This window comes from Infirmifilum lucidum (assembly GCF_014876775.1).
Taxonomy (GTDB): Archaea; Thermoproteota; Thermoprotei; order Thermofilales; family Thermofilaceae; genus Thermofilum; species Thermofilum lucidum.
This window is the reverse complement of record NZ_CP062310.1, coordinates 1512153-1567501: the sequence shown is the minus strand read 5'-3', so window position 1 is coordinate 1567501 and position 55349 is coordinate 1512153. Positions and strand designations below refer to the sequence as shown.

Genomic DNA, 55349 nt, shown 5'->3' with positions numbered 1-55349 from the left:
GGCGCGTGAAGGTCCTGGAGGTGAACATCCTGAACTTCATCCTCCCGCCCGAGATAGCCTCCGCGATAAACCAGAAAATAGCAGCCCAGCAGCAGGCGATAAGGGCGATGTACGAGAGGCAGAGGATAGAGGAGCTCGCCAGAGCGAACTACACGAAGAGAGTCCTGGAGGCCGAGGCCCAGGCCAACGCCACGCTCACGGTAGCGCAGGCCGAGGCCAAGAGCCTCCTCCTCAAGGCCAACGCCACCCGCGCGGCGCTCCACTACGTAGTCTCGCAGTACAACGACACGGAACTCGCGAGGATATACCTCTACATGCTGGGCCTACAGGAGGTCGCGAGAGCGGGGGCGACCGTGATAGTGACAGTACCCGGAGCACAGGCCACGCCCATAATAGTACAGCCCGGGCAGAAGAAGCCCTAGCACGGCTACACAGACGCGAGAAAAGCTGGAAAATACTACCCAGTAGTACTGTCGCTAGTACACTACCTCGAAGCCCTCGAACTCGCCCCTGTAGGGCTCCCAGACGACCTCGACTCTCTCAACCCAGGCCCCCGGAGGGCCCCTGCGGGCCCACTCGATGACCCTCATGACGGCGTCCTCGGGGCCCTCCAGCACTGCCTCAACCCTCCCGTCCCTGAGGTTCCTGACCCAGCCCCTCACGCCCGCGGCCCTCGCCACCCTCAGCATCGAGTAGCGGAAGCCCACGCCCTGCACGAAGCCCGAGACGTAGACGTGGGCTCTCACGTTCCCCTGCCCGCCCGAGCCCATACGAACCCGGCTAGAACTGGAGAGCGGGGCTGATAAGCGTAGCGCGCTGGGAGAAGAGCGGCAGACAGCAGGCACCCCACACCCAGCACCAGGGCCGAGCAAAGCTTCTCTCCCTACGCCTTCATGGCTAGAGTAGCGCTCAGCGACACCGGCCTCGACTTCTCCAACCCGCCCGAGGAGCATAGGTAGTGGCCTCGAGGGGCTGAGCCGCACGGCGATAAGCCAGGTGGCGCCTACGGGTGCCTTCGCTCCAAGACCCCCGGGAAGACGGAGCCCAGGCCGCCAGGGCCCAAGAGAGCCCGAGGAGAGCGCCAGGCCGAGCCAGGGAGTAGCAAAAATAACCTAAGAAATAAAATAATATATTGGTGTTTTAGTGCCTGGCCCTGACCTCGACCTTCTCCTCGACCCAGCGCCACTTCCTATGCTCGGCGTCGAGCAGGCGCCATAGCCTGGGCACGTCGAGGCGAAGATCTAGCTTCATGAACATCAGCGTAGCCTCCACGCCGTACGACTGCGGTATCTCCGCAAACAGCGTATGGTACCTGCACTGCAACTGCCCCATGTACAGCGCCCTCCCGTCCCCTATCAGGGACATCCCGAGGTTCGGTAGCAGCGCCAGCGCCCTGGCAACCCTCTCGGCCTCCCTGCCCCTCACGTAGTACGCCACGAACGGCAGCTCCTCGCTACTGATGTACTTGAAGTACGTGCTGTACCTCCAGCCGGGCTGCACGTGGGCCCTGTAGTGGTAGCTCAGCACCTGCTTGGACACCGCGGGTAGCCCCTCCTCCCGGGAAGCCCTGCTGTATATCTCCGTCGGCCTCGCGAAAGGCCCCATCAGCAGCTTGCCCCACAGCAGCACAAGGTCTATCTGATCCGGGACAGCGAGAGGCCTGAGGTTCGTCCTCGGCGGTATGTACTCCGGGGCCCTGTCAACGAGGCCGTCAAACTCCCCGGGCGACACACCCCTCAACTCGGGCCTCGGCAGCCACGCCACGTAGTCCCTCGTGACAAACCACTCCAGCACGCCGGCCTCCTCCGAGAGGCTCTCGACGTACTTGCCCGCCAGCGCCTCGGGCAGGTATGCCATCACCAGCGTGTGCATGCCTTCCTGAGACACTAGCGACCTCACGCCCGTGGTGGTGAAGGGGAGCCTCCTTGGCACCCTGTCCACGAACGCCACGAGCCTAGTCAAGCCGTAGAAGGAGTCGTCCGGAACGAACCTGAACGCGCCTTCTGTGGACAGCTCTCTTACAATGCGCCTAGCCGCCGTGTGCGATACCTTCGAGTTTCTCGCGAGCTCGCGCAGAGTCCTGGAGTATGGAAGGGCGTAAAGTAGTCTCTCAACGTCAACCCTAAAGCCCATAACCGAATCCGAAGACAAAAAAAGAAAACGATAATTTAAGCCTTACCCCTGGTTGGGAGTGGGAAACGGGTCGTTCTTGGGGTCTGCGAGGCCCGTGGCCGCGGAGAGCACTAGTAGCACGAGCGGGACTAGTATGGCGGGGCTCTTCAGCTGCTCCAGTAGTACTCTCACCAACGCCTTCATGCTTATCGTGGCTCTAGCAGAGGCCCTCGCTGATAAGAGTTTTGCATTTTGATCATAAAATCCTAGTTTTTAATTCCATTTTAAAGCTAGTTTGCAATGGCCATTTTACTTTTTACAAGAGAACACGTATTTGAGTAATTGTTTGTAAAATTAATAGCTTTAAATCATTCATCGCTCCAGCACTCATCCAGTTAGAGATTCTGGACAAGCAAGCCTCCACTATGTTTCCATTTTAAAAACGGGTAAATATGCCTTGCTGCCCGTTACTCGCTAGCGCCAGCCCCCAGGATCCCGGCAACACCCCCGTCTGGAATGGCCCACCTGAGCCCCCGCGCTCCACGGCGACGGGCCCCTACAACCGCAGGATTGCTCGTAAAAGTTCTAGGCTAAAGCCCAGCACACCCTAGAACACCTGTATACTTATCGGAAAGCTGAGGAAAAAGAAAACGGGAAAATACTCCTATTTTCTCTTCCTCCTCTTCCTGCCCCCTGTAGAGCCGCTAAACGAGCTCTCGAAGCTCCTATAGTAATCGCTCAACGACCTCTCGACACTCCTATAGTAGTTGTTCAACGACCTCTCAATGCTCCTGTAGTAGTCGTCCACTCTCTTGAAGTAGTCGTCTGCTGACCGGGCGCGCCTGGCAGTCGGGGGGTTGGGCGCAAGCTCCACTGCCTTCAAGAGCCTGCTGGACACAGCCCTGGGGGACTGACCGGAGAGTACTGCGCCTACAGCACCCAGCGTTACTGCCCACAGCAACGCTGCGCCTAGAGGTATGTTCTCGTACACCCCGGTGTCGACCATTGCCTTGTGCATGAACGCTACAGTGAACGCCGAGAGCCCGGCCCTCGCGAGGATGTTGTTCACCCTCGGGTCGGATGACGCGAACAGCCCGAGGGCGACCTCCTTGTGGGAGAGCGGGTAGAGCGGCTTGAACTTGCTGTAGGTGAACACGTCGCCGAGCATGTGCGTGAGCGTCGCCGCGAAGCCCCCGGCGAAGCTGACCAGCGCGTAGTCCAGGCGGTTCGGGTAAGCCGGGTACGTTATCGCCAAGCCGAAGAGCCCCGAGAGCACGGCGCCGACCAGGCTGTGCGTGACCCCCCTGTGCTTTACCAGCAGCCTTATGTCGATGTCCGGCAGCGTGGCAAAGCCGACGTACACCATCATTAAGATGAAGACGTACATGTCGGAGAGCCTGCCGGGGTAGAGGGCCAGGAAAAGGGAGTACAGCGCAAGAGCCAGCCCGACGTGGCCCCTCGCCATCATCACAAGACAAGGAGGAAAACCACGATAAAAAAAGTGACTACCACAGCCACGAGCGCGGCATGGGCCAGCACAGGAGAGCTTTCAGGCCGTGGCCAGCAGCTGCCAGCCCGCCCAAGCCCCCCGGCCCTCCACAAACTGTCCTGGTTTACTTTACATAAATGCGTTGAAATAGGTTGGGACAAATGAAAATAAAACACGTCGTTACTTTATTTTCAGAGATCGTTTGGGACAATACTGGGACAAAAACCAGCCGCCTGCCCCTCCGAGCCCTCCCGGCGGCCCCCTCCACGACGCCCTCTCTCACGCCTTTCCGCACTCCGACTCCCAGTTCTCCCTCGCTTTGGGCAGGACTGGCCCAGCCCCCCGCCCTCGGCCAGCCGTACCCGGTCAGGGCCGCGATAGCCCGGTCGCGGAGAAGCTCAGCCGCAACGACGCGATGGCGCGCTCGACCCTCTCGGCCTCGCCGCCCAGAAGAGTCCCCTCACCGCCCCTAAGCCTAGCCGCGTAGTGGTCGGCGAGAGTGAGGGGCTCCAGGATGGCGTAGACGACCCTCACCAGGGGCCAGTCATCGTACTTGATACTGAGCAAGTCCTCACTCACCCTTTTGACCTCCTGCACGCTCAGCTCCCGCGGCAGCACGGCCCGGATGCCGGCGTGCTCCTCGAGGATCCGCTCCAGCTCCGCCGCGCACTCCTCCCTCATCCTGATATTGCTCCCGCGGTAGCCGACGTCGCGCTGCATTGTGTGGTGGTGTAGCAGCACGGCAATAGCCGCGGCGCGCTCCAGGCCCTCCAGCCCGCAGCAGCGCACGACGATAGCGGCCGAGAAAAACTCGTGCCCCCTGAAGTCCTTGCGCCTCCTCTGGAAGTACTCCAGCAGCTTGCCGGCGTCGTGGAGCACGTAAGACGCCACGAGGGCCCTCCGGGCGAGCGCCTCGTCGGCCCCGAGCCCCGCCGCCCTGGCTAGCCGCGAGAGGTACGCGCCGTAGTTGCGCGAGAGGTAGTTCCTCTCGATGTAGCCGAGCCCCCCGAGCACGTGCTCCCTCATCGACTGAACCGGCTGGCCGTCCTTGAAGTATGCCGCGCACTCCACGCCCGCCCCCCTCACCCGCTAACTCCCCCTTCCCTTTCTGTTGTCTCTTGACCCCTTCTCGTCATCTATCGCCCGGCACTCTGCCAGCCCCCTAACGGGGTCGTAGGAGCCGGCGAACTCCAGTCTAACATCCTTGCCGAGCGCCACCTGCTTGGCCAGCTCGTAGAAGTCTATCCCTTCCTTTCTACCGTCCCCCGGCTCCTCCCCTTCGAGCCCGTCACCGCCTACTCGGAGGAGCCCCCGCTCGTAGAGGTCGTAGGCCTCGCGGGGGGTGAGGAGGACGGTCTCCCCGCCCACCTCTACGGGTAGGTTGAACTCTCTTAGGAAAGGCTCCCTCTTGACAATCTCGACTACTTCCTCGAAGACGTCGAAGCTCCTGCTCAGGGGGTCGAAGAGCTCGAGCTTGACCCCGCTGAGCCTCGAGCTGCCCGGAAGAACCTCGGTTGACCTGCTCCCGTGGACTCGGGCCAGCAAGTCAGAGTACGTGCCCGGAACTCGCGGGTTGAAAACGTCGCGATTCTCCTCGAGCCACTCGAGGGTTCTCAAGACCTTCACTCTGTCGTAGGGCTCTGCCGGGCCGTCCTCGACGACTATGATCCTGCCGCTCCTCTCCGCCGGCCTCCTCGCAACCCTCCCCGCCCTCTGGATGAGGCTGTACGCCGGCGCCGGATCCGTAACCAGGGTGTCGAAGCTCACGTCCACGCCAGCCTCCACGACCTGCGTGGCGACGAGCACGAAGCTCTCCCCGCGCCTCTCCATCTCCTCAACTAGGCCGAGAACCCTCTTCTTGTGCGACGGGGTCATCTTGCCGTGGAGGAGTAGCGCTTTCAAGCCCCTCCTGCTGAGCCTCTCGAAGATGCAGGTGGCCCTGTAGGGGTTGTTGGCCACGACCAGCACCCTCCCCCTCTCCACTATCTCTTGACTCCTGGCCGCACCCAGCGCCTCCTCCTCGCTCATAAACTCCACCCTTACGTCCTTGCGGGCCTGCTCCACCACGTAGGGGTCGCTGGCATCGGGCTCGAGCCTGAAGTAGTCGACGCCCCTGGACTCGGCGAGGGCTCTCAACAGCTCCTCGTAGCCCCTCGACAGGGTAGCGGTCATGACGACGACGGGAACCTTCACGCTTAGGAGGAAATCGAGAACGAGGTAGAACACGTCCCTCATGTACTCCTCCTCCAGCGCGTAGTGCGCCTCGTCGAGCACGACCAGGGAGTTCAGGATACTGGCCTGCGTCAGGAAGTCGTAGCCGAACTCCTCCCCCGCCCTGATCCTCCTGAGCTTCTTCGTATTCAGCTTCAGGAGGTCGAAAGTGAAGGTGTCGACTGTCGTGACGTTCAGGGGGTAGGTGTGGAAGACTTCCACGCTGACCCCCATCATCTTCACGCCGACAGCGTGCGGCCCGAGCAGGGCCCCAGCCCTCCCGGCCACGTCCTCCACTATGGACCTGAGCGGCAGCACGTGTATCACCTTGGGGAAGAGGCTTGCGTCCAGGGCCGACGCGGCCGCAGAGGCCAGGCTCAGGCTAGTCTTCCCGTAGCCCGTGGGCGCGTTGACCACAGCGAGGAAGGCCCTACCCTCCCTCTTCCTACCGTCTCCCGACTCCTCTAGGCGCCGGGCCGCCTCCTCGAAGAAGCGCTCGAGCAGCGGCCTCCTCGCGTCGCCCTCCCGCCTGGCAGCCCTCTCGACGAGCCTGTAGGACTCGAGCAGGAAGTTCCCGGGCGCCATTCCACCACCCCTCCATCGTCTCTCTTTCTACCGCCTCTTGGCTTCTATCTGAGCACGGCCTCCACCATAGCCTTGACGTTGCGCTCTCCCCTGAACCTCTGCAAATCGTCTCTATACTCCCTCGGCACTTCCCTGGCGTGCAGGGCGACGTCGAGCTCCCTCAGGAACCTGAGGAGCGACTCCTCCAGGAGCCTGGCGTTACCGGACATCACCGCCCTGTAGAAGTCCTTTACGAATAGGTAGGCCAGCGGCTCGCCCGCCTCCCTCGAAGCCCTCTGCTTGAAGCGCTCCGACAGCTCCCGCGCCGCGAGACCCACGACAGCCTTGAGGGGCTTGAGGGCCTCCTCCTTGCTCAGCCCGGTAACCTCCTTCCTCAGAACCTCGTAGTACTTCTCGAAGTAGGTTACCAGGGGCTCGATGTTCACGAAGACGCTCCTAGTCAGAGTGTAGGTGTTCGCTATGTACTCGATCTCGTAGAGGCAGAACGGGAAGACCTCGCGCGGCAGCGCGCGCTCGGACTTGGCCACGGCAATCGACAGCTGGAGCGCGAATATCTCCTCCGACACGGTCGTAGGCCTCTCCCTCCTGCTGGCGGCCGTGAGAGTACTTAAGCTGTCGACTATGTCCTTAAGCTTGTCCAGGGGCACCGCGGAAACTCCCTCGAGCGTCGGGGGCAGGCCGGGCTTCGTGAACACGTGGTAGGCGCCGTCGTAGTAGCCGCCGAAGCCGAGCATGAAGCCCAGCGCCAGCACGGCGAACCAGACGGGGTCGACCTCTATGTCGGCGTCGGGGCCGCTCGTCGGCTTGAGGAACAGCGTCTGCTTCTCGTAAAACTCCGGTTGCTTGATGATCGCCGGAGGAATTGCCATGAGGCCCTTGAAGGGTACGCCGTAGCTCAGCCCGCTGACGGCCTGCATGCTCTTCGCGAAGGAGACCTGGCCCTGCCTAAGCAACCCGGCAGTCCCCTTCATCACGTAGAGCATGAGCTCGGTGTGCTGGGCAGGCTGCTCCCCGCCGCCGTACCAGCGCAGGAGGACTCCCCTGTCGCCCGCGAAGTAGTGCGACTTGAAGTGCCCGGCCACCTCGCTACTCGCCAGGTACTCCTTATCCCTTTCAAGCTCTTTTACCACGTACTCGAAGATGTCGGCCACCCGCTGATCCACGCTGGGGTCGTCCAGGGGGACGCCGTAGAGGCTGTAGACGTAGAGGTACGCCAGGCCCTGCGAGACCAGCTCGGAGAACAGACCGGTAGTCAGGGAGACAGTCACAGGATCGCCACCCCCTCCTCGAACTCGAACACCCTCAGGCCCTTGCCCTCGACCCTCACTCTCCCCCTTGGGTACGCGACCCTCTTCCTAGCCGCCCGGCTAATGTCGCTGAGAGGCCCGGAGCGCCAGTCGGGGGACGCTATGAGCTCGTAGGAGCCCTTGATGGCCATGCCGTCCCTCACCTCGAAGGAGAAAGTAGTCTCTACAGAGTCCGACTCGTACACCCTGCCCGTGCCGGACGAGACGCCTTCGACGCTGACCACGGACTCGCGGGAGCCCAGCCTCGAGATGCCCCAGGCCGCTCTCTCGACAAGCCTCGCCTCCCCCTCGCCCACGCCGCCGGCGAGGACGTAGAGGATCCGGATCCTGTAGTCCTGCTCGCCGTAGAGGAAGGTGTTCGAGAGAGCGCTCACGGCCTGCAGCGCCTTGCCCCTGTAGTACTCGTTGATCTTGTAGAGCGAGCCGTAAGTGTAGCCCTCGCCCACGACCTCCGCGGCAATGTGCTCGAAGAGGCGCCTGAACTCCGCGCTCCTGGGCTCGACGGAGCCGTCAGCGGCGACAACCTCTCTGCCGTCCTCGCGGGCGAGCGGGTAGGAGATGGCCCCCAAGAGCGAGGTGAGGGAGGGGTACCTCAGGCTGGCCCTGGCCTTGCTCTGGGGCTGGACTCTGAGGGACACTACCCCGTGCGGCCTCACCTCGGCTAGGACGTAGCGTAGAGAAAGAGAGCCGGCCAATTTAAACCCCCTATATCGTACCCTCTTTCTTCAGCGTCTCGATGACGGCCGAGAGGACGTCCTCGGGGGTCTTGAGGCCGTCCTTGCCCATCTCGAAGTAGTAGCCCTTCTCGCCGAAAGTCGCCTTGACCCTCTCGAGCCTCTCCCTCGTCGACTCCGCGAAGCCGTCGTATATAGGCGAGGTCACAGTGAAGGGCCTCTCCGTCAGGGTCGCGACCATGGCGACGGCGCCGCCGCCCGGCAGGAACCGCGAGAGCTTGGCCCCGAAGCCTTGCGAGGAGAGCACCCTGTAGAGTGCCCTGGCCGCGGCGAGCCGCCTCTTCTTGACGTCGTCGACGAGGGCGCGCCCGCTGTAGCTGCTCACGCCTACCCCGGCGAAGTCCAGGTTGAACGTGAAGCCGTAGACCGCGGTGCCCGTCTCGACGTAATAGATCATCTGCTCGGCGGCCCCCTCCCTCCTCTCGCCCGCCGTCCTCGCGTGGCGCGCGTGTAGCTGGGGCTCGAGCGTGGCGTAGGTGGCCACGGACTTTATGGGCAGGGCGTAGCTGACCATGAAGCGCGAAGTCCTCTTCACCGGCGGGTTCCCGGCGTAGAGGAAGCCCCCGACGTCCTCGACCACGCACTTCCTGACGATGCCCGACTCTATCTCCCCCACGACGCTAACCAGCTCCTCCTTCTTACTCCTGCCGCTCAGCTTGGGAACCTTCCCGTCGAACTTCTCGGCAGCGTGCTCCTCGTCCATGGACTTGAGGAACTCGCCGATAGAGCAGTAGGAGCAGACCGGCAGGCCGAGCGCCTTGGCCTCCTCCGCGAGGGCCACTTGGTACCCGTGCGCGATGCTCTCGCCGCTCACCGCTGGGACGTAGACGACCTTCAGCCTGCCCCCCTCGGTGATCACGTAGGGAACCCTCCTGTGCCTGGCGTAGTTCCCGCTGACCTCGACCATGTTGAGGGCTTCGACGTTCGCCTCGAACCTGACGCCCACGCTCAGGAACGTGACCACGCCCATCACCTCTCCTCCCTAGCGGGGACGCTCATGGCCATTATCGCCACGCGCCTGGCCACCCCGACGTCCTGCCAGACCGCCCTGAGGAAGGCCGCGACCTCGCCCTCGCTAGGCTTCGCGGGCAGGCGAATCCTCCTCCCCTCCTCGTACTCGTAGTACTTGAGGCCCTTCTCGTCGGCCGGCGACGCGTCGTAGATCGAGGAGAAAGTCCTCAGAGCATCTCGGAGCGCGACCTCCACAGTCTCCGGGTTGAGGGCGTTTCCAATCCTGTCCAGGAAGCTGTAGTTGCGCGTAGCGGCGAAGAACCGCAGCACCCTGACTATGCTCTCGAACTCCTCCAACCCACTTACCTCCGTGCCCATGGTTTTTGCCACCATAATTATAATATCCAAAGCCCCTATAAAAAACTTTTGTTTCGTTGAGAGTCTAAACACAGTGCAACAATAGTATAATTGTTTTTAAAAAATGAAACAGAAAGAGAGGCTGTTTCAAGGGGTCGAGGGGGCTGCGGCTCAGGAGGAGTGCACGCGCAAGTAGAGGAGCCCGGCCTCCGTGACCCTCAGCTCGTCGTCCACCAGGCCGAAAGCCCTCATCTCCCTGACCTCCCGGCTCACAGTGGCCGGGGAGAGGCCCGTCTTAGCCGCCACGCCCCGCACGCCCTCCCCGGCCTCCAGGAGCCTCAGGATTGAGGCCCACCTCTCCCTCCTCGGGGCCTTGAAGACGTGGAGGGGCACGCTCACGTAGCCCCTCCCGCTCTCCAGGTCGATGTCCACGTAGACCCTGACGCCCTCGAGCATCAGCAGCCCAAGCAGGACTTCCACGACGAGGGCCCTCATCCCCCCTCCGAGGCTCCCGTAGACCTCCGAGGCGCCGTACGAGAGAACAGTGGAGCGGACAGCGGAGACAGCGCTGACGAGATCCCCGACCTCCAGCTCGACCTCCCGCAGCCCGCCCCCCACGAGGCCCTCCACGATCTTCCTCAGGGCGTCCAGGGCCCTCTCAGCCCTCTCGTCCCTCACCTCCTCCCGGGGCACGAACACGACCACGCCGTCATCCCACCCCACGCCACGCCTCATCAGCGCGCGCACCGCGAACTTCTCGTCGAAGCCGAGCGTTATCACGAACAGCCTGCCCAAGCCCACCACCCCCGAAGACAACGGCGAGAAGGCAAAAATACCTATCCACCGCCGGCCACACAGGCCAGGACGGCAAGAAACAGCCTCCCATCCTATTTATTTTATTTTACTTTGCCCCCGGATTGCCTATTTCTATCATCTCTTGACTTCTTCCAATGGCCCAAAGGAGATATTGCCCAAACAACTCCTCCTCTTTCTATTGTCTCTTGACTTCTTCACAATTGTCTCCGGCGTCTTAGTACGCGTAACGCCTCTCCGCGCCCTCATGGCTTTCTATTGTCTCTTGACTTCTTCAGCGGCATCTCCCCGAGTCTTTTCATGCGCTCAACGTGCTCCTTTCTATTGTCTTCTTGACTTCTTCATTTTCTTAAGGTGGTGACAGTTCAGGGCGTTTATTACGTCAACCTTTCTATTGTCTCTTGACTTCTTCTCAAGAATGCAGTTGATGATGTGAATGTATACTTTAACACTTTCTATTGTCTCTTGACTTCTTCTCACTGAACTGAAGCCGGCGCCGGCGACCGAGCTGGCGTCTTTCTATTGTCTCTTGACTTCTTCGGTACGTCTACGACCGTCTCCACGGGGTGTGGAGGTTCGAACTTTCTATTGTCTCTTGACTTCTTCCAAAATGTCTAATGCAAGCCACGAATCATTTACGAATACACCCTTTCTATTGTCTCTTGACTTCTTCTTCTCCCAGGTGTTCCAGCGGCGCAGTACGAGGCCTGCCTTTCTATTGTCTCTTGACTTCTTCCTTCTCAGACGAAAGTGGGAACCAAGACCACCTTACTCCTGGGCTTTCTATTGTCTCTTGACTTCTTCTCTCTAGCATGAAACAGAGAAAAAACCATCATAAATTATGGGAAACTTTCTATTGTCTCTTGACTTCTTCCGTCGAGTGTATAGTTCGCGGCGGGCAAGCCGGAGTCTATCTTTCTATTGTCTCTTGACTTCTTCCCTCAACGTCTCCCAGGTGACCCTGGCCGAGGCCGACACACCCCTTTCTATTGTCTCTTGACTTCTTCCGCTTGTCTCCTTGGCGCAGGCCGGGAAGGCGTTCCAGGCTTTCTATTGTCTCTTGACTTCTTCCCAAGGTTCCAGAGCGCATCAATGAGACATTGATTCGCTGGCTTGTCCTTTCTATTGTCTCTTGACTTCTTCGTCAGCCGCTGCGGCGGGCGCGGCCATGGCCCTGCTCTCGACTTTCTATTGTCTCTTGACTTCTTCTTGTTCTCTCCTCCACGAGGAGAGGAGGTGAGCAGTCTCCATGCTTTCTATTGTCTCTTGACTTCTTCCGTGCCGAACGGGACGTACGTCCTCGTGGCTTACGGGGGTAACTTTCTATTGTCTCTTGACTTCTTCGAACCAGCGCGGGGTGCATGCCGGTGGCCTGCAGCATGGCTTTCTATTGTCTCTTGACTTCTTCCGTCCGGGCGCTGGAAGACTAGCTCGACATAGGCCTTCCCTTTCTATTGTCTCTTGACTTCTTCTCGCGAGAATGTTAATTGATAGCCGCGGGAAAATTTTTGCACTTTCTATTGTCTCTTGACTTCTTCAAAAGGAACAACTGCGCTTTTTCATCGTTAATTATAAGACTTTCTATTGTCTCTTGACTTCTTCCTCGTGTCCCAGACACTGTCTTGTCCTTCTCCGAGGAACTTTCTATTGTCTCTTGACTTCTTCTTCCTCCTTGAAGAGGCCGTCGAGACCACAAAAATTGGTACTTTCTATTGTCTCTTGACTTCTTCCGGGAAGACAGAGGCAGTGTACATGCACGCCTTCTTTCCTTTCTATTGTCTCTTGACTTCTTCGCCGCGGCGCCGTAGGAGGCGTAGGTCGGCTGTCGTGGAGTCTTTCTATTGTCTCTTGACTTCTTCTTTTTAAAGTTATTAAAACAGTTGTTTGCCCCAGAGCCGGCTTTCTATTGTCTCTTGACTTCTTCCCCTGGCAGCCTTCGACGTACACTACGATCCCAACATGCTTTCTATTGTCTCTTGACTTCTTCTGGCGGGCCAGTTATTGGGCCATATCGCCTTTCATTGCGAAACTTTCTATTGTCTCTTGACTTCTTCCTGCTGAGGGCCTCGAGGGAGGGGAGGCCCGGCCTCTGAAGCCTTTCTATTGTCTCTTGACTTCTTCTGCCGTAGCACAGCAAGTAATTCAGACAATCAGTATCACGCTTTCTATTGTCTCTTGACTTCTTCGGAGTTCATTAAATTAAAGGAGGCAGGGAAAGTCCCGGGACTCGTGCTTTCTATTGTCTCTTGACTTCTTCAAAAAGAGTTATTTAAATGTTTTAGGCGCACGTGGGCCTTTCTATTGTCTCTTGACTTCTTCCTCTGATTTGGTCGACTTAATAATGTCACTGCCACTCCTTTCTATTGTCTCTTGACTTCTTCAAAATTCACTTTCGATTTCAACCAAGATGAATTCGAACTTTCTATTGTCTCTTGACTTCTTCAGGTTATTCGGGGAAGTGTTTATCAGGCCGGGTACACAGGCCTTTCTATTGTCTCTCGACTTCTTCAGTTTTTTATGTGGATTTGTGGTTGTTGTCGGTGATCTTTCTATTGTCTCTCGACTTCTTCTAGCAGAGGAGATACCGATGGATTCTATAGGAACTTTGTTACTTTCTATTGTCTCTTGACTTCTTCAGTAAGGATCCGGTGGTAGCGGCTCGGCGGCGAGGCTAGCCACTTTCTATTGTCTCTTGACTTCTTCAACATCATCGAAATAATCAACGAACTGGCCGCGTACCTGGACTTTCTATTGTCTCTTGACTTCTTCACGGCTTTCGTCTTCGCCAGCGACGACGGACTGTTCCCACTTTCTATTGTCTCTTGACTTCTTCCGCTCTCTGTCAGCAGTTGTTTACCTCTCCTCCACGAGGACTTTCTATTGTCTCTTGACTTCTTCGAGGGATATAATAACAGTGGTGAGGCCGGAGATGGCCCAGGCTTTCTATTGTCTCTTGACTTCTTCATACCTGCCCCCCGTGACAGTCTCGGGGCCCTCGCGGAGGCCTTTCTATTGTCTCTTGACTTCTTCCCACGCGTGGCGTCGGGCTGTACGGGATCTCTATGCCGCCCGCCTTTCTATTGTCTCTTGACTTCTTCCCTCGCCGCGTTCTCCAGAGTGTCTGTGGAGCCGGGGGAGGCTTTCTATTGTCTCTTGACTTCTTCTTTTTTTTTTCTTTTTCTTTTTCCCTCTCTTTCCCGGGGAAACTTTCTATTGTCTCTTGACTTCTTCTGCCGTCAAGGCCGCTCTCGGGAAAGCGGGGAATGTTACACTTTCTATTGTCTCTTGACTTCTTCCACTCCCAGAACCGTTGCTGAACCGCTTTGTGGTTATTGATGTCCTTTCTATTGTCTCTTGACTTCTTCTTAATTCATTCCCAGCGGCCCCCCCTGCTCCTATAAAATAACTATCTTTCTATTGTCTCTTGACTTCTTCGGGCCCGAGGGTAGCGTCGTCTAGGCCCGTGCAGTACTTTCTATTGTCTCTTGACTTCTTCTGGTTCCCAGAGAACTCTGCAGTACCACGTCTTGTCAACAACCTTTCTATTGTCTCTTGACTTCTTCGAAATCTTGGACATACTCAGGGAGCAGGGTTTGGGGTATAGCTTTCTATTGTCTCTTGACTTCTTCCTCGAGCCAAAGCCGCCGTAGAGCTGGTCAAGCGCGTCCTTTCTATTGTCTCTTGACTTCTTCCTCCTCCAAGACCTCCTCTCCACCATAGACCTCCTGGCAGCAGCTTTCTATTGTCTCTTGACTTCTTTGCCAGAGACGCCGAACCTCCGCCTGTAGTAACTCTCGCTTTCTATTGTCTCTTGACTTCTTCAGAAGGGGAAGAAGGCTATAACCATAGAGGTGGGGGAGCAACCTTTCTATTGTCTCTTGACTTCTTCTCTATCACCCGGAGGAGGCCTGGGACGTCGTACGCACCGCACTTTCTATTGTCTCTTGACTTCTTCTAATTCGCCATCACGTATGGATACATGCTGTTGACATCCAACTTTCTATTGTCTCTTGACTTCTTCATCCTCAACGCATGTAAACATATACAAAATCATTTGACACGACTTTCTATTGTCTCTTGACTTCTTCTACAGAGGGCTGCGTGGACTTACTCCGTCGGCATAGAGCTTTCTATTGTCTCTTGACTTCTTCTTCTTCAAGCCACTGGAGGTACGGCGATCACTCGTCTTCACCCACTCCTTTCTATTGTCTCTTGACTTCTTCAGGGTAAAGAGGGGGGTTGACAGTACAGAGGTGTACTTCTTTCTATTGTCTCTTGACTTCTTCAGGGATATTATTATGTTGGTGAAAGCAAAATGACAGAACCTTTCTATTGTCTCTTGACTTCTTCAGCATTCGGGCTAGTGTAACCATCTCGCAAGGTGACTAGCTTTCTATTGTCTCTTGACTTCTTCATACTACGAGCACCCCGGCTGGCTCTGCCCTTCGCTTACACTTTCTATTGTCTCTTGACTTCTTCAAAATACGTGGGCCCTAGCCCTGTTTTCAAAACGCCCCGGGTAAAACTTTCTATTGTCTCTTGACTTCTTCATAAAGTTCCAGCACGGCCCGAGCGTTTTCACGGCTTCCCTCTTTCTATTGTCTCTTGACTTCTTCTCTACCTATACAGCTTTACTAGCTGAGACCAATTTCTGCTTTCTATTGTCTCTTGACTTCTTCGGCCAGCTACATTTTCTTTAACCGACTCTACCAGTGGCTTACTTTCTATTGTCTCTTGACTTCTTCGAGAACATCCATTCTGCGAGGCCTCTCAGTTTCTCCCACACTTTCTATTGTCTCTTGACTTCTTCGCGTTAACTACCTGGATAATAGTGTTACGCACTCCCTCAATCTTTCTATTGTCTCTTGACTTCTTCTTCGTGCTTAAATCTAGGATCAAGCGGGCGTCTGTCTTGTCACTTTCTATTGTCTCTTGACTTCTTCCAGGTTTTCTTACAAGACGTCAGGATAATCAAGGGAGCTATGCTTTCTATTGTCTCTTGACTTCTTCTCTACGAAGAACTTCTTTATCCTAAACCCGTACCTCTCCTTTCTATTGTCTCTTGACTTCTTCCCTCTTCGAGCGGGCGATGTACAATGCAGAGAAGATCTTTCTATTGTCTCTTGACTTCTTCGGGAGACCGCCAGGGGGGCCGCTACCGCGAGCGCGAGAACCCACTTTCTATTGTCTCTTGACTTCTTCTAGAAGCAATCGACTCTGGCGCATGGGAGCGAGCACTCGCGCTTTCTATTGTCTCTTGACTTCTTCGGTAGTGAGGTCTTTGAGGCGTTGCGGAGAGTGGGGAATGCTTTCTATTGTCTCTTGACTTCTTCAAGTGTACAGGGAAGTGTACAGAGTGGTGTACGGGGAGTGTACCTTTCTATTGTCTCTTGACTTCTTCATACTGGGAGGAAGAAAGACACGAGGTGTCCAAGGTGCAACTTTCTATTGTCTCTTGACTTCTTCACCATCTGTAATTATCGCCATCATTTGGTCTGGGGATATTACACTTTCTATTGTCTCTTGACTTCTTCCCTCCAGAAATGCTCTCTCAAGCATCTTTCTAACCTCGGCCTTTCTATTGTCTCTTGACTTCTTCTACCTTGTCATTGGCGATAAGACGTGGCGTAAGGTTGGCCTCCTTTCTATTGTCTCTTGACTTCTTCGAATACCCCGTACCCCCGCTTGTCCATGAGACCTTGAAAACATCTTTCTATTGTCTCTTGACTTCTTCGGTATAGAGTGGAGGAGATACGGCCGGAGGAGTTGAGGGCACTTTCTATTGTCTCTTGACTTCTTCTGATCAAGTGGGCAGACAGCTTCAATAAAGCGATTATTCTTTCTATTGTCTCTTGACTTCTTCAGCTCTTCTAGTATCGAGGCCAGGCGCCTCGCCACATCCTCTTTCTATTGTCTCTTGACTTCTTCGGGGGATAATCTCCAAGGAAGACCTTGAACTACTCTTGCTTTCTATTGTCTCTTGACTTCTTCTTAAATGCCCCCGGTGCAGGACTTCGCTGTCCTTTAGGCTTTCTATTGTCTCTTGACTTCTTCTTTCTATGGCCTCGATGTAGTCGAAGGGGCGCTGGGAGAGCTCCAGCTTTCTATTGTCTCTTGACTTCTTCCAGGTATGGGATCGGCCTGTTCTTTACCTTCAGGACATGGGACTTTCTATTGTCTCTTGACTTCTTCACGGGTTACGGGGACACCGGTACATAACGTCACAGATAACTTTCTATTGTCTCTTGACTTCTTCTTGAGGAAGTAGCCCTGGAGCTACGGAAAGGAAAAGCACTTTCTATTGTCTCTTGACTTCTTCCACCATGATGAAAAGGGGAGTAGTTACAGTCATTTTGTCTTTCTATTGTCTCTTGACTTCTTCAAAGAGCTTAGACGTGATGCCTTACTGGCGTGACAAGCTCATCCTTTCTATTGTCTCTTGACTTCTTCGATAAAGTGGGCAGATGAGTTTAACAAGGCGATCATTGAGTACTACCTGGGCTTTCTATTGTCTCTTGACTTCTTCCAGGCGCAACCGCTACACGTGGGTGACGGAAGTCTTCGGCCTTTCTATTGTCTCTTGACTTCTTCATAAACGTCACTCCGAAATACTGTCATCCTTGCCTTCATGTTACTTTCTATTGTCTCTTGACTTCTTCCCGAGAACGACAGGGACTTCTTAGTTCTGCTACTTTCATTGCTGCCAACTCTTTCTATTGTCTCTTGACTTCTTCTCCCTCTCTGGCGTCGATGGAGGTGAGGTAATAGTAGAGCAACTTTCTATTGTCTCTTGACTTCTTCCGGGGAAACACGGGGAAACACCACTGCTACCTACGAATACTGCTTTCTATTGTCTCTTGACTTCTTCTCGGGGCCCTCTTCGGGCTACATTGGAAACTCTACAGGTTTTACTTTCTATTGTCTCTTGACTTCTTCCACTGGAGATACCGTATAGGACAGTGCTGCCACGCGTCATAGACTTTCTATTGTCTCTTGACTTCTTCTTCGAGCGCGCGATGGTGGACGCGGAGAAATTAGAGGACTTTCTATTGTCTCTTGACTTCTTCGCTCACAGGGAGGGCGTAGTCCCTCCCCCCGAGCCCCGCTTTCTTTCTATTGTCTCTTGACTTCTTCATAATTTTGAACGCATACTCGTTGATCTCAACAAAGTGAGAAGGCTTTCTATTGTCTCTTGACTTCTTCGTGGGATCAGTGTGGACGGACGCGTTATTACAGTGACCGTCACTCTTTCTATTGTCTCTTGACTTCTTCCTTTCTCGTGGATGTTATTTAATAATTCGCGGCTACGAATTACTTTCTATTGTCTCTTGACTTCTTCTGTTGAGTAGTGGGTGTGGGGTTATTTAAAGGTTCTCTTGTGGTCTCTACTCTCTTCCTCTGTGCACACGGCTTGATAAGCAAATTTCTTCCTGTGGTTGTGAAACCAAACCCTCCCTCTATTTTAAGTGTTCACAACTTTAATGAAAATTGATTTATAAAGTAGCACTGGATTGTTCCACGGGAACACTCCCAGAGAAAGGGATAAATAGTCGGAGGATTTTCACTGTGGAAAATAGTGTTTATCAATTCTCGGTGGGGTTTCATAAATTCCTCTCTGAAATATTGCTCTTTGTCCCCTGGGTTCTTCCTTGGAGAAATATTTATTTGTATTTCTTGAAATAGATTTCAAATGAGTAATATGTTTCCAGCACCTGTGCTAGAGAGAGTTAGAGGCGTTGTAGCCGGGGATCTAGTAGTCGAGCTCAGGGGGTGGAGGCTCGAGCTCGTCGGCCCCAGGCGTGGCTTCATGCCCACAGTAAGCGAAGTCTCGTCCCCCTGCCCGTCGAAGCGCGACGTCTACCTGAGGAGGGTGAGAGGCTTGAAGCCCGCGAGTGACGGCGTGCTACTCGCCGGGAGGGTCTTCCACGAGGCCTTCCTGGAGCCCTTCAGGGTCGTCCTCAGGGCTGGCCCGAGCCTGGAGAGGCTCGCGGGGGCGAAGGCCAGGCTCCTGCGGGGGGCTCCCCGGGAGCTGAGGAGTGCCGCCTCGAGGGTCTTCGACGCGAGCTCGGCCCTAGCCATGGCGTGGGGCGTGGGCGGGGCCAGGCTGCCCGTGGCAGTCGAGCCGGAGGTGCCGGGCGGCCCCGTGGGCCTCTCGGACGTCGTCAGGCCTGACCTGCTCGTCGCGGGGGTTCCGGTGGACTTCGTCTACGGCAACGGCCTCGAAAGGAAGGAGCTCGCTGTCGCCGCCTACGCGATGGCGGTGGAGGCGGCGTCGAACAACCCGGTCAACTACGGGGTCGTCGTGCAGTACGCGGGCGGCAGGCTCCTGTGGCGCGCGGTGATCCTGGACGACCGGGTCAGGTCGCGGTTCCTGGAGGCCAGGGACGCCGTGGCCAGGATAGTTGAGTCGGGGGAGGATCCTGGCGTGGCCGAGTCCTGTCCCGATTGGTGCCCCTGGAGGGGGGTGTGCCATGCTGCTCTTCGTGTCTAAGCCTTGCAGGATAAAGGTCGAGAAGGGCAGGGTCGTGCTGAGGACGCATGACGGGGACGTAGTGGAGCTGGGCTCCGCGACCTACGACTCCGTAGTCGTCGCGACTAGGGCCGCTAGCATTACTACTGCAGCTCTGCAGGCGCTCGCTGCTAGGGGCATCGACTTGACCGTCCTCGGCCCCCACGGGATGCCTGTGGCCAGGGTCTACCCGCCTATAATCAACAAGACCGCTGCTACCAGGGTCGCGCAGTACCAGGCTATACTCGACGGCAGGGGGCTCAGGGCTGCCAAGAGCATCCTGGAGGCGAAAGTCAGGAACCAGGCGAGCGTGCTGAGGTACGCGGCCAGATCCAGGCGCGACGACTACTACGCGTTGGAGGCAGAGAACGTGGAGAGGGTAGCGGACGACATAAGGCGCGCCAGGCCTGACCCGCTGGAGCTGAGGGAGCTCGAAGCCCACGCGGCCAGGATCTACTGGGGGGCTGTAGCGAAGCTCCTCGAGGACAGCGGCTACGGCTTCACGGGGAGAGACCCCCAGGGCCTGGATCCGTTCAACATGGCGTTGAACTACGGCTACGGGGTGCTCTACGCGAGGTGCGAGAGGGCGCTGCTGCTAGTGGGGCTCGACCCCTACGCTGGCTTCATGCACTCGATGAAGAGCGGCCAAAGGACGCTCGTTTACGACTTCATAGAGCAGTTCAGGCCTGTGGTGGACAAGGCCCTCGTGTTCGCTAGGCCCGACGTCTCCGTCTCGAACGGGGTGATGGATAGGGAGTCCAGGAGGAGGGTCGCGCAGGTAGTCATGAGGGCCCTGGAGAAGGAGGTGCCGTACCTCAACGGCAAGGCCACAGTCGACGACGTCATTGTGAGGAAGGCCTCGGAGCTCGCCAGGTACCTCAGGGGCGAGCTCCAGGAGTACGTCGGCTTCAGGGCGAGGTTCTGATGAGGCTCGTAGTTGTCTACGACATAAGCGACAACGGCGACAGGCAGAGGCTCGCGTCCCGCCTCCTGGGGCTCGGCCTGACGAGAGTTCAGCGCAGCGCCTTCGTGGGGAGGGGCGGCTACGGGCACGCGAAGGACGTGTACAGGTTCATCCAGCGCTACGTGAGGGGCGAGGGCGACAGCGTTATAATCTTCGTCGTCCCCGACGAGAGCTTTGAGCGGGCGCTAGTCGCGGGGAGGCCCATGGCCCCGCTCGCGGGTGTGGCCCGTGTCGTTGTATAGCCTGGAGGAGCTTGACTTGCTGCCCGTCGTGCTGCTCAAGGAGTACGCCTACTGCCCCAGGTACGCGTACTTCCAGTTCAGGGTGGGCGGGGAGTACGCCACGCCGTCCATGCTCGTAGCATCGGAGCTGGGTGCTCCGGACTTCGAGGTTCCGGACGGCTGGGAGGCGTACAGGAGCGTCTACGTGAAGAGCAGGGCGCTAGGCCTCCACGGCTTCGCGGATGCAGTACTGAAGAGAGGGGGGCTAGTGAGGGTGGTTGAGGCGAAGGCGCTAACTAGGGTTACGAGGAGATCCCTCTTCGGGAGGGCGAGGCACGTGCTGGTGCAGGCCGTGGCCTACGCGCTGCTAGCGGAGGAGACGCTCAAGGCGACGGCCGACGCAGTTATAGTCCTCGGCTCGGAGGGGCGCGTCGAGGTCAGGGTGACTCCGGCGCTCAGGAGCTATGTCGTGTCCCTCGCGAGCAGCATGAGGCGGAGCCTGGCGTCCCCGGAGCCACCCCCGCGCGTCCAGAGCTGGAAGTGCGGCTACTGCTACTACAGGCGCTTGTGCAGGCAGCTGATGCCCTAGGACTTCCTGCCCCTCACCTTGACCATCACCGGGTACCTCACCGTGACTCCGGCGACGATCGCTACCCCCCGGGGGAGGTGGGGGACGAGCCTGGCGCTCTGGCCGAGGAGGAGCTTGAGCATCGACAAGTCCGTGACGCTGTCCATCCTAAGGACGACCTTCGTCCCGCTCTGGCTCAGGACGTCCTTGTCCAGGCCCACGACGCGCTGGCTCGCCACCATGATCCCGGTTCTGAACTTCCTGCCCTCCCTTGCCAAGACTCTAAGAGCCCTCCTCGAGAAGGTGTCCTCCTCCTGCGGCAGGAACCTCTGCGCCTCGTCCACTACGAGGGCAAATCCAGGCACGGCGCCGCTTCTCCTCGCCTCGAAGAGGAGCCACACTACGGTACCCACGAGGGCGTTCACCGCCCTCTCCGGAAGGCCCAGCCCTACCTCGAGTACCGTGGCGCTACCCTCCTCCACGAGCTCCTCTGGCGGTACACCGCCCTCGCTGCCCGCGAAGACGCCCATGGACTTGAGCGTCTTGAGCCTCCTTATGACTCCCACCACCGTCTCCCTGCGGAAGCCGTACTCCCGGGCCACTCTCTCGACGCTCTCGATAACGTCCCCGAGCTCTACTCCTTCAAGCCCGTCGTAGGCGAGGTGTAGCAGATCCCGCTGAACCTCAGTCATCTCGGTAGCCTCGGCCACGGCGTCCGGGCTCAGCAAGCCGGGCTTGAGAGATACTCCCGTGAGCTTCAGGGCTCTCGCCCTGTAGCCCTCCTCCGCGAGGAAGCCGTACTCCCCGTGGACATCGACCACCACGACCGGGTATCCGTGCTCTAGCAGTTCTTCAGACAGGACGCCGAGCGTGTGGGACTTGCCCGACCCTGTCGCCCCGACGACTGCGACGTGGTGGCACACGAGGCTCTCGGGATCCAGGAGGGCGTCCACGCCGGAGTGCCAGACCTCGCCCAGCCAGACGCCCCCCTCCCTGAAGCCCAGGAGCCTGCTTATAGACTCTCTTGAGGCCTTGTAGACCGGCGTGCCGGGGCTCGGGGGGTGCAGGGGCGGTGCCAGCTCCCCGTCTTCCGTTATGACCTCGAGGGCCCTCGCCCTTGCCACGTGCACTTCGGAGGAGAGCAGGGCGGCGCTGGGTAGCCTGAGGCCGTACTCGCTCGCCTCTGTCACGACCCCCAGTTCGCTGAACGCGGCGTTCACCGCCTGCATCCCCGCGACTCTGGCCAGCAGCGCCCCGCGTTCTACGGGGACTTCGACGAAGTCCCCCGTGGCGATGGCCCCGGGCTCCAGTACTTCGAACTCGAAGGCCAGCTCTGTCGGGGGCGTCCTGCTAATGACTACCCCGACCTTCTCCACGGATCACCACCTCCAGGGCCCCCCTGAACATCGCCTCTAGGAGCCTCACGAGCTTCGACGCCTCGGCCCTGGCCTCCCTCACGCCGACGGGCTCGCCGCTGGCGTAGAAGTTGCCCTTCAGCGCCCGGACTATGTTCTCCTGTACGAGGAGGGGGTCTCCCCACGTCACGTACTCTATCTTGAGGAGCCTGCTCCCGACCTTCCAGTAGAACTCGTACCAGTTTCTAACTTCTCTACCCCTCTCTTTCTCGACTCTCATGGGGGCTGTGTACTCCCAGGGGTCGAGCACGTAGCTGAGGAAGGCCAGGTCGCTGACCCCCGATAGCCCGGCGCCGAGCCTCTCGCTCACCGCCGCGAAAAACCTGCTGTCCCTGCTCGCGGGGACAACGCCGACGAGCGTGACGCCCCTCGCCTCCGCCGCCTCTAGCAGTTCCAGGAAAGAGTTCTCCATGCTTTCCCTAAGCGTTTGGAGCTCCCTGCTGGCCCAGACCAGGAAGCCGTGCGGCAGGAGGCTGCCTCCAACGAGCGCGAGCTCCACGCCGTCCGACCTGACGACGTCTGCCAGGGCCTCGAACGTCATCCTCGAGACTATGAACCTGGCCGCGAGCTTCCTCCCGGCGGCCAGAAGCTCGGGCCTCTCGAGCGCGAGCTCGAGCACCCCCTCGTCGAAGGGCTGGGAGCCCCTGAAGCTCTTCAGATCCGGCCTCCTGACGTACCTCACGCTCTCGACTTGCCCCTCCTCGTCGAGCTTCAGCGAGGCGACGCAGGAGCCCAGGTAGGCAGCCGCCAAGACGACCCCGCCGGCCACCACGTAGCTGCGTAGCAGGGACTCGTATGACGCGCCGGCGATGTGCAGGGGTCTTAGAGGCTCGACGTCCCTCGCAGAGTAGATCGCCTTCTCGCTCTCGAGCACAACGCCTGCGAGCCCCTCCAGGGCCCTCCGCAGGGTCCCTCTGTCCCCGAGGGCCTCGATCCTCTTCCTGAGCCTGTAAACCCTCTCCAGCATGGCCTCGGCAGCCTCCGGGCTCCCTGCGAGGGCCTCGGCCACGGCCTCCTCGAGCAGGAACTCCGAGCCGAAGACCTCCGCCCTCAGGAGGGCCTTAGAGGCGTTCTCCGCTATCCTGTACCTCCCGCCGCCAGCGTACTCGACGGCTCCCAGGGATATGAGATCTATCAGGTAGTAGCGAGCCATCCTCTCGCTGACTCCCATCCTGGCCGCCAGCTCTGAGGGCGTGAAATAGCCCTTGTCGACGGAAGCCTCGAGGCAGGCCTTGAACGCCGCCTCTAGCCTGAAGGCGTACGCTACTGGGGCCGCGGGCACGGTAGTTTTCACCTCCTGAAACCGGTTTCAGGGATTGAACTATTAACCCTGTCGAAGAAAACGGTGAAAGTGAATTTGCAACAGTGCCCCGCAACCTCCTGTACTCCTTACTCCGGGGCCAGGGGATATCGTGCAAGTTTTTCAGCCCCGGTTGCGGGCTAAGCGATTTATAGGCGGGCGCGCAAGGTGTATTGGTCTGGATGGCGGGGAGGCCGAGGCTCTACAGCGTCTCCGTGAGGCTCGTGGCCATGCAGGACACGCCAATAGTGACGTGGAGCGGGAGCTTCTCCCTCAAGGTCGTCTACGAGTTCCTCCACAGGAGCGGGGTCGACTTCCCGAAGAAGGCCGAGAAGGAGTTCTCCGTGGAGCCCCTCGCCGTCGACGGGGCCGGCGGCTACCTGCTCACGGGCCTCCTGTCCAGGCGGGGGGCGCCCAGGGTGTACGAGGTGAGGGCTGGGACTCCTCTCACGGTCACGGCGCACTTCTACTCGGAGAAACTCGCCTCCGACTACATCTTCTCGATAGCCAGGGACATGTCGGTCTCGCTGCCCAGCGGGGAGTTCCGGGTAGTCGACGTGTCCGTGAGGCAGTCCGAGCCGCCCCGGCCCCGGGAGGTGCCCAGAGAGGGGGTCGCCGCGGAGGTCGAGTTCCTGTCCCCAGCGATCCTCATGTTCTACGGCAGAGACGTCCTCTACCCGTCCCCCGCCAGGGTGGTGCTGAGCGCCCTCAGGACATACTCGAGGATCACCGGGGTCGACACGAGAGCCGCCAGCGACACGGTCGCGAAGACCGTGGAGGCCGTGGGGGCGCCCCGCTACAGGCCCGTGCTAGTCGACATAGGCGAGGGCAGGGTGGTTCCGGCCTTCGTGGGCACGGCGGTCTACGCGATACACGGCTCCAGAGACGCCCCGCTCATAGCCGCGGCCCTCAGCCTCGCGGAGACCACGGGGGTGGGGCAGTCGAGGGCCCTCGGCTTCGGCAGGGTAAGAGTGCGCTGGCTGGAGGGCCAGGCCTAAACTTTATTCTCTAGAGTGGGGGGATCCGGGGTACTTATCCTTTCCCCCGGGAGGCTTCCCTGGGAACAGCCTGCCTTATAAATTAAGTTTTACTGTCGTTGTGAACGATAATAGAAAGCCCAGCATCGTCTAGACCGCTGTCAGACCCCGCACTGCGCCAGAAGTCAAGAGACGATGGAAAGGAAAGCCTCCCTGGTTTGTAACGGGAGAGAGAAATTTTTGGCTACAGGGAGAGCTTCCTCCAGGCCGGCCCCTCCCCGGGCCTCAGCCTGGCCTCGAGGCTCTTCTCGGGGTCTAGCTGGACGTAGCCGTGGCCCCTCGACTTGCCGCCGCCCACGAAGACGCCGACCTCGGCGAGGACTCTCAGCGTCTGCGTCCACACCTCGAGGGGCTTGGGATCCGGGAAGGCTTCCCGTAGCACGGCGTAGACCTGTACTTCGCGGGGCTCCTCGGGCTCGGCGAGCTCCTCAATGTAGAGCATGTCCTCGCGCTGGATCCTGGTCTTCCTGTCTATCGCCACGTGCGTCACCGCCCTGAGCAGCCCTCGCAGAAGGGAGTCGCTGAACGTGACTGCCGAGGCGAAGTAGGGGCTCCCGTACAGCCTGCACACGGGGCACTGGAGGGCCGACTCGACGCCGCGCGCCGTCAGGCAGAAGTCCCGCTCGTCCACCTTCGAGGCGATGTTCACGTTGTGGAGCACCTCTGGCTCGACCTCCAGGCAGGCATCCTCCTCGCGCCCGCCCCTGCTCCAGGCGTCGACGCACTCGCTGTACTTCCTGTAGAGATCCCGGAGCTTGTCCGTGCAGGGCTCCCCGTCGAGCCCGCACTTCCTGAGGTCGTGGTTGCACCCGTGCTCCTCCAGAACCCTCCCCAGGCTAGCGTCCGAGTACATGACCCACTCCGAGACCCTCCTGAAGACGCCCTTCCACGTCGAGAACGGGACGACGGGCGTGGGTTTCCCGTCCCCGTAGCTGTAGGCCAGCTGTAGCAGCCTGCTGCCGTCCACGCCGGCGCCGACCCTGAGCGGCTCTGCCCTGAACGTGAACTTGTACAGCCTAACCCACATGCCTCGCCACCTCGCCCAGAAGCCCGTACAGGTCTCCGATTGACAGGATCAGGTTGAGGCCCGCGGGCCTCAAGTCCACGCTAGCCCTCTCCCTGACCTCCACGAGCGCGCCCTCCGCGAGGACGCGGAACGCCGGCTTGAACCCGCTGCCGCCGTCCACGGTGAACCACGCGTTGTATATGTCGTAGTACCCCAGCGCGCCCCCAGCCTGGAACACCTCGCGGCCGAAAAGCCTCGGGACGCACGGCGTGATGCAGTAGCCGACGCCCGGGCCCGCGAGCTCCTCGGCCTTGACGCCCACCACCTTCTCGACCCTGAGGGCTCCAGGCGCCCTGCTCCTCCCCCTCCCGACCCTGAGGGCCACTCCAGGCTTCAGGTAGTCGGCGGCCTCGGTCTCGGCGACGAGGGCCCAGTACTTGGGCGCCCTCTTGTACTCGTAGGCGTAGAGCATGCCCTTCATCGACGACCCCGTCCTCTTGGATATCGCCACGTGCATCTCCACCGTGGCCTCCGGGGACACGCGGGCGTAGCTCGCGAGATCCTCGCTCTTCCCGAGGGGGGCGACGAGCCCGCCCAGCGCCGGCTTCGGCTCCGACTCGAGCTTTTCCTTAAGCTTCTCGTGCACGGCCTTTAGGGCCTCGAGGAGCGGCCCATACGAGGAAGCGTCCCCGATGCACCCCTCGAGCTCGTAGGCCTCCCTGCCCTTCCTGCCCTTCAGCATGACGAGGGCGTGGGGCGGGGCTGTGGGCGCGAGCCTCCTGGAGGCCCCGCCCCTCCCAGGCTCCGCCCCGACTTCGAGCACTGGGAAAGCCGGGCTAGTGTAGAAGTCCTCGTCCACGGAGCCCTTCTGCGAGTACATCTCCGCCAAGATCGCGCCGCGCAGAGTCGTCGCCGGGATGAAGTCCCTGTCGACGAGGTAGTAGTTCATGACCCTCCTCGACGAGTAGTTCAGCCACCCCCCGGAGAAGACCACCAGCCTCATTCCCACAACCACCTCTTGAGCGGCTCGAGTAGATCCCCGTACTTGTCCTCGGGCAGGTCGTGGCTCCTGACCCTCAGATCCACCATGGCGCCCCTCCCCAGGCGCCACAGCCTGAGGGCGTGGAGCGAGTAGAGGAGTAGCCTGACGAGCCTCTCCTCCTCATCCTGCCCGAGGCCCCGCGTGTCCATGGCCACTGACACCACTATAGTCTCCCCCGGCTTGATGACCTGCTGGGAGAAGAGCTTCTTCTCCTCCGCCACCCACCTCTCGTCGTCTATCGAGACCCTAGACAGCAGGTGGAACTCCCCTGGCTGCGACTCGACAGTGACGTAGACGCGGCCCGGGCTGTCGGGATAGCCGAAGAGTTTGCAGACGTCGCAGGGGCCTCCCATCTTCCCGTGCCTCAGCCTTATGAGTCTCGGCTCGACTTCCCCGCACGCCGTGTAGCAATCCGGCAGGAGCGCCGTCACTGCAGTCCTCATCGAGCCCTTGATCGTGGACGGGGGCACGAGTAGCCTGTTGAACGGGATGTCGGCCGACGAGCTCGGCGACGAGCCGCCGACCGTGAGCGACGACAGCGGCTTGAGCTCCACCTCGATCCTAACCAATCCTACCACCCACCCTGTAGGTCTTGAGCATGAAGTAGTAGTCGTACACGGGGATCACGCGCTCCCCCCTCTCCCCGACCGGGGTGGCCTCGCTCACTATTCGGTGCAGCAGATCCTTGACCCGCTCGTCCTGGGAGTTCGCGTACTCCCTCATCAGGTAGAGCACGAACTCGAGCTGGTCTCTGGGCTCGAGCCTCAGGGCCTTCTCGAGCGCCCTCAGCATCCTCGAGGCCGCGTCCCCCTCGCCCACAGCCTTCCGCACGAAGTCGACGTGGCTGTCGAGGGAGTTCTTCACGCGTATGTAGCCGGCGAGCTCGCCCAGGAGGCTCTCCAGGGATCTCGCGTCGACGAGGTTGCTCGAGACTACGACTCCCACGGTGTTGCCGCCCGCCTTCGCCTTCTCCTCCAGCACGCGCGCCGCCTCGACGGCGAACTGCACGGGGTGCGTCGGGTCAACGACGACCATCCCGGACTTGTAAGTGAAGCCGCACGTCCTGCTGGCTCCCGACAGGAACTCCGCGGCGAAGTCGATAGCTGCCGCGGAGGGGAGGAGGAGCAGGCCCTCGTCGCCGCCCAAGTACACCGTCCCCGCCAGCACGGACTTCACGTACCTGACGTACCTGGGGTTCTGCTTCAGCAGGGACTCCAGTGCCCCGCGGTAAGCCTTCTTGACCGCGTAGTCCGCCAGGTAGCTCTTGTCGAGGTACTCCGAGAACGTTAGCGAGGATCCGAAGATCGCCCCTGCGTTGTTCCCGTCAAACGTGAAGACTGCGAGGTACTTCTTCTCCTCCTCTTCGCCGTCCATGCCGGCAATGTACTGCATCGCCCTCTTGAGGAAGTCGTCCAGGCTCATCCCCTCGAGGACGTCCACGGCCTGGCCCCCCACGAAGTACCCCTGCATGGCTCTGGCCACCAGGCCCCTGACCTTGGACACCTCGTGCACCCTCCCGCACAGCTCGCAGAGGTACTCGCCCTCCTCGGTGGGGTCGGGGAGGGCTGGCCTCCTGCCGCACCTGTCGCAGGGCCTGTGCTTCCCGTAGGAGTACACGCGCTCCTCGAACTCCTCCACGTAGTAGCGCTTGAGGCGGTCTCTGGAGATCCGCTCCCAGACGTGCTTGTAGCGCGGGATCACGAAGCCGTCCCCGGTCTGGACGAGGAAGGGGGCGTGCGACACGTCGAGCCTGACCTCGAGGCCCGAGATGCACCCGACCTCCCTCTTGACGTCCTCGGGACCCAGCAGGCTTGGTGCGACTATGAACGCGTGGCCCCCGTAGCCGGCCAGCAACGCCTCCACTGGCAGCCTGGCCCCGCTCTTCCTGCAGAGCATCTGGTCTATCAGAATGAACGGGAGCGTGGACACCGAGAAGTCCACGAGGAAGCTAGCCGCGGACATGTCCCTCAGCTTCGGGAAGTTCCTTATGAAGCTCTGGATGCCCGGGAAGTCCACGTAGTAGACGTAGGCGTGCACGCTCACGGGCTCATGGGTGTCCTTGGCGCCTGCCAGGAGGCGCTCGTAGAGCCAGGAGGACAGCGCCTTGTACTCGTCTTCGCTGAGCCTCTCCATGAAGCACTCGAAGCCTCTTCTCCCGGGGAGCTCGTAGCACTCCTTGACCTTCCTGCCGGTGTCAGTCTCCTCGAGGAGCTCGCTGACAGCCTTCCTCATCCTGTCGCTCGCGGAGGCTATCACGTCGGCCTCGTGTATCAGGCTCTCGTAACGGTGGTGCTCGTACACTTGCTTTCGGAGCTGTAACAGGGCTTCTACCACCCAGCTCTCGGCCCCCAGGGCGGCCCCGGTCTTATCCTTCATGATCTCGTCCATGATCCTGTCTACAATCCTGGCGCCCTCGTTCACGTGGTCGACGGGGTTCGTGAGCTTCCCTATGTCGTGGAAGAGGGCCACTAGGCGCATGAGCGGGAGGTCTTTTGAGTGCAGGTTCTTGAGCGCCAGGACTAGGGACGTCAGCGTCAGGTGTGAGGCCAGCGAGGTGTAGTTGTAGCCGGGCCTCGTGTCCGCGGGAGTGAAGAGTAACGCCTCGTAGAGCTTCACGACCTTCTCGTAGTTCTCCGCGCTCCTCAGGAAGTTGAGAATATTGCGGGAGAGCTCCAGGGCGTGCGAGAGCTCCTTGCCCCCCACCTCGCCGTCCAGGACTCTGAGGACGTCGAAGACAAAGCCCGCCCGGCACGCCTCCCCGACGTCAAGGCATCCCTTCACGAGGTGGCGGGCAACGGCGTAGACCACGAAGTAGTCGAAGTTGTTGAACACGTAGCCCGTTTTGCCGGCTTCCTTCGGCTGGTAGGGCACTGGCGGGAGCAACAGCGGGGCCCTGTAGAGTAGGCTCAGGACGTCGGCGAGGAGCGAGAGAGCCTCCTCGTCCCCCAGCCCAAAGTCTTTCTTAACCAAGTCGAGCATCTTCAGCAGGCCTGCGACGAGCTTCACGAAGGCCTCCACGGCCTCCACGTTCCCAGCCTCGTTGACGAACACGACTTCCCTCCTGGTGGGCAGGTATATGCCCCTCACTATCCCGCGACTCATGGGCCCATCACCCTGTAGTCGATCCTCTTGTCCTCAAGGCTACCGCCCCTGCCGTCCAGCTCGACCTCGAAGAGGGGCTCCCTGCACTCCTCCCGGAGGCTCAAGTCGCGGCATACCTTGTACCTCTTGTTCATAGGTCACCACTCCTCGTCTACGTCACTTGGCTTGAAGCGCGCGAGGAACGAGCGCAACGCGTCCTCGAGGCTCACGCCCACCCCGGCGCCCGGCTTGGCGTCGAACCTCACTCGCCCGAACCTCCTGTCCTGGAACTTGAGCCTCCCGAGCAGCATAGTCTTGAAGCTCAGCCTGCCGTCCACGAGCCTGGCGCCCATCCCGTAGAGCAGCATACCGAGCTCGTAGCCCTCGACCCCCCGTAGCACGACGCGGCCCTCGAATACGTCGCCCCTCTTAGCCACCTCGAACCACTCGCCGCCGACGGGCACTGTCTCCAGCTTTCCCTCGCCGCGGAGGTAGTGGTCTCCGAACACGACCCTACTCGCCAGGCCGGCGCACCCGAGCAGGTCGGAGACAGGGTCGACGTCGACGTGCGGCGGCTTGTAGCTCGGCTGGGGCCTCGGCCTCGGCTTGAATATCTCGACGTACTTCGGGGAGTAGCTGTCAGACCGCTGGGAGACGGCGTAGCGAGCTTCCGGTAGGAGTAGCTCGAGCCTGGCCCTCACGGCTCCCTTCACCGTAGAGCCCGGGATAGCGACCCTGCCGCCTACCCGCGCGAAAAAGTGCGTCCTGTGCGGCTCGAAGTACTCGTCCCAGTTCACGGGGCGACCCGCGAGCCAGTCCCTGTAGACTCTGCGGAACGTGGCCTCGTCGATGGCCTTCTTCGGGCGCTCGAAGGCCTTCCCCATGCCCACGTGCAGGTAGTCGGACAGGACTTCTATCCTCGTCTCCAGGACGCCGTGGATCAGCCCCGGCTCGTAGGCCCTACTGTGGATACTTGATCTCTGCATGCTCGAACACCTCCACGAGGGGCTCCGCGTACTTGAAGAACTTCTCGGCGTCCAGCCTCGAGAACAGGGCCTTCTCCACGTACACCTCCCTGTCCGCCGGATCCTCGTCTACCTTCTCGAGAACGATGCGCCCGCCCTCCTCCCTGACGCCGCCCTCCACTCTCATCTCGATGTCCTTTACCCTTACGAAGCCAAACCCCCTGCTCTTGAACCCGCCAACCTGCGTCCCGCCCGTGTGAAGCTCCCTCAGTATGAGCACCAGGTAGCCCAGGGCGTAGTTCGGCAGATTCGTCCCGAGCACCTCGAGGGGTATCTCGGCTCCGGGCTCGACGTACTCGACTGTCGCCAGGGCGCCCCTCGCGACAGCACCCTCAGTCCTGCTAATGGCGACTATAGTCCTCACACCTGTCCTCGCGCCCTTGAGCACGGAGTCCTTGAAGGTGAGCTGGGATCTCACGCTCATCGTCCCGAAGAGCTTGCAGTTGAGGCACAGCTTGTCCCACGCAAGCGCCAGCGCCTCCCAGAACTCGCCCTCCTTCAAGTACTCCTGGAGCTCGTCCTTGATACCCTCCCTCACGCAGTTTTCCTTCGAGAGCCCGCTGCAGACCCTCAGGCCCCTGCCCCTGGCGACCCTCTCCCCCGTCGACCTGAACAACCCCTTCCATGAGCTACCCGGTATCACCGGGACGCCGTTGAGCTTGAGCAACTGGAGCTTGGCGGGGGAGGCTGGGTCGGTCTCGCCCTGGCCGCTGCCGACCCTGAGGGGGCTCTCCGCGACGAGCGTCGCCGATACGGTGACCCTCCTCTTCACGACGTCCTTCCTCAGGAAGATGTACTGCATCAGCCCACCACCTCCCTAAGCCCCCTGCTCGCCGACAGCACGAGCGAGCCGCCCTGGATCTTGTAGACGTCGAACCTCGCGTCGACGAGCCGCACGAGCCCCAGGCCTATGCTCTTGCGGGCCCCGATGAAGAGGCCGTCCCTGGAGAGGGCCTGGAAGAGGGCCTTGAGGGCCTGGCACGCCTTCGCCTTCACGTCGTTGGCCTCGCCCTCCACGAAGTTCAGGTTGTAGACGAAGGCCCTGAACTTGAACCTGGCCCCCGGCTCGACGAAGTCGAGCGTGTAGAGCTGGCCGGGCTGCTGCCCGCCGAAGTACCTGTTTATCGAGACCATGGTTCTCGTGCCGACCGCGGGACTGCCCTCGGCGGGGGCGTCCAGCACGTAGAGCCTCGCCGCCGTGTCGAGCCAGCCGAATATGTAGCAGGGTACGCACACCGACTCCACGACCCCGTCTTCCCTGCAGTACACCGTGTCGCAGCCCTCCGCCTCCCTGCCCTTCGGGGCCTTCTCCCTGACCCACTTGTGGACTCCGGGGTAGCAGACGTGGACGCCGCTGCTCCAGGCCGACTGGCTGTAGGCCTCCACGAAGCTCCTGAAGACCCCCTTGAGGCTCGAGCCGGGTATGTACACCGTGCCGTCGGCCCGGCGTATGATCGGGTTGTCCACCGGAGAGCCCGGCGCGAACTCCTCGCGGGAGCCCACGCGCAGCGGCGTCTCGTTGACCAGGGTTCCCTCGACCTTTATCACCGTGGTGACCCTGTCGAGGTCGAATATGTCCGGCTTGGGCAAGCGGGACACCTACCTCTTGAGGAAAGCGTCCACGAGCTTGTTGAAGTTATCCAGGGGAGACGTTATCCTGTTCTTCTCGACAACCTCGTAGGCCCACTTGAAGTAGCCGAGGTACCTCCTCACGCTCTCCACATCGCCCTTAATGCCGCGTATGTGCTCGACGAGCAGCCTCGCGGTGTTCCTCCCAATCGAGCCCCTCGCAGACTGCCTCATTATGTAGAAGAGGAGCTCGTTGACGTCGTTCCTCTCGTTCAGGAAGCTGAGAAGCCCCTCGACCTGGCTCTTCTCGACGCGCTCCCTAGAAGCCTGAGAAGCGGCTTGGACAGCCCTATTCAGAAGATCCTCGGGCCCCGTCATTGTACAAACATTATTAATGCTAATATTTATGCTTTTTCATTATGGAATAAGGCTCCGGGGCCCGCTGATAACAAAAAAATCACGCCGCCTCCCCCGCCCGGCTCCACGCCACCCTCCGCGAACTCGTCGCAGCGGCTCCTCGCCGTCTTTCTATTATCCCTTGACTCACTCGCAGTAGAGGAAAGGCTGTACTCGACCCGTTGCCCCCTTCTGCTTCTCAAACTTTCTATTGTCTCTTGACTTCTTCGACAGCCAATGATGGTGCACGAGGTCGCTTTTAAATATACTTTCTATTGTCTCTTGACTTCTTCATTGAAAATTAGGGAACACGCGTGGAAGGCGAAGCCCAAACCTTTCTATTGTCTCTTGACTTCTTCCAAATCCCTCTGTCTCCGGAAACATCTTTTCAAGCTCTTCTCTTTCTATTGTCTCTTGACTTCTTCAGCAAGTATGGCGTATAGAGCAGTTATCGTTAGTGACACCCCAACACTTTCTATTGTCTCTTGACTTCTTCGCGTGTAGTCAGGGGTGACTTGAACCGTTGTCCATTTCCCTTTCTATTGTCTCTTGACTTCTTCAAGAAAGAGGGGGGAAAATCACGGGGATAAAAGAAAGAGAAAGAACTTTCTATTGTCTCTTGACTTCTTCCTCGATTTCCTCTCTTGAGGGCCCTCCCCGTTTATTCGAAAACTTTCTATTGTCTCTTGACTTCTTCTATGAGTTCTAGTGCTTCTTCTTCTGTCTCAGCATAGTCTTTCTATTGTCTCTTGACTTCTTCCCCTGGGCAACTACGTCTTCCTGGGCGACACGCTGTTCGCCGTCTTTCTATTGTCTCTTGACTTCTTCTTGTTCTCCTCTCCTCGTGGAGGAGAGGTGACCTTGCATCTTTCTATTGTCTCTTGACTTCTTCACAGGGGACCGCCGCGTCTACGTCGACGTCAAAAAGAAGCTTTCTATTGTCTCTTGACTTCTTCCTCGTAGATGATCTTGGTGACCAGTAAGTGGGCGAGCCACCTCTTTCTATTGTCTCTTGACTTCTTCGAGGAAGCCGAGTACTGGCCTGAGTAGCGCGAGGTACGCCTTTCTATTGTCTCTTGACTTCTTCTTTTCACGTTGTCCCCTAGCTCCTCCCCGGCCTCGACTAGCTTTCTATTGTCTCTTGACTTCTTCGATCATTTTTGGAAAAGTCCACGGGGAGAGGGCTCGGAAAACTTTCTATTGTCTCTTGACTTCTTCAAGAGTATCGTAGAACACACCCCTAGCCTCCTCCTCCATCTTTCTATTGTCTCTTGACTTCTTCCAACTCCTTTATAGCCGCGTTTATCATGCTACTGTTCCTCTCTCTTTCTATTGTCTCTTGACTTCTTCTTCTTGAGAAGCCAGAGCTGCTCAAGAGCTTCAGCATTGAACTTTCTATTGTCTCTTGACTTCTTCTGAACAACAGGACTGCGGGGATGAGCAGGCTCCTGGAGCTTTCTATTGTCTCTTGACTTCTTCTCAAAGAAAAATATGCCTTTCGTGCGAATTCGCTGGGAAAAACTTTCTATTGTCTCTTGACTTCTTCGCGGTGTACGGCGGCTACAGGCCGGTCTTTGACTCGATCTTTCTATTGTCTCTTGACTTCTTCCCTCTCTGCAAGCACGCTCAACGCAATATCTATGCTCAACTTTCTATTGTCTCTTGACTTCTTCCCGGGAGGCCCAGGTCAGGTGCGAGGCCATCAGCGCCGCCCCCCTTTCTATTGTCTCTTGACTTCTTCCTTGGTTCTGCTGCTCTCACTGCTGCCAGTGGAGATACGCTTTCTATTGTCTCTTGACTTCTTCATATCCTCGTGGTTTTGGTGTTCAGAGTGCCCGGCTCAACCCTTTCTATTGTCTCTTGACTTCTTCGGTGAAAGTAACGATGTCGGCGTTCTTAGAAGTATTATTGGAGGCTTTCTATTGTCTCTTGACTTCTTCGCAAAAAGCACGTCTCCATACTCCTCACTCGAGAGGGAAACTTTCTATTGTCTCTTGACTTCTTCAGCGGCAGTGCAGCGCTGTACGTCTGTGACCCTGCAACTTTCTATTGTCTCTTGACTTCTTCTGGCACTGGCCCTCGCCTTCACTCTTGCCGGCGTGGTGTACCTTTCTATTGTCTCTTGACTTCTTCAGCATTGGGTACGATATTAAACGCGGCAAGGTGGAAGACTTTCTATTGTCTCTTGACTTCTTCTCGCGACGTACCGCAGGGAGGAGGCCGAGGCCATCCGCTTTCTATTGTCTCTTGACTTCTTCTAGGCAGTGAGGGATATAATATAATTGGTGGGGCAAAAAATCTTTCTATTGTCTCTTGACTTCTTCAAATCCCTTGTCGTTTTGAATACTTTGGCCGCTTTTCCCCACCACTTTCTATTGTCTCTTGACTTCTTCCGTCACCCTCACGATGTTGAGCCTGTCTATCACGTCCTTCTTTCTATTGTCTCTTGACTTCTTCCTAAGAGGGTCACGCTGGCAGTGTTCAACATAGGGGGCCAGACTTTCTATTGTCTCTTGACTTCTTCGTATGTCGTGGTAGTGGCCCCCGTCCGGCCGCTGGACATGCCTTTCTATTGTCTCTTGACTTCTTCTTATAAAGGCTCCGCAGGCCCGGAAAAGGCTTAAATACTTTCTATTGTCTCTTGACTTCTTCAAGAACTCTCGTAAGTCTTCCCTCTCCTTCTCCGTAAGTTCTCTTTCTATTGTCTCTTGACTTCTTCATGCCCCTGACACTGCCTACGTGCTGGTGGAGCCCCCAGCTTTCTATTGTCTCTTGACTTCTTCCGGCGTGGCGCTTGAACACGACTGCCGCGGTGTGGACGCTTTCTATTGTCTCTTGACTTCTTCCCTAACAGACAACGAGAGACGCTACCTTGCCGCGATTATCCACTTTCTATTGTCTCTTGACTTCTTCTTGAAAAAGAAAAAAGAGGTGAGGTGTAGGGATGGCCGAAACTTTCTATTGTCTCTTGACTTCTTCCCACACAGAGGAGGCCCGCATAATCGCCTGCTCCAAGTACCTTTCTATTGTCTCTTGACTTCTTCAAAAACAGATAGTATAAAAGAACACTTGCGATTTCTACACTTTCTATTGTCTCTTGACTTCTTCTGTTGAGTAGTGGGTGTGGGGTTATTTAAAGGTTCTCTTGTGGCCTCTGCTCTCTTCCTCTGTGCACGCGGCTTGATAAGCAAATTTCTTCCTGTGGTTGTGAAACCAAACCCTCCCTCTATTTTAAGTGTTCACAACTTTAATGAAAATTGATTTATAAAGTGGTGTCTGAGTGTTCTCGGGGAAGCTTCCCGGGGAAAAGTATAAATGCCGGTAGGTTTTTCACTGTGGAAAATAGTGTTTAGGCCTTTCGGGGGGCCTTTTAGCGTTTTTCCCCGCGCCGGTAAAGGATTTATACTCTTGCCGCAGGCTTCTTGGTGATGATAGTCGTAGCCACTCTCGGGGATGTCCTGGGCTACAGGGAGGCCACCTACAGGTTCGGGGAGAAGAGCTTCAGGGGCTTCCTCTCGCTCGGGTGCTTCAAGGGGGCGTCGGCGTACGTCGTTGTGGCGCTGGAGTCCGTGCTGAGGTCGGTGAGGGAGGTCGGGCACGCCCTGCCGCGGCACCTTGAGGGGCTCGTGGGCCGCGAGTGCCTCGGCCACGTGGAGGCCAGGTTAGAGGAGGGTGCAACCGGCGGGGCCGGGCGCGGCGAGAGGAGGGTGAGGGTCGAGGTGTCGCCCCGCAACATCGGGGGCTACCGGGACTGGGTCGGGGGCGTCGAGGAGTACTACGAGTTCTTCCTGCGCGAGGCCCTCGGCGGCCTGGGCGGGGCGGCGCTGAGGGTCGTCGTGTTGCCCGCCAGAGCGGATAACTGGTACGGCTACGCTTACCGCGTGTCTAACAGGGACGTCTACCTGGCGATCCTGCTGGGCGAGCTCTACAGGGTACTGAGGGAGCGCGGGGGCGGGGAGGGGGTGGAGGTGGTGCTGGACGTGACGCACGGGCTGAACTTCGTAGTCCCGCTGGTCTTCGAGGCCCTCAGGCTGCTGGCCCCCCTGTTTAAGGCCAAGGTGAGGGTCTACAACGCTGTTCCGGTTAAAAGCGACGTGGGCGAGTTCGAGGTCGTCGAGACGTACAAGGTGAACGGGGACAGGTCGAAGCTGGACTTGAGCTTCGTGGAGGAGAGCAGGATAGGGGGCTCTACTTTGAGGAGCTTGTACAGGGCGCTAGTGCTCAACGCGCCGCTCGCCCTCTACTACCTCTGCGAGTGTGGGAGGGAGGAGGTGGACGCGTACGGGGACTTCGTGGCTGGCAGGAGGGTCGCCGGCAACGTGCTTGAGGGCGGCGACGAGAGGGCGTCTACGGCCAGGGTCATGGCGTGGGTGCTGGCGGACTGGGCGTGCAGGCGCGTGGGGAGCAACAGGCTGGAAGACATGATGGAGTGGGCCCCCGGGATCTACGGGGCGCTGGGCGACGCCCCTAGGAGGATAGTGGAGAACGAGTTGAACAACCTCTACAGGCTGTCCGAGAGGCTCGCCCCCGGGGAGGAGAAGCCCCTCTACGAGCTCATGGGCGTGGAGCCCGAGAGGCCCTGGGAGAGGGGCGGGGAGCTCGAGAGGAACTTCGTCGCCCACGCTGGCCTCCTCAAGGAGTTGGTCGTGCTCGGGAGAGACCGCGACGGCGCCTACGTGAAGTACAGGCCCGGCGAGGCGCTGTGCAAGACCATGGAGGCCCTAGGGATAGACATGTCCTGCGCGTGCTTCAAGTGCGGCGAAAGGCATTAAGGGGGCCTCGCCGTGGTGGTTCGCGTGGGGAGGCGGGCGTACCACATAGTGACGGTGGGCACGAGCCTCGTGAGGAACGCCGAGAGCATGGGCAGGGGCCTGGTGCCCGACAGGATCCTGGAGAAGTTCGCCAAGTGGGCCCGCGCGCCCGTGCGCTCCCTGGAGGACGCGGAGGCCGGGGGCAGGGCCTCGGAGGGCACCGAGGAGTTCGAGGCGGCGCTGCAGATCCTCGCGTCTGACCCCTACAGGGCCAGCGCGGAACTCAACGCCATGAGGCCGTACCTGGAGGAGGGCAGCGTAGCCGGGGCCGCGCTCCTCTCGACGGACTCTGGGGTCGCGTTCTTCTGCGCGTCGGTGATAGCGAAGTACCTGAGGGACAGCGGCGTGGAGGCCGAGATCCGCAGGGTTCCCCAGCTGGGCCTCGACTTCGACGAGGGCCTGTACAACCTGCTGGACGAGGCGGCCGGGCTGGCGGAGGAGGCCAGGAAGAGGGGGTTGCTGGTGTACCTGAACCTGACGGGGGGCTTCAAGCCCGAGGGCTCCGCGCTCTACGCGCTGGCCCCCCTCATAGGCGCGAACAGGGCCTACTACGTCCACGAGTACACGAGGGGCCACGTGGAGCTCCCGATACTGCCCCTCACCCTCGACCCCGGCTACAGGCACGCCGCCAGAAGGCTACACGAGCTCCCTCCCCAAATCCTCCAGGCCTTCGAAGAGAACGGGATCGTCAAGAGGGAGGGCAGCGAGTACAGGGTCAGGAAGTGGGTCGAGAGGCTGCTCCGCTAGTGCGGGGCATGTCCATGGCGTTCGGGGGCGGGGGAGCGGGCTAGTGGAACGTGGGGGGTGAAAGCTGATTTATAAGCCTGTGCGGGATAGAGGAGTGATGGAGCCCGTGCTCTTGCTGCTCAGCTCCACGGCCTCTGTCGCTGGGTCGCTGGCCGGGTTCGCCTACTGGCTGGGGAGGAGGCTTGCGAGGCTGGAGATGAGGGTGGGAGCCCTCGAGAAGAGGGTGGGCTCTCTGTAGGCGGGGCTGAACCAGAGGATGAATGAGGTGGAGGCGGGGCTTGGCCAGAGGATAGGGGGCGTCGAGGGCAGGGTAGTTAGGCTTGGGAGGGCTTTCTCCGGCTACCGGGAGTCCTTCGTCGAGTACTTGGTGTCGGAGGGGGTGCTGGACGAGAAGGCCGGGGATCTAGTCAAGGGGGGCCCGCAGGGTGGTGGAGCTGGCCGTGGCGAACCCCTTCACGGGGGAGGAGGTCGAGAGGCTGGAGGCGCTCCTGGAGAAGGACGAGCTAACACTCGACGGGGCGTACGAGCTGAGGAACCTGGCGGGAAAAGCCGTAGAGGAGTACGGGCAGTACTACGAGGCCTGGAAGCTCCACCTCTACGCCTCCATCATGGTGGGCCTCGCGAGGAAGAGGAAGTGCGAGGAGAAGGGGCCGGCAGGGCCGCCCTAGTTCAACTTTTAACCCCCATACATTGAACCCGTTCTCTCCACCGCCGAGTCTAGTGTCAGGGGGCCCGCCCTATACGTGAATATGTACGGATCCTTCCTCGACGGCTCCAGATCCGCCCTTTCGTCCCTCGGAGGCCCCCTGTAGCTCCTGGGGGACTCTCACGGTGATGACGCGGCCTTCCCGAGCTTGTTCTTGTGCGGTATGTAAGCATAGCCGCGTGGCAGGGTAATTAGGATAACGTTTATGTAAGCGCATGGCGGTGCCCCGACCCTGGTGCGGGGTGAGCATTTTGTAAACGTTTACGTTTTCTCCTCTCGGAATATTTCGTAAACGTGAACAAAATACAGGGGAAAAAGAGGTTTTTCAGGGGATCAGCTTCACGGTGACTTTCTCGGCGCCCTTCACGAGCGCGGCCGCGCCTTGGTGGCCGGCCTTCTCGAGGGCTGCGGCGAGCGCGGCCTTCGCCTCGCCGTCTAGCCTGTGTGCCCCGAGCTTGTAGCGGACGAACTCGAGCCAGACGGGGTCGGGGCCGTAGTTGACCTCCCACGAGTGCTTCTCCCCCTTGTCGAAGTGTTTGAGGATTATCGCTCTTCCGCCGCCGAGGCTGTACGTGGTGGGCAGGGCGCCGCACCTGGGGCACCTGATCTCGTTTAGTATCGCGTCCTCGCCCCTCACCGTGCCGACGAGCCTCCACACCCTCTTGTAGTGGTCGAAGACGTACTTCTCCAGTACGTACTCGCCGCCGTCCTTCTTGAGGACACGCTTCCAGCTCTTCCTGCCCCTGCTGAGCCGGGGCCTCGGCTGCCCCTCTCCCTGCATCGTGGTTGATTATGGCGTGAGCGGTATTTGAAGCTTTGCTCCACGGCAATAGGTTAAAATACAACCCCGGTATTAGAGACGTATATGACCGAGCAATTCGTTAAGGTGCTACAGTCAGAGGACAGGGCCTTCACCCTGTAGGACACCGCTCCAGTACAGCGCGTACCCCGCCCTTGTACGCCTGCCTGCCGTTCTTGAGTATCATGAGCTGCGGGTTCTTCACCTCCATATGCTTGCGGCATTTAACGCAGTACGTCGTGACCTTAGGCTGTGACACCTGCGTCACCACGCATGTAGGGGCGCGGCAGGCGTATATTATCCGTGACACGTGCACGGGCCCTCGGGGGCCCGGTTATACCCGTCAGCCCGAAGGGGGCCTTCCTGAGTAGCCTCGACTCATCGCCCGGGAAGCCCGTCCTGGCGGTCTTCGCGTGGGTCGCGGAAAGGGAGCCGGGACTTGATATCCGGGAAAACCAGGCAGGCCATGCTACGGGCCAAGGTGGAGGGCAGGCACGTCGGCGGGCCGAGGAGGCACGTGAACATGAACAAGGCCGTCAACTACCTCGAGGTATGCATGTCGGTGTCGGAGGCAGCCAGGGGGCTCGGAGTGCAGGAAGACCCGATACGCGGGAGGCTCCAGGAGAGGGGCACCGCGAGGAAGCACGTAAGGCCAGTGGACGCGCAGCGCCAGTAACATTTGTTAGACCCCATTGGATATATATTATATTGGTGGGGAGATGAAAACGGTTGTCGAGAGAGTCCTCAAGGGGGACGGCAGGTACGTCGTTGTCGTGACGTCTGACGTGGAGGTGGCCGAGGCCATCAGGAGGGCGCTCGAGCAGGAGATGGTCGCCGGGCTGGCGCGCGGCGACAAGTTTGTCGTGCTGCCGGAGGTCGCCGACGGCACAGTCATCCCGCACAGGGACGGCATCTGGACAGACGGGGACAGGTACTACCTCGGGGTAAGCGGCGCGCCGGGGCTGATCTCGTTGCCCGCCGTGGACGGCGTGCCCGCCCCCGACGCGCTGGAAGAGAGGGGCGCCGCGCCGAAGGTGTTCACCATATTCCGCATGCCCGCCATAGACGTAGAGAAGACTAAGGGCCTGCTCGACAGGTTGAAGAGGGGGTTCGCCAGGCTGACCAACGGCAGGGGCGTGGTAGCCGGCGTGGCGCTCGTGGTGCCGGAGGAGGTGAAGGAGGCAGTGGCGGGCATCTTCAGGGGCCGCCACGACGTAGAACTCTTCGTGGTCTAGGCGTGGGTGGCCGGCGTGGGGAGGAAGGACGCGTACTACGAGGTCGAGGTGCGGCAGTGCAGGGCGTGCCGCAACATATACGCGGGCAACACCCCCTGCCCCAACTGCGGCTCGACCGAGCACGAAGTCCTCGCGAGGGCCCGCGGGAGGACGCCGACAAGGCCAAGTAGCTGGCGCTGATGTACACGCCCTAAAAATCCTTTTTTTCCTTTTTAATATTTCTCCTTCTCCCTTTTTTCGCCCGCCCGTGCTATAGATCAAGCATTCTCCTTACACATACCCGCCCTTATGAGCCTACTCAACGTATTTTTTGCAGTTGAAGCAGTAGAACTTGTTTAGGCTGTTGATGTATGTTGCTGGCAGGCCACAAGTAGGGCAAACCCTCCCTGCCGAGGCTTCACTCACGCCAGAACCAAGTGGTATCCCAGTGTTACCCGCCGCGTGGCGGGGGGAGACGACACTCTCGCCAGAATCGAGTATTACCCCGCAGAAGGCCCGGGACTCGCGGTCTAAGAGAAAGGCAATCCCGACGGCAGGCCCTACTGCGAGCAGGGCGTAGAGCGGGTCGACGACGAAAGCATACATGATTGCAAACGAGGCGGTGAAGATAAACATGAACAGCGACACGGCCCACGCCCAGCACCTCCCCTTTTTAAGGTTTTGGAGATATAGAGCGCCGCCGCGATACCCAGTAACCCGAGGAGGGCCGTCTGGGAGTTCACCGCCATGACGTACGAGGTCAGGACGGAGACCAGGAACACGAAGAGGTTCGCGGCATACCTGATGCGCTCTCGAGGCTCAGGGCGCTCACCGTCGAGGTAGACGACAAGCTGCGGGCGGCGATAATGGACGCGATACCGGCCGTGAAGGACGAGGAGGCGAGGAAAATCCTCGAGGCGATAGCAAAGGCCAGGGCCATCAAGATAAAAGCGGGGTAGCGTAGAGGAAAAACAAATAAAATATTTTTTTCTCCCCCTTCACCCGCCCCTCAGGGCGTTCAGCACCACCGCTGAGACCCTCCCCACCTCGTCCCCCGCCGGCGGGGCGCCGTCCCCGGCGAAGTACACCACGTCCAGCTTCCTCAGCGCCTCGACGACGACCAGCCTGTACCTCTTCCCCGTCCCCTCCTCCTCCACCACGACGTAGTGCGCCTTGACCCTGTAGGTCACCCTCCGCATGCTCCAGTACAGCGTGTACGCCCTGCCGCCGGCCGACACCCTGAACGTCGCGTGAGGCCTCGGCCCGAGGTTGAGGGGCTTTACCACGACGTCCACGTCCTTACACCTCCGAGAAGTAGAGCACGTAGTCCATGCCTATAGCCGCCTCGGTTCCGAGCACCATATTGTACAGGGCCTTCGTGGCGTACCTGGCGAGCGTGACCGGCGTGACGTACTTGTTAGCCTTGAACACCACCGGGACGACTATCCTGCCCCCGTACCTGCACTCCTGGAGCAGCTCCCTGAGGGCCACCGAGGCGAGGACACGTAGCTCGCCCTCCATCCTCAAGCCTCGGAGCTGAGCCTCGACAGGGCATCGGCGAACCAGCGCGGCGTGCTCACTGCGCCTTCCCCTCCTCCCTGGCGACCTTCTCCTGCACCGCCATCCGCACGAAGTCAGACTTCGTGATGCCGAGCCTGGCCGCCAGCTCGTCCACCTTCGCGTACAGCTCCTCCGTTACGACTGTCGCCAGTGCCCTCGTGTACTTCCTCAACCCCACCACCCCGCGTGGATTTATTTTCCAGACTGGTATATATCTCTTTCTTCCAAGACAATAGAGTAAAATATCACCCCGTGGATACTTGACATATGGCCAGGAGGAAGAGGGGCTGGAGGTTCGAGCTGAGGAAGGAGGGCGGCGAGTACGTACTAGAGAAATACGTCTACGACCAGGAGACAGGGGCCTGGAGGCTAGAGGGCGTGTACAGGGGCGCGGACGCCGACAGGGTGGCGCTGACGTGCCCCAAGTGCGGCGCGGCCGCCACCAGCTTCGCCATGTTCCTGGGCAAGCACATCTACCTCGTCCACGGCGGGGGCGGCGTGAAGCACAAGTGGCACCTCCACAAGGCAGACCCGCTCTGGCTGGAGTACGTCTCGAGGCTCAGGGCGCTCACCGTCGAGGTAGACGACAAGCTGCGGGCGGCGATAATGGACGCGATACCGGCCGTGAAGGACGAGGAGGCGAGGAAAATCCTCGAGGCGATAGCAAAGGCCAGGGCCATCAAGATAAGGGTCAGAAACCCTTAATACTGGGCACGGCGGACACGCAAGCATGCCGAGGAGGGGGCCTAGCGAGTAGCCCGCCCATGGCCCTCTACTCCGGTAGGCATGTACGCTAGAAAAGAGGGAAAGAGGGGGGCCGGGATCATAGTGCTGACTTCCGAGATGGTGTCGAAGGCCGAGGGCAGGGTTTACAGGCTGGAAGGCGTGAAGCCCTCCCTCGCCGCCAGGTTCCTCTCCAGGGTGTACGGGAAGGATCCCAGGGCCGTGAAGCTGATACTCAGGGCCTCCGAGGGGATAAGCTTCGTGATCCCGGTGAGGGGGCTCGCCGAGAGGTACGGGTACCTGTTCAGGGAGTACGCCAGGGACGAGGGGGCGGCTCTGGAGCTGTTGAGGAAGGATCCGTACATATTCATGACTAGGGTGAGGGGGATGGTGCTGAGCGATGCGGGCCTGGACTTCTCCAACTCCACGGAGGGGTACTGCACCCTCCCGCCGGAGGATCCCGACTTGTCGGCCAGGAGGATAAGGGCGAGGGTGAGGGAGCTCACGGGCAAGGACGTGGCCGTCGTGATAGCGGATACCGAGTGGAAGCTGGACAAGTTCGGCACTGTAGACGTGGCGATAGGCTCCTCGGGGATCCAGCCTGTCTCGAGGAACTTCGGGGCCAGGGATCTCTACGGGAAGCCCAAGTTCGGCGGGCTGGACGACTTGACCGACCTCGTGGCGGCCGCCGCTAACCTCCTCTTCGGCCAGACAGACGAGGCTGTTCCGGTAGTGATAATAAGAGGCCTCAGGTATGAGAGGAGTGAGAGGGGCGTCAGGGACGTCCTGTACCCCGAGGGGGCTATGAGGGGGGCTATCTTCATGATCCTACTCGAGTACGTGAGGCTGAAGGCCGTGCTCCTCCTTCTGAGGCTCTTACTCCTATTCAGGAGGGCCAGCAAAGGGCTGGGCTCTCCCGCCGACCCCGCCCCAGGGGCTCAGCTGGCCCGATCGTGCTGAGCACCCTACGCGCTCGCTTTAGGCACGCCGCTCGAGAAGCCTGAGGTGTTAAGTTTATAAGTATACAATGTGGCGCTGTACTTCTTTAACAACCTTGTGCTGTGCATGCATCTCCCATATAGGTCGATGGGTCTGATCAGGTTTGTTGTCGGCTTAATTCTTACTGTTTTCGTCGTGTAGGGCGGCGCGGATAGGACAGTGGGGCGGCGTGCTAATAATGACGTCGGGTTTCGTCCTCTGAGCTTTGGAGCTCAGAGGGCCGGCGTCCTTCGTCCTCCGACGTCATTCCTAGCACAAGTAGCACGCCTGCGGCTATTGCGATTATGATCAGGAGCGCGTACCCGATGTAGGAGAAGATTTTGCTTAGGGTGGGGTCGTCCGAGGCGAGGCCTAGGAAGCTGATCGTCAATGCCAGGAGAGTGGATACCACAAATATCCCAAACCACAAATCCCATGACCTTGGCATACTGTATTTATAAAATTTAACCGAGATTTATAAAATTTAGCCCCACTGATGCGTATTTGGTTGGGGCTGGGATGTTATGGGTTTTTTTATCTCTGGGCTATGATTAGTAGTCTCCTTGCTGCTGTCAGTGGGGTGTTTTTCTCTTCGTTGAGCCCGGGGTAGGCGGCCTTGAAGCTCCACCCTGTCCTCCTAAACATTTCTATGAGTTCGTTGAGGCTCCATACTCTATGGTCGAACTTGATCCGCCCCTTAAGGGTGTAGGTTTTCTCGTCTACCCGTTGTAGGTAGGTCCAGGTATTGTGTATTCTGGAAGTGTAGGGGTCGAACTCCCTTTCTTCAAGGAGGAGTAGGTCGTCCTCCCAGTGGAAGCTCTGTTCGAGGAAGTTCTTAACGATCCAGTCCTTGTTGGCAGTTTCTAGCGCGAAGAACCCCCCTTCGCGTACGAGCCTTCTGCACTGGCGTAAAATATCATCGTTTGTTTCGTCGTCGTAGTACCCGAAAGATGTGAAGAGGTTTATGATGCCGTCGAATGCTTCTTCTCTAGAGAGTGTGCGGGCGATTTCACGCATGTCAGCCACCAGAAACCGTGCCTTGTCGTGGACGTTTTCGCTCCGGGCTCTCTCCCTTGCAATTTTGATGTATAGTGGTGAGATGTCTGTCCCCAAGACCTCGATTCCACGTCTCGCCAGCTCTATAGAGTGCCTGCCGATACCACAGTTGAGGTCGAGAACCCTCCTAACCTCAAACCCCTGTTCGCTTAACCGCTCTAGTAGGGCCTTAACCTCCACCGGCGCTTGCGGGACGCGCTTCTCCAATGAGCGGAGGTAGAGCTCAGCGTTCTCGACGAAGAGCTCTATCGTCCAATCTCCAAGCTTTTCCCCTTCTCGTTTTCGGCCCATGCCGTACCAAGCCCTTAACGTGCTCGTCCGTCTACTCTCGGCTGATTGACTAATAAAAACCTTCTTGATTAGAGGGGGGTAGAAGTCTCTAAGGGGGCCGCTGGAGAGCTACTTCACTGCGTACTTCCTGGGGGTTTCTCTGGGCCCGTCGTCGAACGTTAAAACCTCGGCTCTGTCACTTCTTGCAGTGGCTAGTAGTCGTTAAAAGTGCTTGGAGGTGCCTCCTCTTTCTTCATGATCAAGAGAGCGGGTTTTACGTCTTCTGTTTCACAGTAGAACTGTATCCTCGGGTCGGAGTAGTACTCGGAGATTTTCCCCATGCCAAGAAGTCAGGGGGAGCTTTAGCTTTCTCCAGCATTACCCAGGTGTACTCTAACAGAACAACTCCCGGCAAGAGTGCGGTCTTGGACTCGTCGAGGAGTCTCACTGCTGGCCCGTGCCTTCCCGGGGTTCTTGAGGGTTTAAATACTGATTTCGCGTAGTATACCGCGGGGGCGGAGTGGGGGGCGTGGACATCAAGAGGGAGGTGTTGAGGCTGCTCAGGGAGGACGAGGAGTTCAGGTACGCCGTCGCGGGGCTGATCGGCCTGGAGGAGATACTGAAACGGATGGACAGGCACGAGGAGGAGCTCGTGAAGCTCAGGGAGGACATGAACAGGCTTGTAGAGGACATGAACAGGCTCAGGGAAGACATGAACAAGCTAAGGGAGGATATGAACAAGCTAAGAGAAGACATGATGCTGGGCTTCCAGCTGGTGAACAGGCGCCTGGACGCCCTCGGGGCGAGGTGGGGGCTTGTGGCCGAGGAGGCGTTCAGGGAGGGGCTGAGGGGGATCCTGGAGAAAGAGCTGGGGGCGAGGGTCGAGCGGTGGACGGCCTACGACGAGAGGGGGGTGGTGTACGGGTACCCGTCTGTCGTCGAGGTAGACGTGGCTATCTCCGACGCCAGGGTCGTGCTAGTCGAGGTCTCGTCCCACGTGAGGCCCTCGGACGTGGTGCTCTTCGCCAGGAAGGCGCGCTTCTACGAGGAGGCCACGGGCCGCAAGCCTGACAGGCTGGTAATGGTGACGCCGTATGCAGAGGGTCCCGCCCTCGAGGCGGCGAGGAGGCACGGCGTGGAGATATACACCAGGGTCTAAGAGCTCTGCGGCCGTTGGGGAAGGGGCACGAACCCCCGTGGCGCCGCCGTGGGCTGCGGGGCCTCCCTGCCTGGCGGGGTGGAGTGCTGAAGACCTGCCTTGTAGTGGTTGTCTCGTAATCGGTGGTGGTTCCAGGTTTGCTCCACGGGTTGGTGCGCGCGTGGAGTGTCTCCCTGGGTTTCCTGGCGGCTAGAGTGGTAGGCCTGAGTCGTTGGAGGGTTTTTCTGCGGGGGGTGGCGCGTGTTCAGGAGCTGGGTTCAGTGGTGGAGGGGGCTTGCTGCTCCTCTACTCCTCGTTGTTCTTCTACTTCCACCTTTATCTTTACCCAGTTGGAGACTATGGAGTTGTAGACTGCCGCGTGGATCATTCCGCCTATGAAGCCTAGTACGAAGACTAGTGCTAGGTATACTACTATCATGGAGAGGCCGCCGATTAGGCCAAGTACTCCTATTCTGTAATACGCATGAAATGGTGCTAGTAGAAGTGCAATGAGAAATATTATTGCGAAGATTATCGTCAAAATAATCACTTGGGACAACCCCGTTGCCAGGCCGAAGGACACGTAATCTAGCTTCCTCGCTTCCGCCTGGGGCACGTGCGCGTTTAGTAACGCGGTTATTTATAGTTTCTGGTAGTAGAGTTTTGGGCCGTGACCCGTGAGGGTCTCTGGGGGGTACGAAAGCTTTAATTGGGTTTCTCCCGTCTAGGAGTGTGGAATGGGGTCGCTGGAGGAGCAGTTCCTGGAGCTGTTGAAGAAGGACGAGAAGTTCAGGCTGGCTGTTGCCTCCTACCTGGGCTACGACGAGATCTTGAGGAGGCTCCGCGAGCACGACGAGAAGTTCAACGCGATACTGGGGGAAATAAAGCTCCTGCGAGAGGACCAGAAGAAGCTGTGGGAGAACCAGAACAAGTTGTGGGAGAATGCGAACAGGCTGTGGGAGGAGGTTAAAAGTTTGAGAGAGGGCCAGGAGAGACTTTGGGAAGAGGTCAAGAGCTTGAGAGAGAGCCAGGGCAGACTGTGGGAGGAGGTTAGAGCGCTCAGGGAGGGCCAGGGCAGACTGTGGGAGGAGGTTAGAGCGCTCAGGGAGGGCCAGAGCAGGATTGCTACTACTCTTGAGAGGTTGACTCTCTCTGTCGAGGAGGAGGCTCTAGAGGTGGTGGGCTACAGGCTGGAGAAGGAGCTCGGGGTGAGGGTCGAGCTGAGCAGAGTGTTCGTGGACGGCGAGGAGCTGGACATCTACGGTGCTTCGGGCGATCTCTGCGTCCTTGGCGAGGCGACAGTAAGGCTGGGGGTGGGCCTCGTGGAGGAGCTGGAGCGCAAGGTGGAGCTGGTGAGGGCTAAGAGGCCGGAGCTGCTGAGAAGAAAGCTGATCAAAGTCATCTACGCCGACTACGCTACCCCGGAGGCGCTGAGGCTGGCTGAGGAGCGCGGGATATGGGTGCTGAAGTGGAGCGGAGACCTGACCCAAAGGAAGATACACGAAGTCTAGCCCCGCCCAGAAGCCAAGAGACAATAGAAAGGTCGACGGCGAGGCGGGGGATGGACGAGCCCGGGATGGCGTGCTCAGCTCCAAGAGGGGTCTCTGGAGGCACGCAGACAGCCCCGGACAGGGTGGGGGCCCGCTGGAGCAGTAGCGACATGTAGCATGTCAGGCTTCCCGGTATGGGGGGTGGGCCTTGGGCGCTGTCGCTTCTAGGTGCCTGGAGTGCGGCTGGAGAGGGGAGGGGATCCACCTCAGGTGTGCGGCCTGCGGTGGCGTGACCGTGCTGGAGTACGGCGAGCCGTCCCTGAGGGTGGAGAGAGGGGAGGCGAGCCTGTGGAGGTACAGGGGGCTTCTGCCCAGCTTCTCCAGGGTGGTCTCCATGGGGGAGGGTTTAACCCCCCTGAGGGTCGTGGACGGGGTGGTGGTCAAGAACGAGAGGAAGAACCCGACGGGCGCCTACTCCGATAGGGCTGCCAGCCTCCTCGCGAGCTACTTGGCGTCTTCTGGGTGGGGCGGGCGTGTTAGGGTTGAGTACGTCGAGGACTACGCGTACTCGGTGTCGTACTATGCCAGGGGGCTCGCTGAAGTCAGCGTCGTGGTTAGCGACGCTCTGGGGGCTGACGCGGAGGAGCTCGTGAAGATCCACAGGCTAGGCGTCGGCGTGGAGTTCGGCGGGGCTGCCGGGCCAGACGTGCCCTACGCTAACCCGCTCACCTTCGAGGGGCTGAAGACCATACTGCTCGAGATATACGAGAGAGGGGTTAAAGCCGAGTACGTCGTCGTGCCGGTCGAGAGGGGGGTGCTCGCCTTCTCCCTGTGCAAGGCCCTGAGAGAGCTGGCGGAGTTCGGCGTTGACCCCGGCTACACTGTGGTCGGGGCCCTCGTGGAGGGCCAGAGCAGGCCATGGCTGCTCGACCACTGCAGGGGGCTAGTTAGGGTCGAGGCTGTGGAGCCGGCTGAGGTCGTGAAGTCGCTCTTCAGGCTGGACAACCTGGGCATCCGGACGAAGGCCATATCGGCTGCCGCCTACGCCGTCGCGAAGGGCCTGGGTAGGAGCGTCGCGGTCATAACGATCGGGGAGAGGCGTGCGGGGCGGCGTAGGGGCGTGGGCAGGCTGGGCTCGGAGATACTCGAGCTGCTCGGGAGGCGCGGGGGCCTCACGGCCTACGAGCTGTGGAGGCTCCTGGACGGGTACAGCATGAGGGGCGTGTACAAGGCGCTGAAGACCCTCGAGGGGCGGGGGCTTGTCTGCGCCAAGTACGTGGTCAGGGGCGCGGGCAGGAAGGTCAAGACCTACGAGCTCTGCGGGGATCCGGCTGGGCTACCGGAGTAGGCGTGGCCCCGGGGTAAGGCTTATAACTGGCCGGCGCGCCTCGCTGTAGCCGTGGCGGGCAAGGAGGAGGAGTTCGTCGAGGCCGTGATCGGGTGGTACGCCGGGCACGGGGACTCGTGGCTCCCCTGGAGGGGCTCCCGCGACGCGTGGCAAGTCCTGCTAGCCGCGCTCCTCCTCGTGAGGACGACTGCGAGGCAGGTCCTCAAGGTCTACGGCGAGATCGCCTCGAGGTTCCCCGACCCCCGGAGCCTCCTCCGCGCTAGCGAGGGAGAGCTCGAGGGGCTCCTGAGGCCCCTCGGCATGGAGCACAGGAGGGCCAGGCTCCTGAAGATGCTGGCCGAGCGCGTGGTAGCGGAGTACGGGGGTAGCGTGCCATGCAACAGGGAGGGGCTCGAGGGGCTGCCTGGCGTGGGGGACTACGTGGCCTCCGTCGTCCTCCTCGTGGCGTGCGGGGAGCCTGTCCCCCTGCTCGACGGGAACGCTGTGAGAGTCCTCGGGAGAGTCTTCGGCGTGAAGCCCTCCGGGGCGAGGCCCTACCGCGACCCGGAGTTCCTGGCCTTCGCCGAGAGGCTCGTGCCCCGGGATCCCGGGAGGGCGCTCGCCTTCAACCTCGGCCTCCTCGACCTCGCGAGGAAGGTCTGCACCGCCAGGTCGCCCCGCTGCCGGAAGTGCCCAGTAGGGCTTCTATGCGGCTCCAGACAAGGCGCCGGGAAAGCTTCCGCGAGCGCCCCGGGCACCTGAGCCCAGGAGCTGCACCCCTGTCCAAGGCGCGCGGGGTACTCGCCCAGTTGGCGCGGCTTTCCAGCAGGCAGCCAATACGTTTAAATAATACCCATGGTATGATACTATTGGTATCATACTATGGGTATTATTGTCAGGAGGCCCTCGCTCGAGGCGTTCCTGCGTAGCGGGGGGCGCAGGCTGCTGTACGGTAGGAGGAAGACCGGGAAGACTTTCTACGCGAGGCTCGTCCTGCCGGACTATAAGTACTTCATCGTGAGGAGGGGCGGGCTGTTCATGGACCCCGAGACGGGCGAGGAGTTCAGCCTGGGCGCGTTCCTGAGGATGTGCGGGAACCGCGTCGTCGTGGACGAGTTCCACAGGGCTGACGCGAGGTTCTTCGATGCGGTGCAGGCGGGCTCGTGCGGCGGGGACGTAGTCCTCATAACCTCCACGCTCCACTTCTACAAGAGGTTCGTCGGGGGCCCCGAGGCCCCCCTTAAGGGCCTCTTCTCGCTGCGCAGGGTCGACCTGCTCTCGCCTCTCGAGCTGCTCGCCGCCGACTGGGGCCTCGGGGGCAGGGAGCTCGTGGAGAGGCTCGTGTTCTGGCAAGAGCCAGTCCTCGTGGGCAGGAGCCTGGAGGAGTGCGTGGTGTCGGGCTCCGCCTTCGCGAGGTCGCTTGTGGGCGAGATCCTGGACGAGGAGGACGCCTCGTACAGCAGGCGGTTCGACGCCATACTGGAGGCCGTGGCTGGGGGCGCCACTAGGCTCTCCGAGATAGCCTCGTACCTGCACGGCAAGGGGCTCATAGAGAAGGCCTCGACCTCCCACATAACGAAGTACGTCGACGCAATGGTCAAGATGGGCCTCCTGGAGAGGGTCGAGATATGGGGCCGGGAGAGGGGTAGCTTCTACAGGCACGCGTCCCCGCTGACCGACATCGCGTACTACCTGGACGCGAGGTACGGCTTGAGGGACTACCCGGCGCCGTGGGGCTTCGTGGAGAGGGTCGTGATGGAGAGGATGCCGCTGCTCGTCGAGAGGTTCGTCGAGAGGTTTATGGCCGAGTACTTCGGGCTGAAGCCCGTCAAAGTGCTGGAGCCCGAGGTAGACGTGGCCCTGGTCTCGTTCAAGAGGATCGAGATCGCCGCAGAGGTCAAGTGGAGGCGCAGCCTAACGCCTTCAGAGGTCAGGAGGGCTGAGGAAAGGCTGGGCAGGCTACACGCCCCCAGGAGGATACTCGTAGTCCCGGAGGCCGTGCACGCTACCAGTAGCGGGCTCGAGGTCTGGAGCGTGGAGGATCTCGTCCAAATGGCCAAGGAGAGGGCGCGCACCGGCCCGGAGGGCGGGTGGCACACGGGCCAGCACAGGTAGACTGTCCAGCCCCACGCGCCCGCGTTGCGCACCGATTCAGCCGCTGTAAAACGTAGGTTTAAATGCCCTGCAGGAATCTTCCTGGCGTGGAGCCCTGGGGTTTCCCCTCGATCTGGCGGTCGGCCACGGAGCCCGGAAGGATCCGGGTGCCCAGGAGGCACGCCGCGCTGCTCCGCAGGGTTTACCTCTGGATGCTGCGCCGCAGGAGGCCCTACGTAGACCTGCTGGAGCTCAAGCTCTCGGACAGGCAGCTCGAGGTGCTCGAGCGCTACCTAGAGGCCTACATGAGCGGCTTCAGGTGGGCCTACCCCCTGGCCGGCGGGAGGCTAGCCGTCTTGGCCCCCTACTTCCTCCCGGGGAATGGCGCGGTAGAGGCTGTGCTGAGCTTTGTAGGCCTCAAGAAGTGGAGGAGCTTCCTGAACTACTCCACCTGGAAGGCCTGCCTGGACGGGCCGTGGTTCGCGGGCGACTACTGGGCCTTCGCCCTCATGAAGGCGTGGGGGCTGAACACCGACGTCGCGGCCGAGGGTAGCGGCTGGGGCGCGTACTGGTTCAGGTACAGGAACACTTACGTGGGGCTGGAGTGGAGGGAGTTCAAGTGCAACAGATCGTGCGGCCTAGACGTGGCCTTCAAGTGCGTGGAGTTCCGGATAGTCTCGGCCAGTAGGAAAGCGGTCTCTGGGCCCGGAGCCCGGGGTTAGGCCCCCGGAAAACACGCACAGGCCATGGCTACTGGCGTGCGGGGCGCGCCCGGCATTTTTCTCCCCTCCCCCGAGGCCCTCAGGCGCGGGCGGGCTGCTACCCTGTTCTGGGCTCTCGAGGCCCGCGCTGCGCAGCGCACTGCTACAGTCCGCAGACGCGCCGCCCGCGGCTCGCTGGTCTCGAGCGCCGAGGTGGGGCCTTGATGAGCGACTCCTTACAGGCGAGCTTGGGACAGTGTCCAGTGCGGAATGGTGCGGTTACGGGCCGTGAGTTCCCGGCGAGAGGTGAACACCGCGGTCAAGACGTGGTAGAGGGGGCTGAGAGCCTTAGAGCCGCTTTAGCCCTGCTACCCTTGACTTCTACTCTCGCTGTCCCCACTACCGTGTCGTTCTCGTCGACTACATTGAAGGAAAGTCTCCGCCTGAACCCCTCGAGTCTGGGCTCGACTAGGAGTACGCGCTTCCCGAGCCTCTTCGAGAGCTCTTCAGATACAGCGTCCGCGATGGCCTGGGCGACGTCAACTTCGAGCACGTACTCCCTAACGCTCAAGGCTACATCGTGTAATATGGCGCTGGGCTAGTATAACTTTTTTCGCCTTTGCCTGCAACTCCCGCCCTGGGCCCCGCGCTCACGGGGCCTTGTAGCCCTTGATTGCCAGGAGCGTGTTCGCGAGGTATGGTGTTAGGAGTATTAGGAGGACTAGCCTCAGCGTGTCCGCGACCATCCCTACTTTGAACATGTTCTTCATGGAGACCATCCCGCTCCCGTATATCATGGCCATGGGCGGCGTGGTGCTCGGCAGAGCGCTCGAGATAGAGCAGGCCAGTGCCGTGGCTATGACGGCAGGGACAGGGTTGTACCCGAGTGCTCTGGCTATCGTGGCTGCGATCGGCGCGGAGATCAGAGCGGACGCAGTGTTGGAGGCCGGATAGGTTATCGCGAAGCCCATAAGGGCGCTTACCGCTATTAGCTGCCACTCTGTAGGCTTTGCCCCCAGGGCGGCCGAGGCCACCTGCGACACCCAGTGGGCGAAGCCCCCCTTCTCGAGGCCCTTGCTGAGCGCGATCCCGCCTCCGAACAGGAAGACGACGTTCCAGTCAATCCCCTCTTCTATGTCCTTCCAAGTCAGCAGGGGCCTGCCGGAGGCCCTTAAGAGGCCGAGCAGCAGGATGGCCAGTACTGCGGGCGCGGCTTCGGGGAGCAGTTTACGCATGTTGGCGGCGAGGGGCTCGAGCTGGGGGTTTCCGGCGGCGAGTATCGCCGCGAGCCCGGGCGCTATCCACAGTATGAGAGTCATGGCGAAGACTGCCAGAACCATCTTCTCGCCCCTGCTCATTGACGGGAGGCTCTCCGCCTCCCGTAGCAGTTGCCTGCGGGCCTCCGAGGTGCCCACGACCTCCGGCTTCACCAGGGCGAAGACTACGGCCCACGTCAGCACGAGCCCTATGAGCGCGTGGGGGGTGCCGACTACTAGCCAGTCTATGAAGGTGAGGTTGAAGCCCGGGACTGCGTCCTCGATGACTTTCTTCGCTATCAGGTTCGGTGGGGTGCTGACTAGGAAGAGCATTGCCCCGGCTGTGGCGGCCTGCCCGAGGGCGAGCATTGTCGCCTCAGCGTACCTGCTCCCGGGCTTGAAGCCCATCGAGCGTAGGAGCGCGAGGACTATCGGGAAGACTATGGACGTCGCGGCTGTTATGGACCCGCTTATCGTGAGGATGAATGTCGGCAGTGCTGCGGCGAAGAAGGCGAGGAGCTCTGGCCTACTGCCCCTGTACAGAGATCCCACTCTAACAGCAATGCGCCTGTCGAGCCCCCACACTTTAAAGGCCTGGGCGATAGTGAAACCGCCCATGAAGATCCATATCGTGGGATCCATGAATGAGACTAGAGCCTCCTTCCACGCCAGTATGCCGGCCATGGAGAAAGCAATGACGGGCACTAGCCCCGCCAGCCCCAGAGGCACACACTCGCTGACCCACCAAGTCGCAGTCCACAGTAGAACTCCGAGCGAGAAGTGGACATGAGTGTAGGACGGCAGCCTGGCTCTCTGAGCGGCCTCCAGCGCTCCCGGCAGGGGCGGAGACAGGAGCAGGGCTACCAGGAACAGAGGCCCTAGAGCGAGGCCCAACGTCTTCCCGCTGACCCTTTTACTCATCGCAGGCAGTACGCACCGGAAAATAATATTTTTTTACTCTCCGCAGTCGGGGACAGCCTCCAGGCCTGCCGCTGCCCTCACCCGCCGTATGACCGCAGGCTCCTCGACAGGTACTTGTCCCAGGTTACTGACGCCAGGTAGCCTGCAACAGCCCCTTCAGCCGAGCCAGCGGCTGGAATCAGGGCGTAGAGGACTGGGTTCATCCTCATGAAGCCGGCGGCCACGGCTACGGTCATCGAGAGCAGTCCTGTCACAGCCGAGCCAGCGGCTACAGCTAGCGCCGCCTGCCTAGCCGCTCCCCTCTCCCTAGCCCTCAGCGCCTTGAGGAACAGGTCTACTGTAAGCCCGTAGAAGACGTCCATCGCGAGGCTCAACGGGAAGAATGCCGACCTCCACCAAGACACGAGGATGCCTATGATTAGCCCAGTATAGGTGGCTCCCAGGCCCCCGAGTATGAACGAGCTCAGCGCCAGCAGGTACGCGTGGAGGACGATTGCGAGCTTGTCATAGGGCGTTGGCAGCAGAACCTTTGAGAGAAACGCCGAGACTCCCATTGTCGTGGCGAGCGACAGCCTGAACGCTGGGGACTTCAGCGGGACGCCCATACATGCCTTATATCGAACTGCGTATTTATTTTTAAATGTAGGCTTAGCTACAGCTAAACTTAGGTATAAGTATACAAGCCCCAGGCGAGGTGGGGGAAAGGCTGTAACCAGGAGCGCATTTAGCATGCTTGGTGTGCATGTCTAGGGGGCGTTTGCCCTCTGTGGCCTATTCCCGGGCCAATTACTTCTGGGCATGGAGTAGAAAACTTGAAAAGACGCGGGCTTACGGGAGCTCTCCGATGAGCAACCAGCTTAGACGGG

58 protein-coding genes and 2 CRISPR repeat arrays (2 of these 60 cut by a window edge) are annotated in these 55349 nt (G+C 59.8%); of the genes, 23 read left to right on the top strand and 35 right to left on the bottom strand.

The annotated features are described in order from the left end of the window. A protein-coding gene (locus IG193_RS08805; RefSeq protein WP_192818801.1) for an SPFH domain-containing protein crosses the window boundary here: on the top strand, positions 1-422 show its 3' end. The gene continues 577 nt to the left of window position 1, outside the view; 422 of the gene's 999 nt are visible here — the last part of the coding sequence; its start codon lies off the left edge, out of view; its stop codon occupies positions 420-422. Between the two features lie 54 nt (positions 423-476). On the opposite strand, the gene IG193_RS09295 is transcribed toward IG193_RS08805, so the two are convergent. The 11 genes from IG193_RS09295 to csa3 all read right to left on the bottom strand — a co-directional run bounded on the left by IG193_RS09295 (position 477) and on the right by csa3 (position 10526). Then, positions 477-770 carry an acylphosphatase gene (locus tag IG193_RS09295; RefSeq protein ID WP_192819787.1) on the bottom strand — a complete coding sequence of 98 codons (294 nt, stop codon included), beginning with the start codon at positions 768-770 and terminating at the stop codon, positions 477-479. A gap of 370 nt (positions 771-1140) precedes the next feature. Next, entirely contained in the window at positions 1141-2133 is a 993-nt protein-coding gene (locus IG193_RS08795; protein WP_192818800.1) for a hypothetical protein, read from the bottom strand. A 42-nt stretch (positions 2134-2175) separates the two neighbouring features. Continuing rightward, positions 2176-2316 (bottom strand): hypothetical protein, encoded by a 141-nt coding sequence (locus IG193_RS08790; RefSeq protein ID WP_192818799.1) that lies wholly within the window; start codon positions 2314-2316, stop codon positions 2176-2178. Between the two features lie 460 nt (positions 2317-2776). Beyond that, positions 2777-3580, bottom strand: a complete 804-nt coding sequence (locus IG193_RS08785) for a metal-dependent hydrolase (protein WP_225876137.1) — start codon at positions 3578-3580, stop codon at positions 2777-2779. Positions 3581-3967: 387 nt separating this feature from the next. Then, positions 3968-4672, bottom strand: a complete 705-nt coding sequence (locus tag IG193_RS08780; RefSeq protein ID WP_192818797.1) for a CRISPR-associated endonuclease Cas3'' — start codon at positions 4670-4672, stop codon at positions 3968-3970. An 18-nt stretch (positions 4673-4690) separates the two neighbouring features. Continuing rightward, entirely contained in the window at positions 4691-6397 is a 1707-nt protein-coding gene (gene cas3, locus IG193_RS08775; protein WP_192818796.1) for a CRISPR-associated helicase Cas3', read from the bottom strand. Positions 6398-6441: 44 nt separating this feature from the next. After that, complete coding sequence (gene cas8a2, locus IG193_RS08770) at positions 6442-7665, bottom strand: type I-A CRISPR-associated protein Cas8a2/Csx9 (protein WP_192818795.1); 1224 nt, start codon at positions 7663-7665, stop codon at positions 6442-6444. Further along, a complete protein-coding gene (cas5a, locus tag IG193_RS08765; RefSeq protein ID WP_192818794.1) occupies positions 7662-8399 on the bottom strand; it encodes a type I-A CRISPR-associated protein Cas5a in 738 nt (245 codons plus the stop codon). Before cas5a ends, cas8a2 begins: the two co-directional genes overlap by 4 nt. Positions 8400-8409: 10 nt before the next feature. Beyond that, a complete protein-coding gene (gene cas7a / locus IG193_RS08760) occupies positions 8410-9408 on the bottom strand; it encodes a type I-A CRISPR-associated protein Cas7/Csa2 (protein WP_192818793.1) in 999 nt (332 codons plus the stop codon). Further along, on the bottom strand, positions 9408-9782 hold the full coding sequence (gene csa5 / locus IG193_RS08755) for a type I-A CRISPR-associated protein Csa5 (RefSeq protein ID WP_218042142.1): 375 nt from the start codon (positions 9780-9782) through the stop codon (positions 9408-9410). Before csa5 ends, cas7a begins: the two co-directional genes overlap by 1 nt. Before the next feature lie 135 nt (positions 9783-9917). Next, the gene (gene csa3, locus IG193_RS08750; protein WP_225876136.1) at positions 9918-10526 is read right to left on the bottom strand and encodes a CRISPR-associated CARF protein Csa3; all 609 of its coding nucleotides are present in this window, start codon (positions 10524-10526) and stop codon (positions 9918-9920) included. A gap of 419 nt (positions 10527-10945) precedes the next feature. Further along, positions 10946-17898: direct repeats of the CRISPR family, unit length 25 nt; unit sequence CTTTCTATTGTCTCTTGACTTCTTC. A gap of 351 nt (positions 17899-18249) precedes the next feature. On the opposite strand from csa3, the gene cas4a reads away from it, so the two are divergent. From cas4a to cas4, 4 genes are read left to right on the top strand one after another with little or no spacing between them, the layout of a single operon-like run. Continuing rightward, complete coding sequence (cas4a, locus tag IG193_RS08745; protein WP_218042141.1) at positions 18250-19050, top strand: type I-A CRISPR-associated protein Cas4/Csa1; 801 nt, start codon at positions 18250-18252, stop codon at positions 19048-19050. Then, positions 19031-19993, top strand: coding sequence for a CRISPR-associated endonuclease Cas1 (gene cas1 / locus IG193_RS08740; protein WP_192818791.1), 963 nt, complete (start codon positions 19031-19033; stop codon positions 19991-19993). The genes cas4a and cas1 overlap by 20 nt, the downstream gene beginning before the upstream one ends. Continuing rightward, positions 19993-20274: a CRISPR-associated endonuclease Cas2 gene (gene cas2 / locus IG193_RS08735; protein ID WP_192818790.1), complete on the top strand. Its 282-nt coding sequence runs from the start codon at positions 19993-19995 to the stop codon at positions 20272-20274. The genes cas1 and cas2 overlap by 1 nt, the downstream gene beginning before the upstream one ends. Then, entirely contained in the window at positions 20261-20842 is a 582-nt protein-coding gene (gene cas4 / locus IG193_RS08730) for a CRISPR-associated protein Cas4 (RefSeq protein ID WP_192818789.1), read from the top strand. Before cas2 ends, cas4 begins: the two co-directional genes overlap by 14 nt. Here cas4 and IG193_RS08725 read toward each other — a convergent pair. Both IG193_RS08725 and IG193_RS08720 read right to left on the bottom strand, forming a co-directional pair. Further along, complete coding sequence (locus IG193_RS08725; protein WP_192818788.1) at positions 20839-22197, bottom strand: ATP-binding protein; 1359 nt, start codon at positions 22195-22197, stop codon at positions 20839-20841. The two genes, cas4 and IG193_RS08725, sit on opposite strands and share 4 nt — an antisense overlap. Then, the gene (locus IG193_RS08720; protein ID WP_192818787.1) at positions 22172-23518 is read right to left on the bottom strand and encodes a DNA double-strand break repair nuclease NurA; all 1347 of its coding nucleotides are present in this window, start codon (positions 23516-23518) and stop codon (positions 22172-22174) included. The genes IG193_RS08725 and IG193_RS08720 overlap by 26 nt, the downstream gene beginning before the upstream one ends. Positions 23519-23718: 200 nt before the next feature. Between IG193_RS08720 and cas6 the strand changes: the two genes are divergently transcribed. Beyond that, on the top strand, positions 23719-24534 hold the full coding sequence (cas6, locus tag IG193_RS08715) for a CRISPR system precrRNA processing endoribonuclease RAMP protein Cas6 (RefSeq protein ID WP_192818786.1): 816 nt from the start codon (positions 23719-23721) through the stop codon (positions 24532-24534). A 223-nt stretch (positions 24535-24757) separates the two neighbouring features. Here the strand turns inward: cas6 and IG193_RS08710 are convergent, their stop codons facing one another. Genes IG193_RS08710 through IG193_RS08670 form a run of 9 tightly spaced genes read right to left on the bottom strand, consistent with a single transcriptional unit; the run spans position 24758 to position 32674 of the window. Further along, on the bottom strand, positions 24758-25600 hold the full coding sequence (locus IG193_RS08710; RefSeq protein ID WP_192818785.1) for an RAMP superfamily CRISPR-associated protein: 843 nt from the start codon (positions 25598-25600) through the stop codon (positions 24758-24760). Next, positions 25590-26582, bottom strand: a complete 993-nt coding sequence (locus IG193_RS08705; protein ID WP_192818784.1) for a hypothetical protein — start codon at positions 26580-26582, stop codon at positions 25590-25592. The genes IG193_RS08710 and IG193_RS08705 overlap by 11 nt, the downstream gene beginning before the upstream one ends. Continuing rightward, complete coding sequence (locus tag IG193_RS08700) at positions 26579-27199, bottom strand: RAMP superfamily CRISPR-associated protein (RefSeq protein ID WP_218042140.1); 621 nt, start codon at positions 27197-27199, stop codon at positions 26579-26581. Before IG193_RS08700 ends, IG193_RS08705 begins: the two co-directional genes overlap by 4 nt. Next, entirely contained in the window at positions 27183-29723 is a 2541-nt protein-coding gene (locus IG193_RS08695; RefSeq protein WP_192818783.1) for a Cas10/Cmr2 second palm domain-containing protein, read from the bottom strand. Before IG193_RS08695 ends, IG193_RS08700 begins: the two co-directional genes overlap by 17 nt. Beyond that, positions 29720-29857, bottom strand: coding sequence for a hypothetical protein (locus IG193_RS08690; RefSeq protein WP_192818782.1), 138 nt, complete (start codon positions 29855-29857; stop codon positions 29720-29722). The genes IG193_RS08695 and IG193_RS08690 overlap by 4 nt, the downstream gene beginning before the upstream one ends. A gap of 3 nt (positions 29858-29860) precedes the next feature. Next, a complete protein-coding gene (locus IG193_RS08685; RefSeq protein WP_192818781.1) occupies positions 29861-30688 on the bottom strand; it encodes an RAMP superfamily CRISPR-associated protein in 828 nt (275 codons plus the stop codon). Then, on the bottom strand, positions 30663-31529 hold the full coding sequence (gene csx7, locus IG193_RS08680; protein WP_192818780.1) for a type III CRISPR-associated RAMP protein Csx7: 867 nt from the start codon (positions 31527-31529) through the stop codon (positions 30663-30665). Before csx7 (IG193_RS08680) ends, IG193_RS08685 begins: the two co-directional genes overlap by 26 nt. Further along, entirely contained in the window at positions 31529-32317 is a 789-nt protein-coding gene (gene csx7 / locus IG193_RS08675; protein WP_192818779.1) for a type III CRISPR-associated RAMP protein Csx7, read from the bottom strand. Before csx7 (IG193_RS08675) ends, csx7 (IG193_RS08680) begins: the two co-directional genes overlap by 1 nt. 9 nt (positions 32318-32326) lie before the next feature. Further along, positions 32327-32674 carry a hypothetical protein gene (locus IG193_RS08670; RefSeq protein WP_192818778.1) on the bottom strand — a complete coding sequence of 116 codons (348 nt, stop codon included), beginning with the start codon at positions 32672-32674 and terminating at the stop codon, positions 32327-32329. 146 nt (positions 32675-32820) lie between these two features. Further along, a CRISPR array of direct repeats spans positions 32821-35800; the repeat unit is 25 nt; unit sequence CTTTCTATTGTCTCTTGACTTCTTC. Between the two features lie 320 nt (positions 35801-36120). Here IG193_RS08670 and IG193_RS08665 point away from each other — a divergent pair. The 4 genes from IG193_RS08665 (at position 36121) to IG193_RS08650 (ending at position 38918) form a co-directional block, all read left to right on the top strand. Beyond that, positions 36121-37464 carry a TM1812 family CRISPR-associated protein gene (locus IG193_RS08665; protein ID WP_192818777.1) on the top strand — a complete coding sequence of 448 codons (1344 nt, stop codon included), beginning with the start codon at positions 36121-36123 and terminating at the stop codon, positions 37462-37464. 12 nt (positions 37465-37476) lie between these two features. Next, positions 37477-38250 carry a putative CRISPR-associated protein gene (locus IG193_RS08660; RefSeq protein WP_192818776.1) on the top strand — a complete coding sequence of 258 codons (774 nt, stop codon included), beginning with the start codon at positions 37477-37479 and terminating at the stop codon, positions 38248-38250. A 97-nt stretch (positions 38251-38347) separates the two neighbouring features. Further along, positions 38348-38488: a hypothetical protein gene (locus IG193_RS08655; RefSeq protein WP_192818775.1), complete on the top strand. Its 141-nt coding sequence runs from the start codon at positions 38348-38350 to the stop codon at positions 38486-38488. A 187-nt stretch (positions 38489-38675) separates the two neighbouring features. Then, complete coding sequence (locus tag IG193_RS08650; protein WP_192818774.1) at positions 38676-38918, top strand: hypothetical protein; 243 nt, start codon at positions 38676-38678, stop codon at positions 38916-38918. Between the two features lie 363 nt (positions 38919-39281). Here the strand turns inward: IG193_RS08650 and IG193_RS08645 are convergent, their stop codons facing one another. Together IG193_RS08645 and IG193_RS08640 are read right to left on the bottom strand one after the other, a co-directional pair. Next, complete coding sequence (locus IG193_RS08645) at positions 39282-39737, bottom strand: hypothetical protein (protein ID WP_192818773.1); 456 nt, start codon at positions 39735-39737, stop codon at positions 39282-39284. A 130-nt stretch (positions 39738-39867) separates the two neighbouring features. Next, entirely contained in the window at positions 39868-40014 is a 147-nt protein-coding gene (locus tag IG193_RS08640) for a DUF5679 domain-containing protein (RefSeq protein WP_192818772.1), read from the bottom strand. Between the two features lie 207 nt (positions 40015-40221). On the opposite strand from IG193_RS08640, the gene IG193_RS08635 reads away from it, so the two are divergent. From IG193_RS08635 to IG193_RS08625, 3 genes are read left to right on the top strand one after another with little or no spacing between them, the layout of a single operon-like run. Continuing rightward, the gene (locus tag IG193_RS08635) at positions 40222-40431 is read left to right on the top strand and encodes a hypothetical protein (RefSeq protein ID WP_192818771.1); all 210 of its coding nucleotides are present in this window, start codon (positions 40222-40224) and stop codon (positions 40429-40431) included. A gap of 43 nt (positions 40432-40474) precedes the next feature. Beyond that, entirely contained in the window at positions 40475-40990 is a 516-nt protein-coding gene (locus tag IG193_RS08630) for a hypothetical protein (protein ID WP_192818770.1), read from the top strand. A gap of 15 nt (positions 40991-41005) precedes the next feature. Continuing rightward, the gene (locus IG193_RS08625) at positions 41006-41170 is read left to right on the top strand and encodes a hypothetical protein (RefSeq protein WP_192818769.1); all 165 of its coding nucleotides are present in this window, start codon (positions 41006-41008) and stop codon (positions 41168-41170) included. Positions 41171-41284: 114 nt separating this feature from the next. Here the strand turns inward: IG193_RS08625 and IG193_RS08620 are convergent, their stop codons facing one another. The 4 genes from IG193_RS08620 to IG193_RS08605 form a co-directional block, all read right to left on the bottom strand. Continuing rightward, positions 41285-41617 carry a hypothetical protein gene (locus IG193_RS08620; RefSeq protein WP_192818768.1) on the bottom strand — a complete coding sequence of 111 codons (333 nt, stop codon included), beginning with the start codon at positions 41615-41617 and terminating at the stop codon, positions 41285-41287. 350 nt (positions 41618-41967) lie between these two features. After that, a complete protein-coding gene (locus tag IG193_RS08615) occupies positions 41968-42264 on the bottom strand; it encodes a hypothetical protein (protein WP_192818767.1) in 297 nt (98 codons plus the stop codon). Positions 42265-42268: 4 nt separating this feature from the next. Beyond that, positions 42269-42490, bottom strand: a complete 222-nt coding sequence (locus IG193_RS08610) for a hypothetical protein (RefSeq protein ID WP_192818766.1) — start codon at positions 42488-42490, stop codon at positions 42269-42271. Between the two features lie 55 nt (positions 42491-42545). Then, a complete protein-coding gene (locus IG193_RS08605) occupies positions 42546-42701 on the bottom strand; it encodes a ribbon-helix-helix protein, CopG family (RefSeq protein ID WP_192818765.1) in 156 nt (51 codons plus the stop codon). 95 nt (positions 42702-42796) lie between these two features. On the opposite strand from IG193_RS08605, the gene IG193_RS08600 reads away from it, so the two are divergent. Beyond that, complete coding sequence (locus IG193_RS08600; RefSeq protein ID WP_192818764.1) at positions 42797-43234, top strand: hypothetical protein; 438 nt, start codon at positions 42797-42799, stop codon at positions 43232-43234. 81 nt (positions 43235-43315) lie between these two features. After that, positions 43316-44212, top strand: coding sequence for a coenzyme F420-0:L-glutamate ligase (locus IG193_RS08595; protein WP_192818763.1), 897 nt, complete (start codon positions 43316-43318; stop codon positions 44210-44212). Between the two features lie 211 nt (positions 44213-44423). Here IG193_RS08595 and IG193_RS08590 read toward each other — a convergent pair whose 3' ends face one another. The 3 genes from IG193_RS08590 to IG193_RS09260 form a co-directional block, all read right to left on the bottom strand. Next, positions 44424-44678 carry a hypothetical protein gene (locus tag IG193_RS08590; RefSeq protein ID WP_192818762.1) on the bottom strand — a complete coding sequence of 85 codons (255 nt, stop codon included), beginning with the start codon at positions 44676-44678 and terminating at the stop codon, positions 44424-44426. An 86-nt stretch (positions 44679-44764) separates the two neighbouring features. Beyond that, positions 44765-45577: a class I SAM-dependent methyltransferase gene (locus IG193_RS08585; RefSeq protein WP_192818761.1), complete on the bottom strand. Its 813-nt coding sequence runs from the start codon at positions 45575-45577 to the stop codon at positions 44765-44767. A 191-nt stretch (positions 45578-45768) separates the two neighbouring features. Then, entirely contained in the window at positions 45769-45897 is a 129-nt protein-coding gene (locus tag IG193_RS09260) for a PIN domain-containing protein (protein ID WP_263971705.1), read from the bottom strand. Positions 45898-46076: 179 nt separating this feature from the next. On the opposite strand from IG193_RS09260, the gene IG193_RS08580 reads away from it, so the two are divergent. Further along, positions 46077-46715, top strand: a complete 639-nt coding sequence (locus IG193_RS08580) for a PD-(D/E)XK nuclease family protein (RefSeq protein ID WP_192818760.1) — start codon at positions 46077-46079, stop codon at positions 46713-46715. Positions 46716-46959: 244 nt separating this feature from the next. Here IG193_RS08580 and IG193_RS08575 read toward each other — a convergent pair whose 3' ends face one another. Next, the gene (locus IG193_RS08575; RefSeq protein ID WP_192818759.1) at positions 46960-47310 is read right to left on the bottom strand and encodes a hypothetical protein; all 351 of its coding nucleotides are present in this window, start codon (positions 47308-47310) and stop codon (positions 46960-46962) included. Between the two features lie 121 nt (positions 47311-47431). Here IG193_RS08575 and IG193_RS08570 point away from each other — a divergent pair, with 121 nt between their 5' ends. From IG193_RS08570 to IG193_RS08545, 6 genes are all read left to right on the top strand, one after another. Continuing rightward, entirely contained in the window at positions 47432-48205 is a 774-nt protein-coding gene (locus tag IG193_RS08570; RefSeq protein ID WP_192818758.1) for a coiled-coil domain-containing protein, read from the top strand. Next, positions 48163-48360: a hypothetical protein gene (locus IG193_RS08565; protein ID WP_192818757.1), complete on the top strand. Its 198-nt coding sequence runs from the start codon at positions 48163-48165 to the stop codon at positions 48358-48360. Before IG193_RS08570 ends, IG193_RS08565 begins: the two co-directional genes overlap by 43 nt. 32 nt (positions 48361-48392) lie before the next feature. Continuing rightward, on the top strand, positions 48393-49532 hold the full coding sequence (locus IG193_RS08560; RefSeq protein ID WP_192818756.1) for a pyridoxal-phosphate dependent enzyme: 1140 nt from the start codon (positions 48393-48395) through the stop codon (positions 49530-49532). A gap of 51 nt (positions 49533-49583) precedes the next feature. Continuing rightward, positions 49584-50273: an HhH-GPD family protein gene (locus IG193_RS08555; protein WP_192818755.1), complete on the top strand. Its 690-nt coding sequence runs from the start codon at positions 49584-49586 to the stop codon at positions 50271-50273. Positions 50274-50393: 120 nt separating this feature from the next. Continuing rightward, positions 50394-51626, top strand: a complete 1233-nt coding sequence (locus IG193_RS08550) for an ATP-binding protein (RefSeq protein WP_192818754.1) — start codon at positions 50394-50396, stop codon at positions 51624-51626. A gap of 86 nt (positions 51627-51712) precedes the next feature. Then, positions 51713-52327 (top strand): hypothetical protein, encoded by a 615-nt coding sequence (locus IG193_RS08545; RefSeq protein ID WP_192818753.1) that lies wholly within the window; start codon positions 51713-51715, stop codon positions 52325-52327. A gap of 298 nt (positions 52328-52625) precedes the next feature. Here IG193_RS08545 and IG193_RS08540 read toward each other — a convergent pair whose 3' ends face one another. From IG193_RS08540 to IG193_RS08530, 3 genes are all read right to left on the bottom strand, one after another. Next, positions 52626-52877: a hypothetical protein gene (locus IG193_RS08540; protein WP_192818752.1), complete on the bottom strand. Its 252-nt coding sequence runs from the start codon at positions 52875-52877 to the stop codon at positions 52626-52628. A gap of 79 nt (positions 52878-52956) precedes the next feature. Further along, the gene (locus tag IG193_RS08535) at positions 52957-54483 is read right to left on the bottom strand and encodes an SLC13 family permease (RefSeq protein ID WP_192818751.1); all 1527 of its coding nucleotides are present in this window, start codon (positions 54481-54483) and stop codon (positions 52957-52959) included. Positions 54484-54560: 77 nt separating this feature from the next. Beyond that, the gene (locus IG193_RS08530; RefSeq protein WP_192818750.1) at positions 54561-55088 is read right to left on the bottom strand and encodes a hypothetical protein; all 528 of its coding nucleotides are present in this window, start codon (positions 55086-55088) and stop codon (positions 54561-54563) included. Positions 55089-55327: 239 nt separating this feature from the next. Between IG193_RS08530 and IG193_RS08525 the strand changes: the two genes are divergently transcribed. Then, positions 55328-55349: the start of an APC family permease gene (locus IG193_RS08525; protein WP_192818749.1), read on the top strand. 1520 nt of this gene lie beyond the right edge of the window; the window shows 22 of its 1542 coding nt (coding positions 1-22); the start codon lies at positions 55328-55330; the stop codon falls past the right edge of the window.

Coding starts and splice junctions, on each gene's coding strand:
- IG193_RS09295 (WP_192819787.1), bottom strand. CDS start 770: ATGGGCTCGGGCGGGCAGGGGAACGTGAGAGCCCACGTCTACGTCTCG.
- IG193_RS08795 (WP_192818800.1), bottom strand. CDS start 2,133: ATGGGCTTTAGGGTTGACGTTGAGAGACTACTTTACGCCCTTCCATAC.
- IG193_RS08790 (WP_192818799.1), bottom strand. CDS start 2,316: ATGAAGGCGTTGGTGAGAGTACTACTGGAGCAGCTGAAGAGCCCCGCC.
- IG193_RS08785 (WP_225876137.1), bottom strand. CDS start 3,580: ATGATGGCGAGGGGCCACGTCGGGCTGGCTCTTGCGCTGTACTCCCTT.
- cas3 (WP_192818796.1), bottom strand. CDS start 6,397: ATGGCGCCCGGGAACTTCCTGCTCGAGTCCTACAGGCTCGTCGAGAGG.
- cas7a (WP_192818793.1), bottom strand. CDS start 9,408: ATGGGCGTGGTCACGTTCCTGAGCGTGGGCGTCAGGTTCGAGGCGAAC.
- csa5 (WP_218042142.1), bottom strand. CDS start 9,782: ATGGTGGCAAAAACCATGGGCACGGAGGTAAGTGGGTTGGAGGAGTTC.
- cas4a (WP_218042141.1), top strand. CDS start 18,250: ATGAGTAATATGTTTCCAGCACCTGTGCTAGAGAGAGTTAGAGGCGTT.
- cas1 (WP_192818791.1), top strand. CDS start 19,031: ATGCTGCTCTTCGTGTCTAAGCCTTGCAGGATAAAGGTCGAGAAGGGC.
- cas2 (WP_192818790.1), top strand. CDS start 19,993: ATGAGGCTCGTAGTTGTCTACGACATAAGCGACAACGGCGACAGGCAG.
- cas6 (WP_192818786.1), top strand. CDS start 23,719: ATGGCGGGGAGGCCGAGGCTCTACAGCGTCTCCGTGAGGCTCGTGGCC.
- IG193_RS08710 (WP_192818785.1), bottom strand. CDS start 25,600: ATGTGGGTTAGGCTGTACAAGTTCACGTTCAGGGCAGAGCCGCTCAGG.
- IG193_RS08705 (WP_192818784.1), bottom strand. CDS start 26,582: ATGAGGCTGGTGGTCTTCTCCGGGGGGTGGCTGAACTACTCGTCGAGG.
- IG193_RS08695 (WP_192818783.1), bottom strand. CDS start 29,723: ATGAGTCGCGGGATAGTGAGGGGCATATACCTGCCCACCAGGAGGGAA.
- IG193_RS08690 (WP_192818782.1), bottom strand. CDS start 29,857: ATGAACAAGAGGTACAAGGTATGCCGCGACTTGAGCCTCCGGGAGGAG.
- IG193_RS08685 (WP_192818781.1), bottom strand. CDS start 30,688: ATGCAGAGATCAAGTATCCACAGTAGGGCCTACGAGCCGGGGCTGATC.
- csx7 (WP_192818780.1), bottom strand. CDS start 31,529: ATGCAGTACATCTTCCTGAGGAAGGACGTCGTGAAGAGGAGGGTCACC.
- IG193_RS08670 (WP_192818778.1), bottom strand. CDS start 32,674: ATGACGGGGCCCGAGGATCTTCTGAATAGGGCTGTCCAAGCCGCTTCT.
- IG193_RS08665 (WP_192818777.1), top strand. CDS start 36,121: ATGATAGTCGTAGCCACTCTCGGGGATGTCCTGGGCTACAGGGAGGCC.
- IG193_RS08655 (WP_192818775.1), top strand. CDS start 38,348: ATGGAGCCCGTGCTCTTGCTGCTCAGCTCCACGGCCTCTGTCGCTGGG.
- IG193_RS08645 (WP_192818773.1), bottom strand. CDS start 39,737: ATGCAGGGAGAGGGGCAGCCGAGGCCCCGGCTCAGCAGGGGCAGGAAG.
- IG193_RS08635 (WP_192818771.1), top strand. CDS start 40,222: ATGCTACGGGCCAAGGTGGAGGGCAGGCACGTCGGCGGGCCGAGGAGG.
- IG193_RS08630 (WP_192818770.1), top strand. CDS start 40,475: ATGAAAACGGTTGTCGAGAGAGTCCTCAAGGGGGACGGCAGGTACGTC.
- IG193_RS08610 (WP_192818766.1), bottom strand. CDS start 42,490: ATGGAGGGCGAGCTACGTGTCCTCGCCTCGGTGGCCCTCAGGGAGCTG.
- IG193_RS08600 (WP_192818764.1), top strand. CDS start 42,797: ATGGCCAGGAGGAAGAGGGGCTGGAGGTTCGAGCTGAGGAAGGAGGGC.
- IG193_RS08595 (WP_192818763.1), top strand. CDS start 43,316: ATGTACGCTAGAAAAGAGGGAAAGAGGGGGGCCGGGATCATAGTGCTG.
- IG193_RS08590 (WP_192818762.1), bottom strand. CDS start 44,678: ATGCCAAGGTCATGGGATTTGTGGTTTGGGATATTTGTGGTATCCACT.
- IG193_RS08585 (WP_192818761.1), bottom strand. CDS start 45,577: ATGGGCCGAAAACGAGAAGGGGAAAAGCTTGGAGATTGGACGATAGAG.
- IG193_RS09260 (WP_263971705.1), bottom strand. CDS start 45,897: ATGGGGAAAATCTCCGAGTACTACTCCGACCCGAGGATACAGTTCTAC.
- IG193_RS08570 (WP_192818758.1), top strand. CDS start 47,432: ATGGGGTCGCTGGAGGAGCAGTTCCTGGAGCTGTTGAAGAAGGACGAG.
- IG193_RS08550 (WP_192818754.1), top strand. CDS start 50,394: ATGGGTATTATTGTCAGGAGGCCCTCGCTCGAGGCGTTCCTGCGTAGC.
- IG193_RS08535 (WP_192818751.1), bottom strand. CDS start 54,483: ATGAGTAAAAGGGTCAGCGGGAAGACGTTGGGCCTCGCTCTAGGGCCT.
- IG193_RS08530 (WP_192818750.1), bottom strand. CDS start 55,088: ATGGGCGTCCCGCTGAAGTCCCCAGCGTTCAGGCTGTCGCTCGCCACG.